This is a genomic window from Undibacterium sp. GW821-FHT11H02, from assembly GCF_058808015.1.
The window spans coordinates 115343-173013 of sequence record NZ_JBXARG010000009.1; the positions used below are offsets into that span (position 1 = coordinate 115343).

At 47.0% G+C, this 57671-nt stretch carries 42 protein-coding genes (2 of these 42 running past the window's edge); 27 read left to right on the forward strand and 15 right to left on the reverse strand.

Translation table 11 applies throughout. The features are described 5' to 3' along the window. Positions 1-930: the end of a S41 family peptidase gene (locus tag AC1RR2_RS11175; protein WP_493222329.1), read on the forward strand. 2400 nt of this gene lie to the left of the window's left edge; 930 of the gene's 3330 nt are visible here — the last part of the coding sequence; its start codon lies off the left edge, out of view; the stop codon is at positions 928-930. Between the two features lie 79 nt (positions 931-1009). Here the strand turns inward: AC1RR2_RS11175 and AC1RR2_RS11180 are convergent, their stop codons facing one another. Both AC1RR2_RS11180 and AC1RR2_RS11185 read right to left on the reverse strand, forming a co-directional pair. Beyond that, positions 1010-1834, reverse strand: coding sequence for a DUF2189 domain-containing protein (locus AC1RR2_RS11180; protein ID WP_493222330.1), 825 nt, complete (start codon positions 1832-1834; stop codon positions 1010-1012). A 470-nt stretch (positions 1835-2304) separates the two neighbouring features. Then, a complete protein-coding gene (locus AC1RR2_RS11185) occupies positions 2305-3918 on the reverse strand; it encodes a sensor histidine kinase (protein WP_493222331.1) in 1614 nt (537 codons plus the stop codon). A gap of 305 nt (positions 3919-4223) precedes the next feature. Here AC1RR2_RS11185 and AC1RR2_RS11190 point away from each other — a divergent pair, with 305 nt between their 5' ends. Together AC1RR2_RS11190 and AC1RR2_RS11195 are read left to right on the forward strand one after the other, a co-directional pair. Then, a complete protein-coding gene (locus AC1RR2_RS11190; RefSeq protein WP_493222332.1) occupies positions 4224-4634 on the forward strand; it encodes a hypothetical protein in 411 nt (136 codons plus the stop codon). Between the two features lie 36 nt (positions 4635-4670). Beyond that, complete coding sequence (locus tag AC1RR2_RS11195) at positions 4671-5840, forward strand: porin family protein (RefSeq protein WP_493222333.1); 1170 nt, start codon at positions 4671-4673, stop codon at positions 5838-5840. 60 nt (positions 5841-5900) lie between these two features. Here the strand turns inward: AC1RR2_RS11195 and AC1RR2_RS11200 are convergent, their stop codons facing one another. Then, the gene (locus AC1RR2_RS11200; protein WP_493222334.1) at positions 5901-6608 is read right to left on the reverse strand and encodes a ribonuclease HI family protein; all 708 of its coding nucleotides are present in this window, start codon (positions 6606-6608) and stop codon (positions 5901-5903) included. 124 nt (positions 6609-6732) lie between these two features. On the opposite strand from AC1RR2_RS11200, the gene AC1RR2_RS11205 reads away from it, so the two are divergent. The 8 genes from AC1RR2_RS11205 (at position 6733) to cobA (ending at position 14678) form a co-directional block, all read left to right on the forward strand. Then, positions 6733-7266 (forward strand): DinB family protein, encoded by a 534-nt coding sequence (locus AC1RR2_RS11205; protein WP_493222335.1) that lies wholly within the window; start codon positions 6733-6735, stop codon positions 7264-7266. Between the two features lie 358 nt (positions 7267-7624). Continuing rightward, on the forward strand, positions 7625-8398 hold the full coding sequence (locus AC1RR2_RS11210; RefSeq protein ID WP_493222336.1) for a sulfite exporter TauE/SafE family protein: 774 nt from the start codon (positions 7625-7627) through the stop codon (positions 8396-8398). 158 nt (positions 8399-8556) lie between these two features. Then, positions 8557-10263: a nitrite/sulfite reductase gene (locus AC1RR2_RS11215; RefSeq protein WP_493222337.1), complete on the forward strand. Its 1707-nt coding sequence runs from the start codon at positions 8557-8559 to the stop codon at positions 10261-10263. 12 nt (positions 10264-10275) lie between these two features. After that, positions 10276-10803, forward strand: a complete 528-nt coding sequence (locus AC1RR2_RS11220) for a DUF934 domain-containing protein (RefSeq protein WP_493222338.1) — start codon at positions 10276-10278, stop codon at positions 10801-10803. Then, positions 10804-11514, forward strand: a complete 711-nt coding sequence (locus AC1RR2_RS11225) for a phosphoadenylyl-sulfate reductase (RefSeq protein WP_493222339.1) — start codon at positions 10804-10806, stop codon at positions 11512-11514. Positions 11515-11675: 161 nt separating this feature from the next. Continuing rightward, positions 11676-12611 carry a sulfate adenylyltransferase subunit CysD gene (cysD, locus tag AC1RR2_RS11230; protein WP_315483638.1) on the forward strand — a complete coding sequence of 312 codons (936 nt, stop codon included), beginning with the start codon at positions 11676-11678 and terminating at the stop codon, positions 12609-12611. Next, entirely contained in the window at positions 12611-13936 is a 1326-nt protein-coding gene (locus AC1RR2_RS11235) for a sulfate adenylyltransferase subunit 1 (protein ID WP_493222340.1), read from the forward strand. The genes cysD and AC1RR2_RS11235 overlap by 1 nt, the downstream gene beginning before the upstream one ends. Next, positions 13929-14678, forward strand: coding sequence for a uroporphyrinogen-III C-methyltransferase (gene cobA / locus AC1RR2_RS11240; RefSeq protein ID WP_493222341.1), 750 nt, complete (start codon positions 13929-13931; stop codon positions 14676-14678). Before AC1RR2_RS11235 ends, cobA begins: the two co-directional genes overlap by 8 nt. 13 nt (positions 14679-14691) lie before the next feature. On the opposite strand, the gene AC1RR2_RS11245 is transcribed toward cobA, so the two are convergent. From AC1RR2_RS11245 to lptF, 5 genes are all read right to left on the reverse strand, one after another. Continuing rightward, positions 14692-15648 (reverse strand): hypothetical protein, encoded by a 957-nt coding sequence (locus AC1RR2_RS11245; RefSeq protein WP_493222342.1) that lies wholly within the window; start codon positions 15646-15648, stop codon positions 14692-14694. A 50-nt stretch (positions 15649-15698) separates the two neighbouring features. Continuing rightward, positions 15699-16532, reverse strand: a complete 834-nt coding sequence (locus tag AC1RR2_RS11250; RefSeq protein WP_493222343.1) for a hypothetical protein — start codon at positions 16530-16532, stop codon at positions 15699-15701. Positions 16533-16868: 336 nt separating this feature from the next. Then, entirely contained in the window at positions 16869-17246 is a 378-nt protein-coding gene (locus AC1RR2_RS11255) for a sirohydrochlorin chelatase (RefSeq protein ID WP_493222344.1), read from the reverse strand. A gap of 20 nt (positions 17247-17266) precedes the next feature. Further along, the gene (gene lptG / locus AC1RR2_RS11260) at positions 17267-18397 is read right to left on the reverse strand and encodes an LPS export ABC transporter permease LptG (protein ID WP_493222345.1); all 1131 of its coding nucleotides are present in this window, start codon (positions 18395-18397) and stop codon (positions 17267-17269) included. Further along, positions 18397-19554, reverse strand: coding sequence for an LPS export ABC transporter permease LptF (lptF, locus tag AC1RR2_RS11265; RefSeq protein WP_493222346.1), 1158 nt, complete (start codon positions 19552-19554; stop codon positions 18397-18399). The genes lptG and lptF overlap by 1 nt, the downstream gene beginning before the upstream one ends. Positions 19555-19763: 209 nt before the next feature. On the opposite strand from lptF, the gene AC1RR2_RS11270 reads away from it, so the two are divergent. The 8 genes from AC1RR2_RS11270 to AC1RR2_RS11305 all read left to right on the forward strand — a co-directional run bounded on the left by AC1RR2_RS11270 (position 19764) and on the right by AC1RR2_RS11305 (position 30062). Then, positions 19764-21272: a leucyl aminopeptidase gene (locus AC1RR2_RS11270; protein WP_493222347.1), complete on the forward strand. Its 1509-nt coding sequence runs from the start codon at positions 19764-19766 to the stop codon at positions 21270-21272. Between the two features lie 88 nt (positions 21273-21360). Then, positions 21361-22125 carry an exodeoxyribonuclease III gene (xth, locus tag AC1RR2_RS11275; protein ID WP_493222348.1) on the forward strand — a complete coding sequence of 255 codons (765 nt, stop codon included), beginning with the start codon at positions 21361-21363 and terminating at the stop codon, positions 22123-22125. 209 nt (positions 22126-22334) lie between these two features. Further along, positions 22335-24956 (forward strand): cation-translocating P-type ATPase, encoded by a 2622-nt coding sequence (locus AC1RR2_RS11280; protein ID WP_493222349.1) that lies wholly within the window; start codon positions 22335-22337, stop codon positions 24954-24956. Positions 24957-25179: 223 nt separating this feature from the next. Then, entirely contained in the window at positions 25180-26061 is an 882-nt protein-coding gene (locus tag AC1RR2_RS11285; protein ID WP_493222350.1) for an HDOD domain-containing protein, read from the forward strand. 292 nt (positions 26062-26353) lie between these two features. Then, positions 26354-26770, forward strand: a complete 417-nt coding sequence (locus tag AC1RR2_RS11290; protein ID WP_493222351.1) for an SxtJ family membrane protein — start codon at positions 26354-26356, stop codon at positions 26768-26770. An 89-nt stretch (positions 26771-26859) separates the two neighbouring features. Next, a complete protein-coding gene (locus AC1RR2_RS11295; RefSeq protein ID WP_493222352.1) occupies positions 26860-27009 on the forward strand; it encodes a DUF5989 family protein in 150 nt (49 codons plus the stop codon). A gap of 6 nt (positions 27010-27015) precedes the next feature. Then, positions 27016-28851: a carbamoyltransferase family protein gene (locus tag AC1RR2_RS11300; RefSeq protein WP_493222353.1), complete on the forward strand. Its 1836-nt coding sequence runs from the start codon at positions 27016-27018 to the stop codon at positions 28849-28851. Positions 28852-28856: 5 nt separating this feature from the next. Then, positions 28857-30062 (forward strand): hypothetical protein, encoded by a 1206-nt coding sequence (locus AC1RR2_RS11305; protein WP_493222354.1) that lies wholly within the window; start codon positions 28857-28859, stop codon positions 30060-30062. 68 nt (positions 30063-30130) lie between these two features. On the opposite strand, the gene AC1RR2_RS11310 is transcribed toward AC1RR2_RS11305, so the two are convergent. The 5 genes from AC1RR2_RS11310 to prpB all read right to left on the reverse strand — a co-directional run bounded on the left by AC1RR2_RS11310 (position 30131) and on the right by prpB (position 39109). After that, complete coding sequence (locus AC1RR2_RS11310; RefSeq protein WP_493222355.1) at positions 30131-32020, reverse strand: propionate--CoA ligase; 1890 nt, start codon at positions 32018-32020, stop codon at positions 30131-30133. 752 nt (positions 32021-32772) lie between these two features. Continuing rightward, on the reverse strand, positions 32773-33957 hold the full coding sequence (prpF, locus tag AC1RR2_RS11315; protein WP_493222356.1) for a 2-methylaconitate cis-trans isomerase PrpF: 1185 nt from the start codon (positions 33955-33957) through the stop codon (positions 32773-32775). 222 nt (positions 33958-34179) lie between these two features. Further along, positions 34180-36774, reverse strand: coding sequence for a Fe/S-dependent 2-methylisocitrate dehydratase AcnD (gene acnD, locus AC1RR2_RS11320; protein WP_493222357.1), 2595 nt, complete (start codon positions 36772-36774; stop codon positions 34180-34182). Positions 36775-36960: 186 nt separating this feature from the next. Beyond that, positions 36961-38115 carry a bifunctional 2-methylcitrate synthase/citrate synthase gene (gene prpC, locus AC1RR2_RS11325; protein WP_493222358.1) on the reverse strand — a complete coding sequence of 385 codons (1155 nt, stop codon included), beginning with the start codon at positions 38113-38115 and terminating at the stop codon, positions 36961-36963. A 103-nt stretch (positions 38116-38218) separates the two neighbouring features. Beyond that, entirely contained in the window at positions 38219-39109 is an 891-nt protein-coding gene (prpB, locus tag AC1RR2_RS11330) for a methylisocitrate lyase (RefSeq protein ID WP_493222359.1), read from the reverse strand. 244 nt (positions 39110-39353) lie between these two features. Here prpB and prpR point away from each other — a divergent pair, with 244 nt between their 5' ends. The 4 genes from prpR to AC1RR2_RS11350 all read left to right on the forward strand — a co-directional run bounded on the left by prpR (position 39354) and on the right by AC1RR2_RS11350 (position 43176). Then, complete coding sequence (gene prpR, locus AC1RR2_RS11335) at positions 39354-40979, forward strand: propionate catabolism operon regulatory protein PrpR (protein WP_493222360.1); 1626 nt, start codon at positions 39354-39356, stop codon at positions 40977-40979. Positions 40980-41192: 213 nt separating this feature from the next. Further along, positions 41193-41570: a response regulator transcription factor gene (locus tag AC1RR2_RS11340; RefSeq protein ID WP_493222361.1), complete on the forward strand. Its 378-nt coding sequence runs from the start codon at positions 41193-41195 to the stop codon at positions 41568-41570. 2 nt (positions 41571-41572) lie between these two features. After that, positions 41573-42187, forward strand: a complete 615-nt coding sequence (locus tag AC1RR2_RS11345; protein WP_493222362.1) for a chemotaxis protein CheC — start codon at positions 41573-41575, stop codon at positions 42185-42187. After that, positions 42184-43176 (forward strand): GGDEF domain-containing protein, encoded by a 993-nt coding sequence (locus AC1RR2_RS11350; RefSeq protein ID WP_493222363.1) that lies wholly within the window; start codon positions 42184-42186, stop codon positions 43174-43176. Before AC1RR2_RS11345 ends, AC1RR2_RS11350 begins: the two co-directional genes overlap by 4 nt. Before the next feature lie 201 nt (positions 43177-43377). Here AC1RR2_RS11350 and AC1RR2_RS11355 read toward each other — a convergent pair whose 3' ends face one another. After that, on the reverse strand, positions 43378-44160 hold the full coding sequence (locus AC1RR2_RS11355; RefSeq protein WP_493222364.1) for a substrate-binding periplasmic protein: 783 nt from the start codon (positions 44158-44160) through the stop codon (positions 43378-43380). 418 nt (positions 44161-44578) lie between these two features. On the opposite strand from AC1RR2_RS11355, the gene AC1RR2_RS11360 reads away from it, so the two are divergent. The 3 genes from AC1RR2_RS11360 to AC1RR2_RS11370 all read left to right on the forward strand — a co-directional run bounded on the left by AC1RR2_RS11360 (position 44579) and on the right by AC1RR2_RS11370 (position 49840). Further along, positions 44579-47542 carry a GAF domain-containing protein gene (locus AC1RR2_RS11360; protein ID WP_493222365.1) on the forward strand — a complete coding sequence of 988 codons (2964 nt, stop codon included), beginning with the start codon at positions 44579-44581 and terminating at the stop codon, positions 47540-47542. A gap of 176 nt (positions 47543-47718) precedes the next feature. Continuing rightward, positions 47719-49023: a metal-dependent hydrolase family protein gene (locus AC1RR2_RS11365; RefSeq protein WP_493222366.1), complete on the forward strand. Its 1305-nt coding sequence runs from the start codon at positions 47719-47721 to the stop codon at positions 49021-49023. A gap of 103 nt (positions 49024-49126) precedes the next feature. After that, positions 49127-49840: a DUF6445 family protein gene (locus AC1RR2_RS11370; RefSeq protein ID WP_493222367.1), complete on the forward strand. Its 714-nt coding sequence runs from the start codon at positions 49127-49129 to the stop codon at positions 49838-49840. A gap of 46 nt (positions 49841-49886) precedes the next feature. On the opposite strand, the gene AC1RR2_RS11375 is transcribed toward AC1RR2_RS11370, so the two are convergent. Beyond that, positions 49887-56555, reverse strand: a complete 6669-nt coding sequence (locus tag AC1RR2_RS11375) for a DUF4214 domain-containing protein (protein ID WP_493222368.1) — start codon at positions 56553-56555, stop codon at positions 49887-49889. Positions 56556-56888: 333 nt separating this feature from the next. On the opposite strand from AC1RR2_RS11375, the gene AC1RR2_RS11380 reads away from it, so the two are divergent. Beyond that, positions 56889-57671 carry the 5' portion of an RCC1 domain-containing protein gene (locus tag AC1RR2_RS11380; protein WP_493222369.1) on the forward strand. The gene runs 621 nt beyond the window's last position, so 783 of the gene's 1404 nt are visible here — the first part of the coding sequence; the start codon lies at positions 56889-56891; its stop codon lies off the right edge, out of view.

Here is a 57671-nt window from a genome sequence, read left to right on the forward strand (position 1 = left end):
AAAGTAGCCGATGGTTATCGCATAGATCATATTTATCGTAGCGAACCTGATTTACCATCACAACGCGCTCCCTTAGATAATCCCGATCTGGATGTCAAAGAAGGCGACATCATCACCGCCATCAACGGTAAAGAGGTGCTGGTCGCACGTGACATCTCTGATCTCCTATTAAATCAGGCCGACAAACAAGTCTTGATGCAAGTCAAACGTGGCAGCAATAGCAAAACCGTTTTGGTATCACCGATCAATATGATGAAGCAGGCTAACTTGCGCTACAGCGATTGGGAACAAAGCCTGGCAAGCAAAGTGGATAGTCACTCAAAAGGTAAGATCGGTTACTTGCATTTGCGCGCTATGGGGCCAGCTGATGTCGCCAGTTTCGCACGTGACTTCTACGCTAACTTTGATCGCGAAGGCTTAATCATTGACGTACGTCGCAACAATGGCGGCAATATTGATAGCTGGATCATAGAAAAACTCTTGCGCAAAGCATGGGCATTCTGGTCATCAGCCGGCAATCAACCCTACGCGAATATGCAACAGACTTTCCGCGGTCATCTGGTGGTCTTAATTGATGAGCTGACCTACTCGGACGGCGAAACATTTGCAGCGGGTGTAAAAGCACTCAACCTCGGCCCCTTGATAGGCAAACGCACGGCAGGCGCTGGTGTCTGGTTATCTGATAGAAATACCTTAAGCGATAATGGCATGGTACGTGCCGCCGAAAATGCACAATTCGACGTCAAAGACGGTCGTTGGTTGGTTGAAGGTGTCGGAGTCGCGCCAGATATTGAAGTCGACAATCTACCGAACGCAAGCTTCAAAGGTGAAGATAAACAATTGGAAGCAGCATTAAATTATTTGCAGAAAAAACTCAAAGAGCAACCAATTAAACCATTGGTACCGCAGCCGATTCCACCGTTGAAATAAGGCGACTACATCAGTAAAAAAAATGGCGCAGAATTTAAAACTCTGCGCCATTTTCTATCCTAAGTCAGGTTTTCCCAACCTATGCTCGATGATCCGCTGGCCCTACAACCTCCCGGTAGGCATGCCAAGTAGCATGTCCTATGATAGGCATAGTAATAATAAATCCCAGATTCCACGTCATAAAACCCAGCACCACAAAAGCGACGATGGTCAAACCCCAGATCATAGTCAAAGGCACATTCACAAATAAAGCAACGATACTGATAATCATGGCGGTAATGGCATCGGTATCCCTATCCAACATCAAAGGAATTGAGACCCAGCTAATTGCAAATACCAGACTGGCGAAAATAAACCCGACGCAAGCATAGACGAACAAAAATTCAACATTTTCCAAGGAAAAAAGCTTCGCCAAAAACCCTTCCATAGTTGGCATACCCTTGTTATAAAACAATGCAAAAATAATTAAAGAAGCACGAGCCCATACCATCATGATCACGGCCAAAACCACAGCGAAGGTGCCAATATTGCTCCAACGACCGCTCATAGAAAACGCACTGCCCAGCATGCCAGATCGCAGATTCTCGATACGGCGGCTTACGTCATACAAACCTAGCGCAAGTAGCGGACCGACCAGGAGAAATCCACAAGTCAGCGCAGACAAATACTGTGGCGCGTTAGCCAGTGTCAGTTTCAGTACCGCCCCCATTGCCGCAAAACAGATGCCGTAAAATAGTCCCACCATAGGTTCAGCGCGAAAATCCTGCCATCCCAGATACAACCAATGAAATGCACGAAAAGCACCAAGTCGTGCTACCGGTGGAAACGCGCTTTTTTGGTCTATCACCAAACGAATATCGGGTGCGGCGCTGTCGCCATCACGCCCACTGGTCGGCTCACTCATTTTGTCTCCTGACTTATTTTTATAAACGATGCTTGTTAGGGCCTGTTAACATTTAAATTGGGAGTGCGAATGCGGAAAAACGAGCACAGGGCTAGGCGTCAAGGCGCGCCGCAGTGCGAGCACTGTAAGCGACTTGCAACAACGCCATGTGCCCGTTTTACCCATTCCCGAAGGGTTCAAGCCAAAAGGCGCGATGGACAGCGTTGCAGCTCTTGCCGAGGCATCAGCCTCGGCGGCGAACTACGCCTTGCCATCCCACCTTTTGGCTTGAACGCATCTCCCAATTTAAATGTTAACAGGCCCTAATTATAGGAATTGCGTTTGCTATTATTCGACGCTATCACTGTCACAGTGTTCATTATCGGTCTGATCAAGCAGATAGTCACATAATCCTAAGCGACTTCGGTGGGTCACCGCAATAATGAAATGAAAAGAGATGCGAACTGGCATGGGTCAACAGCATTGACAAACTACTCGGTGTCGATGATTTGGTGTACTGGCGCAGATATAGGAATGGCAATCAAGAAAGTGCTACCGTGCTCTGTTGATTCGACCTTAAGACTTCCACCCAAAAGATTGTTGACGATATTAAAGCTGATGTGCAGACCAAGTCCCGATCCACCCTGCCCAAGTTTGGTGGTGAAAAATGGATTAAAGATTTTTGATATATTTTCCTGACGAATGCCTCCACCGTCGTCGGAAAAATCGATACGTACGATACCCGAATCACCACTATCTACCTCTGCATGTAATCGTATGGTTCCTGTATCACGTCCCTCAAAACCATGAATGACAGCATTGGCATAAAGATTGACGAGTACTTGCGTTAAGGCGCCGGGAAAACTATCTAGTTCGATATTTTCTGCTACATCGATTTCAAATCGTATCGCTTTATGTTTGGCCTGCAAACGCAATGTGGGTTCCAAGGCCAACAATAAATCCAATAATTTAAAATGCGCTCGTTTTTCACTGGTTTGATTCACCGCTATCGTTTTGAAGCTACGAATTAAACTGGCCGCACGTGTGATATTCACAAGTAGTAAGCTCGCTGCATCCTCTATGGTTTTGACATATTGATCCAGTTTAGACTTCTTGATGCTGCCATCTTGAAAGCACTGACGCATCTCAATTTGCTTATCGGCCAAAGTTGATACCACGGTCAATGCATTGCCTATCGGTGTATTGAGTTCATGAGCAACGCCTGCGACCAAGGCACCGAGCCCTGCCAGTTTTTCGGATTGTATTAATTTATCCTGAGTCGATTTTAAGGAAATTAAATGCGCTTCCAATTGTTGATTCGCAAGTGCCAGATCTCTGGTTCTGTCCCGTACACGATTTTCCAAAGACATATTCAATTCAGTAATTTCCTGAATTTTCTTGTTCACTTGAAACGCCATTAGATTGAATTGTTCCATCAACACAGACAATTCATCTTGTCCTGTGACGGTAATGACTTGCTGAAACTTACCAGAGGCAATTTCTTGACTAGCATGGGTCATGTCGCTCATGCGTTTAGAAAAACGTCGCCCAAAAATAAAAATAATCAGCAGGGTAAATGCCAGAATGAAGAAGATTCGTATGAGAGAGTTTCGTTTTTCTTTTACTGTCGCGTCCAATAAATTCTTCACCGACAAACCGAATTGAAGAAAACCGATTTTTTGATGATTCAACAGTATGGGATTGCGCACATGTATCGTGCCACTCGCAATAGCAGATTCAAGTTGATTCAGATTATTCGGCTTGGGTAAACTGAGCTTGTCGCTTAAGGTATTCACAACGGGCGTACCATCTTCATCACAGATCACGACATAGCTCAAACCATTCATGTCGTCTTCGCGCAATAACTCCTTAAAAAAAATTTGTACCGTTTTCAGATCTCCTACCGTGACGTAAGTAGATACAGACAAATTAAGTAACTGAGAAGTCTGCTCGACGCTAGATTTGACGTTTTGTAGTAGTGCGGCATTGACGGTGCGACTGCCATCGTAAATCACACCCAATATAAGAAAAGAAAAAGAACATACCACTACGATCGCAAACTGCCCGATGAGCGAGTGAAAAAAACGCTTCAATGCATAGGTCATCTGATACTTACCTCATTCGATTATGCATGGGGCAATTTCAAGAAACCAAACCTCATCGTCACCTACCGATACCAGAAAAAGTTTGATTTCTTAGAACTACCCACTATTTTGATGGTGCGTCTTTTAAGTGGCCAATCATCATTTTACTTTTTTTGAACAAAATATTTTTCTTAAAATTAATCTGATTCAAATTGTGTGGATACAAGACAACAATTTCCTGACATTTTTTAAATTTGTCCTAGAATGAATTCACCGTTAGTGGTCTTCGGTTTTCATTCTGGCATGCATAATGGACAGGAAAAACTATGAAACAGATGATACGCTCTATCGTGATGTTCACTGCATTAGCGACCATTACAGCCCCCGTCTTTGCTGAACTTGTCATAGTCGTCAACCCCCAAAGTGACACGAAAAGCATGAGCAGTTCACAAGCCGCGCAATTTTTTCTAGGTGGCTCGGTGCAATTTACGCCCTTAGAACAGGCCAGTGGTTCCCCCATACGTCTGGAATTTTATAAAAAAGTCTTAGAAAAAGAACCGCCCCAAGTGCAAGCGATTTGGGCTCGTATCGTGTTTACCGGAAAAGGAAAACCGCCCAGAGAATACAAGAGTAGTGACGAGGTAAAAAAAGCCATTCGAGAGAACGTGAATGCCATCGGGTATATCGAAAAATCTGCGGTCGATGATAGTGTCAAAGTAGTGGCATTGATTCCCTAATCCAAACAGACAATACCTCTTTCTGGAGATTGAATAATGAAAAAATCACTGCTAGCGCTCACCCTCTGTCTACTCTATCCGGCTATGAGTATGGCGACTGATTTAAGCGACGATGGCACCCTCAAACTCACCGGCTTTTATAGCATTACTGGTGCCAAGGTGTTAAGTGGATCAGCTTTGAAGAGCAGTACCCCCTGGACTTATCAGCAGTGGCAATGCCCTTGTTCTATGCAAGCATGGGAATATGCTGGCGTCTACGAAAAAAATAAGGGCTTCCAGTTTAATCAGGAATCCTTGGTGGGCATACAAATCAAAAAAGACTTCAGCCCTACTTTTTCCGCGACCACGCAAATCATTAGCCGTGCCAATAATCCGAATGCAGGTTCGCGTCCCACTTTTGATTGGGGATATCTGACCTGGACACCAGCACAAGATTCTGCCTGGACTTTCCAGGCCGGTAAGATGCGCATTCCCTTGTATTACTACAGCGATTATCTTTACATAGGCTATGCCTATCCTTGGGTACGCCCAGCGCCTGATGTCTATGGTTGGCCTATCTATGCCTATAACGGTGCCAATGTTAGCTACCGTGCGCAATTAGGTAAGTCAGATTGGGCAACCACCGTTTCTGCCTGGACCGGCGGTTATACGCAAAAGAATGACGCCTACGATACTTTGATTTATTACACGACTCCGACCCATGAATCTTGGAAGAAAATCCTAGGTGTCTCAGTCGCAGCCAATAATGGCATCGTTGATGTACGCGCCATGTATATGCGTTACAAAGACACGTTATGGCAAGATAATCCTGGCGGCGGCAATCTGTATTTAGTGAATGATCAATCCACCCAGATTATGGGTATTTCAGCCAATATGGATTATAAAAATTGGCTGGTGAAAGCCGAGGTCGATCGTTATCAACAAGTCGATGCCAGCAAGGGTTTGAACAATGTATACAAATATGCGCTGATCGGATTTGGCTATCAATTTGGTGCCTGGACGCCGATGTACACTTACTCACAATACACCACGATCAATGAGCCAACCGAAGGTAGAAAAACCCACTATCTATCGCTGCGCTGGGATTTCCATAAGGACACTGCCCTCAAAATTCAATACGATATCTCTAAAGACAAATCACACTATCCTTATCCTTTCTTCGGCGATTCAAAATTATTCTCAATTTCTTTACAAGGCATTTTTTGAAATTTTGAAGTTTGTAAATTTGAACACTTAGCTTCAATTTCGGGGCATTCTGCGTCGCAATCAGAATGTCCCGATTTTATTTACATCAACAATGACTTCTTCAGACGAAGTTGTTTTCCCAAAACCACGTTGCGCTAACAAGTCCGCTTGCTGATTTCTAGCACGTGGTAGCCACTGCAAGTTTGCACCGTGAATTTGTTGCAGCAATTCTTTAGCCTCTTTGCGCAAGTCCTCTAAAGCTTTTGCTGGCTGCTTATTCTTAGGGTCAAGATCTTCAATTACTACCTGACTATCTCCATAAATCAGCAGGTCACGCGCATCCTGTGCTATCGCTAATTTCAACAGCGCGATCAAAGCCTGATATTCGGCCTCGCTACTATTACCATAAGCAATCGAACGACTCACTTGCCACTCACGACCATCCGGTGCCCGTAGCACTGCACCAATCGCACAAGCGCCAGGATTTGGGCGTGCCGAACCATCAAACCATGCACACCAGGCCAAAGCTGGAATCACTTTTTTCGCTTGCTTTGCACTAAGTTTTTGCTGCGCCAACTGGCGTTTTTTCTCCTTGATTTCAGCCAGCTCATTCATCTGTTGACGACGTAGTTCCAAAAAATGATTCAAACCCTGCTGTCCTGCCGTTGCACTTAATACCTGCTCCAAAGCCTGGGCGAAAGAAACACCGTCGCGCTTGACCAAGCGCCGACTTTTTACCAATTCACGGTGAAATGCCAAAGTTTGTAAAGTATCGATGTCCAAGTTCACAGGAGCGCCGCTAACAAAATAAAAAGTATGATAGAGAAACACAGAGCCGACTATTGTAAACTGACATATTGCAATGATTTCACTCAACTAACAATAAATCACTTCGTCCAACCAAGGAATACTTATGTCACTCGCTCAGCACTTGCAATTAATGGCTCAATATAATCAATGGATGAATCAAAAACTGTATGACACAGCAGCCAACTTATCCGCAGATGCTTTAAGGGAAAATCGTGGTGCATTTTTTGGCTCCATTTTTTCGACTTTAAATCATCTGGCCGTAGCGGATACCATTTGGATTAGACGTCTAAGCGCGAACTTTCCCGCTGAGTGGGAATTAGAGGAGGCTAAACACTTGCAACAAATTCAGGCGCTTGACCTGACTTTGTTCGAAGACTTCGAGGCACTGCGCCTTTATCGCCACAAACTAGATAACATGTTGCTACAGCTGAGTCTGAAAGCCCAAGACAAAGATCTGCTCCTACCTGTCTCGTATCTCGATATCAAAGCTAATCCTCACACGAAACAGTTATTTAGCCTGCTCATGCATATCTTCAATCACCAGACCCACCATCGTGGACAAATCACGACCATGTTCAGCCAAGCTGGTGTCGACGTGGGCGTGACAGATTTAAATGCCTTGATCCCAGAGGTGTAAGCCAGCAGTCAGAGCTCACAAATACAGCAAGAAAAGCATGACAGCGCGGAATTCTCACGTCCGTTTTATTACAAATTAGTACTCACTTGGCTCAAATGCTGACATCACTGAACCTGGGGAAAATCGCTAATTTCAAGCTTGATCTATCACGTCGAAGGGCGCACACGCCCGCTATTTAGTAACATATGAATAAGCCTCAATAAAACAAAGCCATGTTGCTTGTGCGACCTCGATCAAGGGGCATTAGTAAGAATTCCGCATTTCTATATAGTCAAACCACATATAAGCAAATAAATACTAAGTAGTTTGTTATAAAGCGTCAGCAACTTATCATGCATGCTACTTTGTATGAGGCGCTATGACACTTACCTATATTATTTCCGGTTTCGCAGTTGGCACTCTGGTCGGTTTGACTGGTGTCGGTGGCGGCTCTTTAATGACGCCCTTGCTGACCCTGTTATTCGGCGTCTCGCCTGCAGTAGCGGTAGGTACAGACTTGGCGTTCGCTTCTATCACGAAAGCCACTGGCACCTTCACTCATCGTTTGCGCGGCACGGTCGAATGGCATGTCGTGCGTTTGCTGTGTTACGGCGCGCTGCCTGCAGCTTTGGTCGCGACCTTAGCCTTGAAACAATTTGGAGGCTTAAGCCAGGAATTAGGTCAGATCATTCGCTACTCTATCGCTGGATCGGTCTTCTTAACCGTCATTGCTATCTTATACCGTAGCAAATTAATCGCCTGGATCAATGCTCACCCAGAACGTCAATTGCATGGACAAAAACTCGCTATTGCCACGATTACTGCTGGCGCTATCTTAGGTATATTGGTCACGATTTCCTCGATTGGGGCGGGTGCAATCGGTGCCACTATTCTAGTTTTGCTGTATCCGAAAATGCCAGCAGCCCACGTCGCTGGCACTGACATCGCCTATGCGGTGCCATTGACCGCAATCGCAGCAATTGGTCACTGGTGGTTAGGCTCAATTAATTGGGAATTATTAGGCTCATTGTTGCTGGGCTCAGTGCCAGGCATCACCTTGGGTTCACTGGCGGCGAAAGCCGTACCCGAAAAATTATTGCGCGGCATTTTAGCGACAACCTTGACTTTGGTGGCTTGCAAATTAGTGCTTTAGTTCTTCTGTTTGTGGTTAGCAGAAACGAAGCTGTAGCCCCATACCCATAACAACAGCGCGCTTTTTAATCATTACGCTCATAACCTCAATGCCCGGTCTGTATATAAGCCGTATTTGCAAATCAGGTGCTCAGGTGCATTTATATAGGAAGTTTGAAGATGTATCGTTACGACCAACATGATCATTTGATCGTCCAAGAACGCGTTGCCCAATTTCGCGATCAGGTAAGCCGCCGTATCGCGAACGAGTTAACGGAAGATGAATTCCGTATTTTGCGTCTGCAAAATGGTTTATACATGCAGCGTCATGCCTACATGTTGCGCGTTGCCGTGCCTTATGGTTTGGTGTCATCAACTCAAATGCGCAAATTCGCTTTCATTGCGCGCACGTATGACCGTGGTTATGGTCACTTCACCACACGCCAAAATATTCAATACAACTGGATCAATCTGGAAGACACACCCGACATCTTGGCGGAATTGGCAAGCGTAGAAATGCACGCGATTCAAACCTCGGGCAATTGCATGCGCAATATCACGTCGGATGAATTTGCGGGTGTGGCAGCCGATGAGATTATTGATCCTCGCCCCTATGCGGAAATCTTGCGCCAATGGACGACCTTTCATCCCGAGTTCGCTTACCTGCCGCGCAAATTTAAGATCGCCATCAATGGTGCAAAAGAAGACCGCGCAGCGATTGCCGTCCACGATATAGGCTTAACGGTGGTACATAACGAGGCCGGTGAAGTTGGCTTTAAGGTGATGGTCGGCGGGGGCATGGGACGTACGCCAATTTTGGGTAGTGTGATTCGTGAGTTCTTACCGTGGCAGCACGTGATGACCTATTTGGAAGCGATTTTGCGTATCTATAATCAATTTGGCCGTCGCGATAATATTTACAAAGCACGTATCAAGATTTTGGTCAAAGCCGTAGGCGTAGAAGATTTCACGCGTCAGGTCGAAGAAGAGTGGCAAGATATTAAAGACGGTCCGGGCACACTGACTGAAGCTGAATTGCAACGAGTGGCCGCCTATTTCACCGCCCCAGCCTATGCCGATTTAGCTGCGACAGACAGCAATTTTGTGCAATTACAACAAGAAAATAAGGCATTTTCTAATTGGGTGAAGCGGAATGTAAAAGCGCACAAACAAGCGGGTTACAATGCCGTTGTGTTATCACTTAAGAAACCTGGTGTACCGCCCGGTGATGCGAGTGCAGATCAAATGGATTTCGTCGCAGATTTGGCAGATCGCTATAGTTTTAGCGAAATTCGTGTGACCCATGAACAAAATTTGGTATTGGCCGATGTGGAGCAAAGTCGTTTGTTCGAGCTTTGGAAAGAAGTCAAAGCACATGGCTTGGCGACGCCCAATATTGGTTTATTGACCGATATGATTTGCTGCCCCGGTGGTGATTTCTGCTCACTGGCCAATGCAAAATCGATTCCGATTGCACTCGATATTACCGACCGCTTCAATGACCTCGATTACTTGCATGATATCGGTGATCTGGAATTGAATATGTCTGGCTGTATCAATGCCTGCGGTCATCATCATGTGGGCAATATCGGTATCTTGGGTGTCGATAAAGATGGCAGCGAATGGTATCAAGTCTCTATCGGTGGTGCGCAAGGCAATCAATCCGCCATCGGCAAGATCATAGGACCATCATTTTCAGCTGGACAGATGCCAGAAGTGATAGACCGCATCGTGCAAGTGTATCTGCGTGATCGTATAAATGGCGAACGTTTCATTGATACCGCACAACGTCTGGGTATCGCGCCATTCAAAGAATATGTTTATGCAACACCTATAAAAACAATCGAGCATCACGGAGAAGATGCCGGTTCTGCAGTTGTGTACTAAGGGGAGAATGGAATGAGTAAAATAATTAAGGATCGCGCAGTCGTCGATGATGATTGGGAAATTTTGCAATTGTCTGAAGACGACAGTGCCGATTCAATTGTGGTACCAGAAGGCAAAGTCATCGTGCCTTTGAAAGTATGGCAGTTGCAAAGAGAAAGCTTATTAACTCGTGCAAAAAATCGCGCCGATATCGCAGTCTGGTTTAGCAGCAATGAACAAGCCAAAGAGTTAAGTCATGACCTTTCCTTGTTTGCTTTGTTAGCCGTTGATTTTCCAAAATTTGCTGATGGTCGTGGCTATTCCATCGCCTACAACTTACGCACCCGTTTCAACTACACAGGTGAATTACGCGCGATTGGTGACGTGTTGCGTGATCAATTGTTTTATATGCAGCGTGTTGGTTTCAATGCATTTGCTGTACGTGCCGACAAAAATATTCATGATGCGATCAAAGGTTTGACGGATTTCAGTGAAAAGTATCAGACCTCGGTTGATGAGAAAAATCCGCTTTTCCGTCGTGTGGAAAGAACAGGTATTTAAATGAGTGAGTATGCAGCACGCTTGACGACGACACTCAGTATTCTAGAGAAAATTGCGACTGAGTTTTCCCCTGCAGTCTTCGCTTCTAGTTTGGCAGCAGAAGACATGGTCTTGACCGATCTGATTTTGCGCCACAAGTTAAATATAAAGATTTTTTCTTTGGAAACGGGGCGCTTGCACAAAGAAACTTTGAGCATGTTAGAGCGTATCAAAGAGACCTATGAGTATGAGGTCAAACTCTATAAGCCTGAAGCGGAAGCAGTCGACAATTATGTCAAACGACACGGTTTGAATGCATTTTACGATAGCGTCGACATGCGTAAAGAATGCTGCAGAATTCGTAAAGTAGAGCCCTTGAATCGCGCGTTAAACGGCAACAAGGCTTGGATCACAGGCCAACGCCGTGCGCAGTCTGCCACTCGTGCTGAATTAGCCGTACAAGAAGACGATGTCGCCCATGCTATGCAAAAATTCAATCCTTTGACGGATTGGTCCGAAGAAGACGTTTGGCACTATATTCGTAGCAATAATGTGCCGTACAATTCTCTGCATGACAAAGGCTACCCATCAATAGGCTGCGAGCCCTGCACCCGTGCCATACAGCCAGGTGAAGATGTACGCGCAGGACGCTGGTGGTGGGAAAATCCCGAATCCAAGGAATGTGGTTTGCATGTGGTTGATGGGAAATTGGTTCGCATCAAAAGTATTTAATAAAATTTAGCTTAAAAATCTAAAACCCCTCAACACAGAGACACTGAGAAAAGCAGGAGAAAATCATTTCCTCCTTTTCCAGTAGAACTCTCTGGTTTTCACTCCTTATCTCTGTGTCTCTGTGTTGAGAGGTTTAAAAATAATGAATTCAAAGGTCAAGCATGAACACCGTAGTTGAAAATCACTTCATTGATGCAGCGAGTAATCGCCATCTCGATTGGCTGGAATCGGAAGCCATCCACATCATGCGTGAAGTGGCTGCCGAATGTACTAACCCTGCCCTGCTGTTTTCAGGCGGTAAGGATTCTGTGGTGTTATTACGTATCGCAGAAAAAGCCTTCCGCCCGGGGAAATTTCCCTTCCCATTGGTGCATGTCGATACGGGGCATAATTTCCCTGAAGTGATTACTTTCCGCGACAAACGTGTAGCAGAATTAGGCGAACGCCTGATCGTGGGTTCAGTCGAAGACTCTATCAATCGCGGCACCGTGCGCTTGCGTAATCCCAAAACAGATTCACGCAATGCAGCGCAAGCCGTGACTTTATTGGAAACGATCGCGGAGCATAAATTTGATGCTTGCATAGGCGGTGCGCGTAGAGATGAAGAAAAAGCCCGCGCCAAAGAACGTATCTTTTCTTTCCGTGATGAATTCGGCCAATGGAATCCAAAAGCGCAACGCCCTGAATTGTGGGACTTGTATAACACCCGTGTGCATCCGGGTGAAAACATGCGTGTCTTCCCAATTTCTAACTGGACTGAACTCGATGTCTGGCAATACATCGCCCGTGAAAAACTCGAGTTACCACCAATCTATTTCGCGCATGAACGTGAAGTGATTCCACGCAATGGCTTACTGGTTCCGGTGACAGAGTTAACGCCGCCGCGTGCAGGTGAGACGGTAGAAAAACAAGTGGTGCGTTTCCGTACCGTCGGGGATATTTCCTGCACTTGCCCGGTCTCTTCCGATGCTGCCACAGTCGAAGCGATTATCGAAGAAACCGCAGTCACTCAAATTACAGAACGCGGCGCAACACGCATGGATGATCAGACTTCTGAATCATCGATGGAAAAACGTAAAAAAGAAGGATATTTCTAATGAGCACCCAGGTACAACAAACCGCCACTACTATCGATGTCGCTCGTGAGCGTGGCCTGCTGCGTTTCATTACGGCCGGCTCCGTCGACGACGGCAAGAGTACGCTCATCGGTCGTTTACTGTTTGATAGCAAGGGCATCTTTGCCGATCAGTTAAATGCGATTTCTAAAGCGAAACACAAACGCACCGTCGGCGACACGATAGATTTATCATTGCTGACCGATGGTTTGGAAGCTGAACGCGAACAAGGTATTACCATCGACGTCGCTTACCGTTATTTCGCAACACCGAAACGCAAGTTCATCATCGCTGATACACCGGGTCACGAACAATATACGCGCAACATGGTGACTGGTGCATCGACTGCCGACGCCGTCATCATTTTGATCGACGTATCGAAAGTCAAACTCGGCGATGATGGCAGCGTGGAACTCCTCACACAAACTAAACGTCATTCAACTATAGCCCATTTACTGCAAATCGAACACGTGATCGTTGCCGTTAACAAAATGGATTTGGTAAATTACGATCAAACTGTGTACGACCGTATCGTCGGGGCTTACCAAGAATTCGCTGCACAATTAGGTTTGCGCGACGTACATCCTATTCCTTTGTCGGCGTTAGCGGGCGATAACGTTGTCACCAATAGCGATAATCTGGCGTGGTACCAAGGTCCAACTTTGATCGAGCTATTGGAATCTTTAAGCGTCTACGATGAATGCCATGACGAGCCTTTCCGCTTCCCTGTGCAATTAGTAGCGCGCCATAATGGTCATGAAGCGAACGACTTCCGTGGCTATATGGGCCGAATTGAAGCTGGAAAGATCAGCGTCGGCGATAGCATCGTGGTGCAGCCATCTGGCCAGACCGCAACGGTCAAAGATATTCAAACTTTGGATGGTTCATTGCAGACCGCTGTAGTTGGTCAATCTGTCACCATTTTGCTGAATGAATATGTCGATATTTCACGCGGCGATATGTTGGCAAGTGCCGACCGTCCAGCGACCATCTTGAAGTCGGTCAGCGCCGACTTGTGTTGGTTATCCGAAGAAGCCTTGGATGTGCGTCGCAAATATTGGCTGAAGCACACAACACGTCAAGTTGCCGCCCGTGTTGCATCGGTCGACACTTTATTAGATATCAATACCCAAGAACGCCGTGCAACTGATACACTTAAATTGAACGACATCGCTCGCGTCAACATCAATGTACAGCAAGCCCTGGCGGCCGATGCTTACGACATCACCCGCGCTACAGGTGCATTTATTTTGATCGACGAAGTCACCCATCAAACTGTCGCAGCGGGAATGATACGTCTTGGCTAATCAACATCAATCAGCAACACCCTCCATCAACACAACAACCGGTATCGTCTATTTAGTCGGTGCCGGTCCGGGTGCAGCTGATTTGATTACTGTGCGCGGTGCAAAACTTTTAGCGCAAGCGAATATCGTTTTGCACGATGCATTGGTCACTTCAGAAATGCTGGAACTCTGCCCGCAAGCAATCAAAGTCTCGGTAGGCAAACGCAGCGGACAACGCTCGGCTGCGCAAGAACACATCAATCAACAATTAGTCGAAGCGGCCCAACAACACGCCATCGTGGTGCGTCTGAAAGGGGGCGACCCTATGTTATTCGGGCGTGCCGATGAAGAAATGACGGCACTAGAACAAGCTGGAATACATTTTGAAATCGTACCCGGGATTACCACCGCCATGGCGGCTGCCGCCAGCGTAAAATTGCCACTAACCAAACGAGGCGTGGCACGCAGTGTCGCCCTCTTCACTTCAAGTACAGCACCCGGCGAATCAGCCGAAACCCGCATTCCTGATTGCGACACTCTGGTTCAATACATGGGCGGTAAAGAAGCAATACTGACCGCACAACGCATGCTGGCAAAAGGTTTTTCTGCTCACTTGCCTATCGTGATCGTAGAGAGCTGCAGTCGCTCCGAGGAAAAACATCTGCACCTGACACTGGCGGACTTGGCACATGGTTTGACACCTAGCGAAGGGCCTGTGTTGGTGATGATGGGTGAGTCGTTCAGAGCAAGAAAATCGAAGTAATACCGCCGTCGATTTATTGTTTCACCAGCAGTTTAGGGCCCCAAAAAACACTAACATCTCCTTGATGAATAGTTTGAATAATCAAGGATTTTAAACGCTTCACTTCTGACGCAAACACAGGCTCCTTACCATCACGTTCAATTTCTCTTTCCACCAAAGCCTGTACACTTTTTTCACAAATCGACATAAGATAACAATTCATCTTCAAATCGATTTCATCAGCACCACAACCACTTCCTAAGTCGCAAGCAGCCAATCGCCAGGCGTACTGATATGCTTCAGTAGCATCCAAAAGATTGTCAGACCGAAACGAAGCCGGCAGCTCATTTTTTGCCAACTTCGCCGCCAGGCTGCGGATAAGATCAGGATTTTTTGTATTGATGATATCAGTCACTAAAGCTTCAAGTTCTCGCTTTGCAGATTCAGGCTCAAAGTTTTTATTCAGCCGCGTATATAAAGCAAATATCGCGTCATTTTTTACACTGTCTGCTTTCAAAAGCGTTTGTTCTTCAGCGAAAAGATCAAAGCCTTCAAAACTTAAGCAGCGGTCACGTAAAAAGCTAAATGCAGCCTCTCTCGCCAAATTGAGTGCATGAACTTCATCTGTTTGATGTTTAACGACTGTGTTGGCCTCAAAACTAGAAGGGAAACCACTACGAAATAGCGCGCACTCTGCGATAGCGCTTCGTGCATAAAATACACTTCCTTGGGCAGCGCTATTTTTGAGTTTTTGAACCAATGCCCGCAGATTTCTTGAGCGTCTGAATTCAGTCGCAATCATTTCAAGTTCGTGAGGTGATTGCTTTGCGTTCTCAGCAATCGTCACAGAACCTACAGGTTTTTCTATTTTTCGATCTACCTGATTTGACATTGGGGGTGAAGGCTCATTTTCCACCCGCCCCCAAAAAAAGAAAAAAGCAAGTAGCGCCGCCAGACCAACTATGACAAAGCTAATAACTGGTTTAGTCATGTTGTATTGTTCGACACACTTGCGATTAATGAGCAAAAAATAAGTAAATACTATTGAGTCTTAGGTTTGAATGCATCCCAGTCACCGGCATTCACCACCTCAGACAATCGTTTATAAAATCCCATTAGTTGGGGCAGACGATCGGCCTCGTTGCCATTCTTCAAGTCCATTTCTATGTAATCCAAATAAGATTTTCCGCACAAATTGAATTGCAGACAAGCGATCATCACGGTTTGATGCGTGACATCACATTGCAAGCCTAGTGAGCACGGCACCAAGGTCCAAGCTTGCATCATATTACGTCCTGCTGGACTATTAACTTCATAGGCAATGCCATCCAACCAATACACTCTCGATTGAGCTAAATTACCTACGTTCAAGCTATAACCGTAACGCTCAATCAAAAGAGGATCTTTTGTGGCAAATATTTTTTTATTGATTTTATCAAGGGAAGCAGCCTTCTTCACCGCATCTTTCTGCGCATTCACGCTTTCGAGATCGGCAACAATCCGATAAAAAATATCCCCTGATTGTTTTGCTTGTTGACTCATAGTACGTAACACTGCATCTGAGATTTCACTCGACAAAAACCCTTGGCAAAGGGTTTTCAGGGACTCAAAAGCTTGTTGGCGTTTTGGGTAATTTTCGGGTGTGTAGTAACTTCCATACTTTGCAATTGACTCATTGCTGGTCACAAAATTTCGTACCATTAGACAATCCCTCACCCCTTTTTCTGCATAGAACCAGCCACCTAATTCTGGATGCTGTTTTGCCCACTCAACAAAAACCCGCATGTCTTTTGCTTGAGCGTATTTATTCGCCAACACATTCAAACTTGGAGCGGCTAAAATTGGCGCTTTCTCAGTTACTGCATTGAGCGACATCGAACTATCATTAACGCTTGCCCCACCTGATAAACTCCTGGCAAGCTCAGAAGTTGGCGCAATTGTTTCAATTTGCGCAAAGAAAAAATACATCCCAATTATGATCAATCCAGCGATTGTGAATGCACTAAATGTATTCTTGGGACTAGGCCTATTCATTCTATTTTTCTCTGAGTTTATTAGCAGTTTGGGCTAGGTTCGAGCTGACCAGAGCCTATGGCCTGGGTCAAGAATGCTGTCAGAAGTGATGCGCCTAGGTTTTATTGAAAAAAAACTGAGCACTATCGCAATGGATTTATACATTAAGTCCAATTGATTTGGATTCGGTACAAATCCTCAATTTCGATTCAGAGCACCAACACAATAATCACGAATCGCCAGCAATACCGCGGGATTTTCACCCGCGGCTTCGACTTGTTCCAATTTTAAATGCGGAAAGCGAACACGCAATTCCTCCACCATCAAAGGCAAGTCACGTAATACATGTCCGCCCTGTCCAAGAAAAATCGGTGTGATGGTGATGTCTTCGCAACCTGCATTGACTAAATCTGCGACCAACTCAGGCAGCTGAGGTTGCATCAATTCTAGAAACGCCAACTCAACCCGCATCTCGGGCAAGCTCTCTTGAGTCAATTTTTGCAGTCGTTGAAATGGCGCTGCCCAGCTTGCAGCGCGTGCACCGTGGGCGAAAAGGATCAGGGCTTTTTTAGACATCGAGGCAGGCTTTCAATTAACTAATTACGTTCAACGTAACGCAGGCCAGCGAAGGCCATGCCTGAAAATAATAAACTAGGGAATAAGGCAGTGATAAGCGCAGGCCAGGTATTAATCATGCCTAGATGTGAGAACAAACTGTTCACCAGATAAAACACCATGCCTAACATAATGCCACTGAAAATACGCAGGCTGATACCACCATCCCGCGCATGCAAATAAGCGAAGGGTAAGGCCAGTGCCATCATCACTAAAATAGAAATCGGGTAAGTAAGTTTTTTCCAAAACGCGATTTCATAGCGTTCTGTGGATTGCTTATTTTCAGATAAATGTCGGGTGTAGGATGCCAACTCATACGCAGACATACGATCAGGATCAATAAACAGCACCGCCAAAATATCCGGGGTAATTTCTGACTCTAAGTCTTTCGACGCCAGCTTGTGCGTATTCGAAGCAATCTTAGTTTCTTCTGCCAAGTTCTTAGGAAAATCAGTTTCTACCACATCGCTTAAACGCCAAACATGAGAGCGAACGTACTCCGCCTTGCTGGCATTAATTTCGCGTAGTAATTGAAAATTAGTATCAAACTCATACACTTTGACACCCAATAATGCACGGGTCGGGGAGACTTCGCGTACATTCAAAAATCGGGTGCCGATAACCAAAGATTTATCGTGAGCATCACGGATCAAATCCTTGGTCCACAAGCCGCTGCGAAAGCCTTGTGTGACTGGACCATTCGTCGCCGCGAGCTTCACTTTTTTTGCCGTCTTCGCGGATATAGGTGCAATCACTTCACCGAGCAAAAATGTAAATGCGATCAAAATAATCGCTATCTTTGCCAACATTTTCGCAGCGGTCCAGGACGACATACTGGCGGCACGCATGATAGTGAATTCCGAATTGCTGGCAAATTGTGCCAATACGTAGATAGTGCCGATTAATGCTGCAATGGGTAGAAAATCATAGGCATTGCCAGGAATATTCAAGAGCACGTAGAGCAAAGCATGTTTGATCTGATAACCGCCTTTATTCACCGAAGAGGCTTCATTCATTAAATCAAAAAATGAAGTGAGCACCAGCAAGGCGAGTAAGACAAAAAACACGGCACGAATAATTTCCGTGCCAAAATAACGCTGTAGAACTTTCATTATGAATTCACCGTTTGATCTTCAGCGCACTTCTGCTCTTTTTTAATTTGTATACAGCCCTTGATACGATTCCAGATGCCGCTAGGATGCAAAGGACTATTTAATTTCAGACGCCATACAAAAAATATCGCGATGAAAAGCGCAACCGTCGCATGCATAGGCCAAGACGCTTTCCAGAAGCTCAAACGACCTTCCACGACGGCCAGTTGCAACATATTTAAAATATTTAAGTTAATCGCGACAAAAACCAAGGCCACAATCATGTTAGCCGAACGTCCAACGCGGGGATTAACAAAGCCCAGTGGAATCGCCAACAGCATTAATAGCAAACCCATAAAAGGCAAGGAAACGCGCCACAGCAATTCGCCATCATGGCTAGGATTGGGTTGGTCCAATAATGCTTGCAATGGTAAGGCTTTGGCCGATTTATTATTGGTATCCAGCGTATTTTGTGCCGAGACCAAGACCGCATATTTTTCAAATTGCATCATCTGAAAATCACCTTCGGTCGGCAGACCATCATAGCGCCGCCCCTTACTCATGACCAGAAAACGATCGCCATGCGCATCAATTTCTATCTTACCTTCTTTCGCCACGATCACACTTGAACGTCCATTATTCATCATGCTGGTGAAAATATTTTGTACTTTACTCAGATCACCTGAAACTTCTTCCACGAACGAGACTCGACCACCACTGCGTGACTCTTGAAACTTACCTGGCGCGACTTTCGCGATATCTTCACGCTTTTCGTAGCGATTGCGCACTTCCATTTTTTGCTCATTCGCCCAGGGTGACACCACCAAACTTAAAGTCGCCACTATTAAAACCAGAGGAATGCCAACACTTAACACGGGCTTAATCCATTTCGTCAAACTCAAACCTGAGGCAAACCACACCACCATTTCCGAATCTTGATAAGCGCGCGTCACTACGAGCAAGACCGAGATGAATCCTGTAAGTATCAATAAAATCGGAAAATAGTCCAAAGAATTAAAGCCGATCAAAATCAGGACATCCGTGGATGCCACTTTACCGCCCGCCGCTTCACCCAAAATGCGGATCAGCATAAAGGTCACAGTAATTGTAAATAAGGTCGTAAATACAGCGCCAGCAGCACTGAGCAATTCTCGTCTGAGCGCACGTTCAAAAATCATAGGGATAAATAACTTTAATAATCAGGACGTTAATCGAGTCGTAAGTCTGCGGCTTGCAAACGCCGGGAAATCGATTCCAGCGCTATAAGGCGGTTATAATAATCGTTTTACCTAATTCTTCGCGACATTTGAGAATCTAATCGCTGAAAAATTGATCATTAAGATCAAAGAACTGATCGTTAAAACGGATCACCAATAAGGAGCAAAACGTGGACTTTAGCATAAAAACACTAGTAGCAAAAAGCGCGGCAGATAACCTAAGCACGGTCAAAACTGGCTGCATCGTGGTCGGCGTATTCGAAAACAAGAAATTGTCGGCACAAGCGCTACAATTAAATAAGAAAACAGCCATCGATGCCGCCTTAAAATCCGGCGACATCACGGGCAAAATCGGCTCTTCCCTGCTCTTGCGCAATCTCGCTGACGTTGCCGCCGAACGCGTGTTATTGGTGGGATTGGGCGACGATCCAGCCAAAGTCAGCGAAAAAGCCTACAACACCGCCTTACAAGTTGCTGCTCGTAGCTTAAACAACCTTGGTGCTGGCGATGTCAGCATTGCTCTGCCCACCGTCGATGGACGTGATTTGGCATGGTCGATCCGCCAAGCGGTAATCGCTTTCCACGAAGCAGTGTTCCGTACTGACGCACATAAGAGTAAAAAAGACACGATCGCAGCTAATGTAAAAAAAGTAGCGATTATTGTCGCAACAAGCGAAGCGAACGCGGCCAAATTAGCATTAGCGCAAAGTATCGCTTTGGTAAATGGCATGGAATTAACGAAAGAGCTAGGCAATATGCCAGCCAATTTCTGCACACCGACGCACTTGGCCAACACCGCCAAGAAGATCGCCGCCGAATTCAAAATGGGTGTGGAAGTACTGGAACGCAAGCAAATTCAAGCTTTGAAGATGAATAGCTTCTTGTCGGTTTCCGCTGGCACGGATGAGCCACCTAAGTTCATCGTTTTAAAACACATGGGCGGTAAAGCCAAAGACGCGCCCGTGGTCTTGGTCGGCAAAGGTATTACCTTCGACTCCGGTGGTATCTCTTTAAAACCAGGCGCAGGCATGGATGAGATGAAATATGACATGGGTGGCGCTGGCTCTGTGCTCGGCACTATGCGCGCTATCGGTGAAATGAAATTGAAACTGAATGTCATTGCAGTCATCCCAACTTGCGAAAATATGCCTTCTGGCAGCGCCACACGTCCCGGCGATATTGTTACCTCCATGTCCGGTCAAACCATAGAAATTTTAAATACTGATGCAGAAGGTCGTTTGATTTTATGTGATGCGCTGACCTATGTTGAGCGTTTCAAACCCGCGGCTGTGATCGACGTTGCCACCTTGACTGGCGCGATTATTACTTCACTGGGTCACCATACAACAGGCCTGTTTACGCGCCATGACGATACCCATGACAAATTAGCAGAGGAATTGCTGGCGGCGGGTAAACAAGCCAATGACGTCGCTTGGCGCATGCCAATTGGCGAGCTGTATAACGAGCAGTTGAAATCGAATTTCGCCGATATCGCGAACATCGGAGGCCCAGCGGCAGGCTCAATTACCGCGGCTTGTTTCCTTGAGCGTTTCACTAAGAAATACACCTGGGCACACTTAGATATCGCCGGTGTATCGTGGAAATCGGGCGCAGCCAAAGGCGCTACTGGCCGTCCAGTACCTATGCTGACAGCTTTCTTAGTGAACCGCGCTGGCTAAGCTGCTGATGTAGTCTATCAACGCGCTCTTTGTCCGCATCGAGCGCGTTTTTTATTTTTACGAATCCAGCTTTTGCGTGAGATCAAATATGAAACTAGTTACCTGGAATGTGAACTCCCTGAAGGTGCGCCTGCCACAAGTTTTACAATGGCTGGAAGCTAATCCTGTTGATGTCTTGTGCATACAAGAAACCAAATTAACCGACGATAAATTTCCACAAGTAGAAATCGAAGCCGCCGGTTATCAAGTCGCCTTCACCGGACAAAAAACCTACAACGGCGTCGCCATCCTTTCCCGTCATCCTATAGAGGAGGTGCAGAAAAACAATCCCCTGTTTGAAGATGAGCAGCAACGCATCATCGCCGCTACGATCGCCGGTATGCGCATCATCTGCGCCTATGTGCCGAATGGTCAGGCGCTCGATTCCGAAAAATTTCCTTACAAACTGCGTTGGCTGGCGGCTTTACACACTTGGGTCAAGAGCGAAATGGCGCAGTATCCGCAACTCGCTTTATTAGGCGACTACAACATCGCGCCAGATGATCGTGACGTTCATGATCCCGCAGCGTGGGAAGGCATGAATCTGGTTTCTCCACCGGAACGCGCGGCTTTTCAAGCTTTGATCGATTTGGGTCTGAGCGATAGCTTCCGTCAATTTGATCAAGCTGAAAAAACATTTAGCTGGTGGGATTATCGCCAACTGGGTTTCCGCCTAAATAAGGGCGTCAGAATCGATCATGTGCTACTTTCAAAACCGCTGGCCGAGCGTTGCACTTCTTGCGTCGTTGATAGAGTGCCGCGCAAATGGGAACAACCTTCTGATCACGCGCCAGTAATTGCGACTTTAGATTAGCAGCAAGGAAGAAGTTCCACGATACGCAAAAATCGCCGCAACAAAAAAGTAAAAAACCGACCGTTAATAAAAATAGCAGTCGGCTTTTTTATTGATCTGAGACAAAATAAGTTGAGATTCCCTGATTGCCGTGTTTAGCATGCGATTTTTCAGGTCAATTCCATGTAACACTCGGAATACACTTTTTTCTAGCCTGAGAGCCTGTCCCTATGCCGACATCTGCCCAAGATAAAATTCAAGGACTGACTTCACAACAGGCCTTAGCGCAGTTACAGCACGATGGTCCAAACGAACTAGCCACGGCACAACCGCAAAAATTATGGCAAATTGCCTGGCAAGTGGTTTCAGAGCCGATGATTCTGCTACTAATCGCCTGTGGCAGCATTTATCTGGTGTTGGGCGACTGGCACGAGGCGCTGGTGTTATGTGGTTTTGTCGCTGGCATGCTGATTATTAGCTTTTATCAGGAACATAAAACGGAAAGAGCCCTAGAGGCTTTACGTGACTTGTCCAACCCACGCGCGCTGGTCATTAGAGATGGTGTGACAGTAAGCATTCCAAGTAATCAAGTCGTAATCGGGGACTATCTGGTGGTGGGCGAAGGCGACCGCATCGCTGCTGACGGCCTATTAGTTACAAGCCTGAACTTAAGCGTGGACGAGTCATTATTGACAGGAGAATCGGTCGCCGTCGACAAAGCAGCTGATAGCAAACTTCTGGACGACAACAGCACTCGCGAGATCAAAGCCAAATTAGCTAACGATACGGACGACCATCGTGCCGGCTTACTCTTTTCTGGCAGTTTGGTCGTTCGAGGTAAAGGCATCGCTGTGGTAAGCCACACCGGTAGCAGCACCGCTATCGGTAAAATTGGTCAAGCACTGGCATCAATTAAAGAAGAACCAACCCGGGTACAAAAAGAGACGCGCAAAGTCGTCAAGTATGTTGCGCTCGCCAGTATCGTTTTAGCGGTATTACTGGCGAGCTGGTATGGCTATACACGCGAGGATTGGATACGTGGCGCTTTAGTGGGGCTGACTTTTGCCATGGCGATGATTCCTGAAGAACTTCCCATCGTACTCACCATTTTTCTGGGCATCGGTGCCTGGCGTATAGGTCAAAAACAAGTTTTAACACGCCGTATTCCCGCTATCGAAACTTTGGGTTCTGCCAATGTCCTGTGTGTTGATAAGACAGGTACTTTGACGCAAAACAAAATGGCTCTTGCCGAACTCGCGGCGGACGATCAGCACTTTGTATGTCACTCAGAAGAGAAATTGCCCGACAAGCTACATGAGCTTTTAGAATTTGCGATCTTAGCCAGCCAAAGCCAGGGCAATGAACCTATGGATAATGCCTTGCAACAAGCAGGGCAAAATTACTTAAGGGGTACCGAGCATCTGCACCAAAATTGGACACTTCTGGAAGAGTACCCACTATCAAAAGAACTGATGGCAATTTCACGTGCCTGGCAAAGTAAGGACAATAATATTGCACATCAGATTATCGCAAGCAAAGGTGCGCCTGAAGCGATTGCAGATCTTTGCCACCTGAATATTGAGCAGACAGCCAACTTGATGGTGCAAGTGAATGCCATGGCGGAGCGTGGCTTGCGCGTGCTGGCAGTGGCCAAAGCAGAATTTAGTCAAATTAATGAGGCTCAACAACAGGTGAATTTACCTTTAAGGCAGCATGATTTTGATTTCCAATTTCTAGGCTTAATTGCATTCGCTGATCCGGTTCGCGAAGGCGTCCCAACCGCGATTCAAGAATGCCGTAGTGCTGGCATACGGGTCATGATGATGACCGGTGACTATCCTGCGACGGCAATCAATATTGCACAGCAATGTGGTATTGATAGTGAAGCTGGCGTACTGACTGGCAAAAAAATGCTGTCCATGTCGGATGAGAATCTAAGAGCGCAATTAGAAAAAATCCAGATTTACTGCCGCGTCATGCCCGAACAAAAACTGCGCATCGTTCGCTTACTAAAACAATCAGGTGCTATCGTCGCCATGACGGGCGATGGAGTCAACGACGCGCCAGCACTTAAAGCGGCTCATATTGGCATTGCCATGGGCAAACGTGGTACTGATGTCGCACGTGAATCTGCAGCACTGGTCTTGCTAGACGATGCCTTTTCTTCTATCGTCGCGGCCGTCCGGTTGGGGCGACGTATCTTTGATAACTTACGTAAGACCTTGAGCTTTATCGTCGCGGCTCACATTCCTATCATTGGCCTGTCTTTCTTACCCGTCATGTTGGGCTGGCCAGTGCTTCTCATGCCTGTACACATTTTGATACTAGAATTAATCATCGATCCTAGTTGTTCCTTAGTCTTCGAAGCGGAGGTGGAAGAGGACAACATCATGCAAAGGCCACCACGCGCCATTGAATCGAGTATTTTTCAGGCAACGGTATTGTGGCGTGGTTTTTGGCAAGGCAGTATTAGTCTCTTGGCGATAATTGGCATCTATTGGGTCACCCAACAACACGCCATAGGCACCGATGAAACCCGCGCTATCACCTTCGCTGCGGTGGTCATCGGCAACTTGGGATTTATCTTCCTAAACCGTTCACTCAGTGGGAATTTGTCACAGGCGTTGCGTTCTCCCAACCCCATTTTATGGTGGGTCTGCGCGACTGCAACATTGATGTTGTGTTTGATACTAACGATCCCAAGCTTACGTCACTTATTTTACTTTGGCGACCCACAATTGCTGCATTTACTCCTGAGTGCAGGGGCGATGACTGGCGTCATGATCGTGCTGGCCCTGATTCAAAAAGTACTACTCAAATCGAAAATCGAGTTAGCTGACCGGATAATTTAGGTTTTTCACAACCCAAAATCACAAGGGAAAGTCAAATAAATTTCCATAAAGAAATTTTATCTGCTACATTGTAATTTGACGAAAGCAGCATTCAAGCACACAATCTAGCAGTGTCATTTTTAGCAAAATCAATTGACGCCATACTGGTCTGAAAGATGCATCAAACTACTTCAGATCAAACAGAGATAAATGTGATTTTCTCAATACGGAGCGACTCTGTGTCATGAATAAATCCGAAGCCCTAGCCCTATTAGTGGAACAAGCCCGTCATGGAGAACTCGTGTTTTCCGCAAGCGTTGCCACTTCCCTCAAAGTTCAAGAAGCGATCGATGTCCCCGATTGCAGCATTGATACAGCGACGAAAATCATTCTTAACGAACCCATGTTGGCGGCGAAAGTAGTTGCCGTTGCCAATAGTGCTGCCTATATGCGCGGCAATGAAGTCACGAATGTGCGATCAGCAATTGCGCGACTCGGCTTCAATACCCTGCGCGGATTAACCGCATCTATCGTCATGCGTCAAATCGCGGGAGCCAGTAAAGACCCGATTATTCGCAGCAAAATCAACCAATTATGGGAACACTCAGCACAGGTCGCCGCATTGTCTCAAGTGATCGCGCGCAGAGTGACCAAATTGAATCCAGACACGGCCATGTTCGCCGGTATTGTGCACGAAGTTGGTGGTTTCTATTTATTATCACGTGCGGAAGAATTTCCCTGCCTACTAGAACCCGATGACTTATCTGGCGCGAACGATGATGAAAGCTTTGATGAATTCCGGAATACGATCACCAAACCAGAATCAGAAGAAGTCATCATAGGACGAGCTGTTTTAAAAAACCTCAATCTCCCCTCGGAAGTAAATGAAGCTGTAGAGGCAATGTGGTATGGCTTACACGCTATGCCACCAGAGACGCTAGGTGACACATTGCTCCTCGCCAATGATTTAGCAAAAACGGTTTCGCCCTTAGATACACGCACCGATAGTGAAACGAATCGCTGCGAATCTGAAATTGATTTTGTGGTCGGCGATGGTAGTTTGCTCAGTATTCTGGAAGAATCAGAAGATGAAGTAATTACATTATCTGCTGCTTTAATTATCTAAGTTGCTGGCAGTTGCTGGTAGTTGCTAATAGTTGCTAGTAGTTGTCTATTCAGCACATTTAAAAAACTTGATTTTCTCAGCGATGATAAAAGGGTATCGAGTAAATTCGATGCCCTTTTTTATGAGCAGAACTTTGACCTAGATTACTTTCTAGCCAGCTTTACCCCATTTTTTCCACTAGCGACATAACATTGACAATACGCAAGCTGGTTATGCGATACTACGCGCTATTTTTAATCGCTTAATCATTGACGCAAGTAGTCAATCTAAGCCTCACCAGAGTTTGTCTCAGATGCATTCGCAATCGCCAACAACTAATGAAATTGCCAGGTCATCGGATAGAAATTTCGGTTTCATCATGTCCGCGTTTTTCCTGATCATCGCTTTCTTTCCCTTATTACATCACCAAGCAATCCGCTACTGGGCACTAATCCCTGCAGGCTTATTCTTTATTCCCGCCTTGGTGTTTCCCAAATTACTATCCAGACTCAATATCTTATGGATGCAATTTGGTGAGTTGCTGTCTAAAATTGTCAGCCCTATCGCATTAGGTTTAGTATTTTTTGTCGCCATCACCCCTTTTGCATTAATTATGCGCCTACTGGGAAAGCGCGGTTTAGACCTGAAATTCGAAGCTAAACGTGAAAGCTACTGGAAAGTCAGACAAGTTCCAGGACCAGATCCCAAAAGCATGAAAGATCCGTTTTAAGAAATTTATTGTGAATTTATTTACCCTGAAATTTCATTCGAGCCGACTTAAACCCATCGCAAACCACCTTCATTTCAAGGGCTACGATTTTGTTATTTATTAAAGAATTATTCAATTATTTGCGCTCTCGCAAAAAATTCTGGCTACTACCGATTTTCGTGATCATGGCCTTGCTCGGTGCGCTCATCGTATTGGCGCAAGGTAGCGCCATCGCCCCCTTCATTTACACTCTTTTTTAAGCGCCTATGTTTGTTGTCGGTATTTCCGCTTATTACCACGACAGTGCAGTGGCACTGATACGTGATGGTGTCATCATCGCAGCGGCACAAGAAGAACGCTTCACGCGTAAAAAACACGATGCCGCATTCCCAGCGCAGGCTTTGCAATTTTGCTTGGAACAAGCAGGCATACAAGCGGACGACGTGGACTATGTCGCGTTTTACGATAAACCATTCTTAAAATTTGAGCGCCTGCTAGAAACCTATCTGGCATTTGCTCCCAAAGGTTTTTCTTCATTTCGACTAGCACTGCCAGTTTGGTTACGTGAAAAACTGTTTCTAAAAAATTTGCTGGCAAAAGAACTCAAAAAGTTTTCTCCCAAGATCAATTGGGAAGATAAATTACTCTTTGGTGAGCACCATGTTAGTCATGCCGCCAGCGCGTTTTACCCCTCGCCTTTCGAAGAGGCTGCAGTCTTAACCTTAGATGGCGTTGGTGAATGGGCGACTAGTTCCTTGGCCATAGGTCGCGGTAAAACACTGGAAGTCATTAAGGAAATACATTTCCCACATTCCTTGGGCTTACTGTATTCAGCCTTTACTTATCATCTCGGTTTTAAGGTCAATTCGGGCGAATATAAAGTCATGGGTCTGGCACCTTACGGCAGACCGATTTATGTCGAGACCATTTTTAAACACTTAATCGATGTCAAGCCAGATGGTTCCTTTCGTCTGGATATGAAGTATTTTGATTATTGTGCTGGCTTGACCATGACCAATCGCCATTTTGGCGAACTGTTTCAATTGCCAGTACGCACCGCTGAACAAGAGTTAACCCAAGCCCACATGGATATGGCAGCTTCTTTGCAAACTGCCACCGAGCAAGTGATTAGTTTATTAGTTGCTGGTGTCGCCAAAGAAACGGGTTTAAAAAACTTATGTTTAGCAGGTGGTGTTGCGCTCAACTGCGTCGCCAATGGCAAGATTTTTAAAGACCAACATTTTGAGAATATCTGGGTACAACCAGCTGCAGGTGATGCAGGTGGTGCGCTAGGCGCAGCGCTCGCTGCCTATCATGGCTATCTCGATCAAGAACGCAAGCCTTGTAGTGGCTATGATCATATGCAAGGCAGCTATCTTGGTCCAGAGTTTGCTCAAGCCGATATCGAAAGTCGCCTGCGTGCAGCGGGCGCCGAGTTTGAGGTATTAGATGAGGCAAGGCTGATCGCCACTTGTGCCGATGACCTGCAAAAGGGTAACGCGATAGGCTGGTTTCAAGGTCGTATGGAATTTGGTCCCAGAGCGTTGGGTGCTCGTTCCATACTTGGTGATGCACGCTCACCACAGATGCAAAGCACACTCAATCTCAAGGTCAAATTTCGCGAGTCTTTCCGCCCGTTTGCGCCGTCGATTTTGCGCGAAGACGTCAATACATGGTTTGATTTCGACGCGGATAGTCCGTACATGCTGATGGTGGCCGAGGTCAAAGAAAACCAAAGGATAGCCACACCTGAGGCTGAGAAAGATCTATTCGGCATCGACAAACTCAAAGTCGCACGTTCCACTATTCCTGCCGTCACGCATGTCGATTATTCAGCCCGCCTGCAAACCGTAACGGCGGACACCAATCCGCGCTACCACGCCTTGCTATCGCGCCTTAAACAACTGACTGGCTGCCCAGTGTTGGTCAACACCAGCTTTAATGTACGCGGTGAACCTATCGTGAATACGCCTGAAGAAGCCTTCAAGTGTTTTATGGGTACGGATATAGAGCGCTTAGCTATAGGCAATTGTTATCTCAAAAAAGAAGTGCAAAACCCCGCATTAAAAATCAGTTACGAAAATGCATTTGAACTAGATTAAAGCTCATGAAATTGCTCAAAAATTTATTCCTATCGATAACCTCCATCGCCATTGTCTTGGGCATTGCTGAAACCGCTTTGCATTTTGCAGATTTTCCAGCTACCCCAAAACATGGCTGGAAATGGGATGAAAGCCCTTATCGCGGCCCTATGAATCAACATGACCAACACACCAATCAACTCGGTCTACGCGGGCAAAATATTGCCTATACCGATGAAGACTTCGTGGTGCTACTGGTCGGTGATTCGCAAACCGAAGCAGGAACACAAGTTTTCGAAGACATCCCCGAGGGCATCTTAGAAAAAGCCATCAAAGCACAATCAGGGCGCGACAAAGTCAAAGTTTTTTCCATTGCCTCGGCAGGATGGGGACAGGATCAACAGCTACTGTGGCTGACAAAATACTTTGAAAAATACCGAGCCAATGCAGTCCTTGTCTGGACCACACCTGTCAATGATTATTGGGAAAATACCTTTATCGACCGCAGCATCACGCTAGAAGCTGGCAAGCTAAAACCAACTTACACCCTGGACGGCGACAAGCTCAAAACAGTCATTCCGGCCAGTTTTGAATGGAAATTACGCACGCTCTTGGGTGTCGCTTTGAGTGCCCAAGGTAAAGACAAAAAAAGCTCAATTGAGCAAGTGCATTTAAATTATTGGCTAGCAAAATTGCCTGCCACCACCAGAGTAGCGACCGACCCCGCAACTTGTCCGAAAAATGAAGTGATAGAACAAGAGGTCATAGAAGCCTATCGCAAAGGCGAACGCGCTTACACCATCGTGACCGAAGAGGATGTTGAAGGCGGTCGCAATCATTTCTCACCGTATTTGAAGAACCTATCGCCGCGTGAAGAATACTCGATCGCCATTACTCATCGCTTGTTTCAAGAGATTGCCAAAGTCAGCCAGCAACACAATGCCAGCTTTAATATTCTGCATACCTACAGGAATGATTTAGATGCGGCATTCCGCGAAATACAATGCGTCAAAAATTTGAAGACTAATACGTATTTTGCCTACGATGGCTCAGATTGGTTGCGTCACTTGAAAAAGACGCCATTAGCCGATCAAATCATTCCCCTCAGGATTGAGAGCGAACAGGCATTAAATGTACGCGAGGGAGACTGGCATTTCGGCAAAGAGGGAAATCAATTAGCTATGCAGGAATTGGCAAAAGTCATTACACAAAAATACTTGAGCAAACCCTAGTGAAAGCTAAAAAACCAAAAGCCCAGCAGAAATATCTTGCTGGGCTTATTTTTTTATTCAAACCGTTCTTACTGTCCTAAGGCGTTTTTAATTTGTTGCAGTGACTGTGGATCCTCGATCGTGGTCAAGTCACCCGCATCACGTCCTTCACACACGGCTTGGATCGAACGACGCAAAAGCTTACCGGAACGGGTTTTAGGAAGCATCGCCACAAAATAAACCCGAGCTGGGCGTGCCACCGCACCTAATTGTTTGTCAACCACGGCCATCACTTCGGCTTCCAAGGCTTTTGCTAACTCAGGTGAGGCCGCACGTTCTGGATTTTTGATAATTGCAAACGCGACCGCAACTTGCCCTTTCAATTTATCTTCAATACCTACCACGGCGACTTCAGAAATTTGCGGATGACTGGAGATGCTTTCTTCGATTTCACGCGTGCCGAGACGATGTCCGGCTACATTAATCACGTCATCTGTACGGCCCAAAATAAAGAAATACCCATCTTCATCGCGTATGCCCCAATCAAAGGTGGAATAGAGTTGTTCATGTGCGAAATTAGACCAATAGGTTTGCACAAAGCGCGCATCATCACCGTAGATGGTTTGCATACACCCAGGTGGTAATGGGCCTTTAATCGCCACCACACCTTTTTCATTCGCACCACACACCGCGCCAGTCGCTTCGTTGATGATGGTAACGTTGTAACCGTACATGGCAATTCCTGGGCTACCAAGACGGGTATCTTTATGTTCAACACCACGCGCGACCGACAAGATAGGCCAGCCGGTTTCAGTCTGCCAGTAATTATCGATGATCGGCACGCCCAATTCCGTAGCGATCCAGTTCGAGGTAGTTTCATCGAGCGGCTCACCCGCCAAGTACAAGGCTTTGAGTGAAGAGATATCGTATTTCTTCATCAACTCGACAGGATGCTTCTTCAATACCCGTACTGCCGTTGGTGCTGAGAACATGCGTGTGACTTTGTATTTTTCAACGATACTCCACCATACGCCCGCATCAGGGCGGATTGGTGTGCCCTCGTACATTATGGTCGCCATGCCCGCGATCAAAGGACCATACACGATGTAAGAGTGCCCTACTACCCAACCAATATCAGAAGTCGCGAAATAGGTTTCGCCTGCGTTGCCGCAGAAGATATTTTTCATCGATGATGCTAATGCCACCGCATAGCCACCGACATCACGCTGCACGCCTTTGGGTTTGCCTGTGGTACCTGAGGTGTACAGCACGTAGGACATTTCATTTGATTCGAGCCACGTCACTGGCACTTGCGCGTTCATGTGTTGTTCACGCAATGCTGCGTAATCGACATCACGGCTTGCAACGATATTCATCGCATCCAGACCACGATTGACTAACAAGACTTTGGCAGGTTTGTGCTCCGCCAACTGAATCGCTTCATCGAGCAGAGGTTTGTAAGGCACTGCCTTACCTCCGCGCATCCCGGCGTCAGCAGACACCACCAATACGGGTTTAGCATCATCAATACGCGTTGCTAAACTCTTAGAGGCGAAGCCACCGAACACCACGGAATGCACAGCACCGATGCGAGCACACGCCAACATGGCGAATGCCGCTTCAGCAATCATGGGCATATAGATTAAAACTCTATCGCCCTTCTTGACACCGAGATCCAACATCATCGCTGCCATACGTTGAACTTCGACATGCAATTCAGCAAAGCTGTAGGTTTTCTCGGAATTGGTTTCAGTCGAAATGGCGATCAATGCCGCCTTATCCGACTGTGTCTCCAACCAACGATCAATCGCGTTATAACAAAGATTCGTCTCACCGCCGACAAACCATTTGGCAAATGGTGGTTTGCTGTGATCGAGTACTTGAGCATAGGGTTTGCGCCAACTGATGAGTTGGGCTTGTTTATCCCAGAAGCTAGGAGGGTCTTGAATTGAGGCTTGATAAAAATCTTGGTAGTTCATGGTGTCTCCAGTTTTTTATAGCGTTTTGGTTTGAATTCTGTTTGGCGTTCTTGTGATTGTTGTTGGTTTTAGGTAATCGCCATTTGTACTACATCAAAATTTGTCATTCTCGCGATGTCTTTTTCGTTGGAACGATCCATTTTCTCGGTAAATCATCGTCCTCTGGTCGGGGGTGGCCCGACAGCCAGTTACCTTTTTTGCTTCGCCAAAAAAGGTAACCCAAAAAAGGCGACCACGCTGCCACTGCCCTTCGGGTGCCCAATTGTGCAAAACAAAAAATGGGAAAGTGTTGAAACTCGCTTCGCTCAGACAGCAACACTTTCTTTATCCATTTTCTGTTCTGCACAATTGGCAGTGTCAGAAGTGGGTGAAAATCAAACACAACTTCAAAAACAACGGCAACACCAAAACAATCTGTACCGATGGCCGTTCATTTTTCTATTAGCAGCTGTAGGTCGCTGTTTTTGACTTTGCTTTTGACCTACCCCCGTTTGAGACGATGTAATTTGTGCTTCACAGAAAATGGATAAGAAAGTGTTGTGTTTGAGCCGAAGGCGAGTTTCAACACTTTCCCATTTTTTGGGATGCACAAATTATGCTGAAGCGTAGCGTAAGCACCCCGAAGGGGCGAGTCTACGGTCGCCTTTTTTGGCTTACCTTTTTTGGCGAAGCAAAAAAGTTAAGTAGCTGTCGGGCTACCCCCGACCAACAGACCTCAAATCAACAGCACCAATCATTCAAGAAACAAAAACTCAAAAACAATCCCCAGGCACCCGAACAAACCCTTCCATCAAAACCCGAGCACTACGACTCATACTAGCTTTCTTCACAACCCACTCCGCACCAACTAACTGCGCCTCAGCCCCAACGCGCAAGGTGCCAGATGGATGACCAAAACGCACGGCAGAACGCGCACCACCTCCTGCAGCTAAATTCACTAAGGTTCCCGGAATAGCAGCCGCTGTGCCAATGGCCACCGCCGCCGTGCCCATCATCGCATGATGCAATTTACCCATAGACATAGCGCGTACACACAAATCAATTTCACTCGCATGAACCTGTTTTCCACTAGAAGAAACATAATCCAAAGGCTTAGAAACAAAGGCTACCTTTGGTGTGTGCTGACGCTTCGCTGCTTCATCTATGTGCTTGATCAAACCCATGCGTACTGCGCCATAAGCACGGATAGTTTCAAACTTCGCTAAGGCTGCTGCATCGCTATTAATCGCATCTTGTAACTCGGTGCCGGTGTAGCCAATTTCTTCGGCGTTCACAAAAATCGTCGGGATACCGGCGTTGATCATGGTCGCTTTTAAGTTGCCTATGCCTGGCACTTCGAGATCATCGACCAGATTCCCGGTTGGGAACATAGAACCGCCTGCGCCCTCTTCTTCGGCTGCGGGATCCATAAATTCGAGTTGCACTTCGGCTGCAGGAAAGGTCACGCCGTCGAGTTCGAAATCACCGGTTTCCTGTACTTCGCCATTTGTCATCGGCACGTGAGCGATGATGGTTTTGCTGATATTCGCTTGCCAGATGCGTACAAGGGCAATGCCGTTTTGCGGAACATTGTCGACCAAACCCATGCTGATCGCGCATGAGCCAACCGCTGCGGACAGATTGCCGCAATTACCGCTCCAATCGACGAAGGCTTTATCGATCGCGACTTGTCCGAACAGATAATCGACATCGTGATCTGGCTTACTACTTTTGGCGAGCAAAACTGTTTTTGAGGTGCTAGAAGTGGCGCCGCCCATGCCATCGATTTGTTTGCCATAAGGATCGGGGCTGCCGATCACGCGCAGTAACAATGCGTCACGTGCAGCGCCTGCTTGCTGTGCGGCTGCTGGTAAATCCTGCACACGGAAGAACACGCCTTTGCTGGTACCACCACGCATGTAGACGGCTGGGATTTTGATTTGGGCTGGGTGGGACATTCGTCTTCCTTCTTATCTAAATTCTTTGTTAGTCACGAACAACGACTGTACATTGCTGCCTGTTCACCCCTTCCCCTTCAAGGGGAAGGTTGGGATGGGGATGGGTTTCAATTGAATGAGCTAGGCGCTTTCCCACTTCGCAAACCCATCCCCACCCTAGCCCTCCCCTTGAAGGGGAGGGAATTACCGATCTAATCTGAGGCAATACGAATCACCAGATGCTCAGGCAGATTTACTCGACTCCAAAAAGTCCTGAGCAAAACGCTGCAATACACCACCGGCTTCATAAATCGATACTTCTTCCGCCGTATCGAGACGGCAGGTCATCGGCACCTCAACACGTTCACCATTCTTACGATGAATGACCAAAGTTAAAGTCGTACGTGGCGTGCGTTCACCGATGACGTCATAGGTTTCTGTGCCATCCAAAGCTAAAGTCAAACGATTCACGCCTGCTTTAAATTCTAGTGGTAACACGCCCATACCGATCAAGTTGGTGCGGTGGATACGTTCAAAACCTTCGGCCGCAATCACTTCGACGCCCGCCAAACGTACACCCTTCGCTGCCCAGTCGCGTGAGGAACCTTGACCGTAATCGGCACCTGCGATAATGATCAAAGGCTGCTTACGTTCCATATAGGTTTCAATCGCTTCCCACATGCGCGTGACTTTGCCTTCTGGCTCAATGCGGGCCAATGAGCCGGCTTTGATTTTGCCTTCTGCATCACGCACCATTTCATTTTTCAAAGTCGGATTAGCAAAGGTTGCGCGTTGGGCGGTTAAGTGATCGCCACGATGCGTCGCATAGGAATTGAAATCTTCTTCTGGCAAACCCATTTTGGCGAGATAAGCACCCGCCGCGCTATCGAGCATAATCGCGTTAGATGGCGATAAGTGATCGGTCGTGATGTTGTCACCTAAGACTGCCAAAGCACGCATGCCCGTCATCGTACGCTCACCCGCTAAAGCGCCTTCCCAATATGGCGGACGACGAATGTAAGTGGATGGTGCGCGCCAATCGTACAAAGGCGCTACACTCGCCGCTTGCTCAGTTGAGATCGCGAACATAGGCTCGTACACTTTGCGGAACATCTCAGGCTTCACGCTAGATTTCACAATCGCATCGATCTCTTCATCAGTAGGCCAGATGTCTTTCAAGCGAATTTCTTTGCCATCGACAACCGTCAACACATCTTTCTCAATATCAAAACGTATCGTGCCAGCAATCGCATAGGCGACGACAAGCGGTGGCGATGCGAGGAAGGCTTGTTTTGCATACGGATGAATACGGCCATCGAAATTACGATTGCCAGATAAGACGGCAGTCGCATACAAATCGCGGTCAATAATTTCTTGCTGAATCACCGGATCAAGCGCACCCGACATACCGTTGCAGGAAGTGCAGGCATAAGCCACCACGCCAAAACCCAGCGCTTCTAAGTCTTGCATCAGACCAGCTTCTTCCAAGTACAAAGTGACCGCTTTGGAGCCCGGCGCCAAAGAAGACTTGACCCAAGGTTTGCGTGTTAAACCGAGGCGATTCGCATTACGTGCCAACAAGCCCGCCGCAATCACATTACGTGGATTGGAAGTATTGGTGCAGCTGGTAATCGCTGCAATAATCACCGCGCCATCAGGCATTTGGCCGGGTACATCATCCCACGCGGCAGCGATCCCTTTAGCACTTAAATCACTGGTCGCCACACGGGCATGCGGATTCGATGGACCTGCCATATTGCGCACGACTGATGACAAATCAAATTGCAGTACGCGTTCATATTCGGCTGTTACTAAAGAGTCTGACCACAAGCCAGCGACTTTGGCATAAGTCTCCACCAAGGCAACTTGTGTATCTTCACGGCCCGTCAATTTCAAGTAATCGATGGTTTGCTGATCGATACTAAACATCGCCGCCGTCGCACCGTATTCAGGTGCCATATTCGAAATCGTGGCGCGATCACCTAGCGTCAATGCTGCGGCACCGCTACCATAGAATTCGAGATAAGCGCCCACCACTTTAGACTTACGCAAAAATTCTGTGAGGGCCAATACCACGTCGGTTGCGGTAATACCAGGCTGTGGTTTACCGCTGAGTTCAACGCCAATGATGTCGGGCAAGCGCATCCACGAAGCACGACCTAACATGACGTTTTCTGCTTCGAGACCACCAACACCAATCGCGATCACACCCAGCGCATCAACGTGCGGTGTATGACTATCTGTACCAACTAAAGTATCCGGAAATGCCACACCATGTTGTGACTGTATCACTGGCGACATGCGCTCCAGATTAATCTGATGCATGATGCCATTCCCCGGCGGGATCACTTCCATATTCTTAAATGCGAGCTTAGTCCAGTTAATGAAGTGAAAGCGATCTTCATTGCGACGGTCTTCAATCGCGCGATTCTTTTCAAACGCTTGCGGATCAAAACCACCACATTCAACAGAGAGTGAATGATCAACGATCAACTGCACTGGCACGACAGGATTTACCTGCGCCGGATCACCGCCTTGATCGGCAATCGCATCACGCAAGCCCGCCAAATCGACTAAGGCTGTTTGACCGAGAATATCGTGACAAACCACACGTGCCGGGAACCAAGGAAAATCCAAATCACGCTTGCGTTGTATGAACTGTTTTAAAGAATCCGTCAAGGTCGCGGGATCGCAACGACGTACCAGGTTTTCTGCCAGTACGCGTGAGGTATAAGGCAGCTTGGCGTAAGCACCAACTTCGATGGCATCGACGGCTTCACGTGCATCGAAGTAATCGAGCTGCGTGCCGGGTAGGTTTTTGCGGAATTGTGTGTTCATAGTTTATCCATTTTTAGATCAAAACCCCTCAACGCCGAGGCGCAGAGACGCTGAGAAAAACGAAAAGAGAGGAAACAGTTTCGTTCTCTTCCTGTGCCATATCCCAGAAGCAAGAACATGATTTTCTCTGCGCTCCTCTGTGTCTCGGCGCCTCGGCGTTGAGGGGTTTTCAAAACATTCAATAATTTACTTACGGTCCTTCAAAGCCACAAACGCCAAATCCTCAGGCCCTACATAATTCGCACTCGGACGAATGATCTTGTTGTCGATACGTTGTTCAATGATGTGTGCCGACCAGCCAGATGTCCGTGCGATCACGAACAAAGGTGTGAACATCGCGGTTGGTACGCCCATCACGTGGTATGACACAGCCGAGAACCAGTCCAAATTCGGGAACATTTTTTTGATGTCCCACATCACTGTTTCTAAACGTTCTGCGATGTCGTACATTTTGGTGGAGCCAGCTTCGACCGACAAAGTACGCGCGACTTCTTTGATGACTTTATTACGTGGATCAGAGACCGTGTACACAGGGTGACCAAAACCAATCACCACTTCTTTATTTTCAACACGACGTTTGATATCGGCTTCTGCTTCGTCTGGATTGTCATAGCGTTTTTGGATTTCAAACGCGACTTCATTCGCGCCGCCGTGTTTAGGTCCACGCAATGCACCGATTGCACCGGTGATAGCGGAATGAATATCGGAACCCGTACCCGCAATCACGCGGCTAGTGAAAGTCGATGCATTGAATTCGTGTTCCGCGTACAGAATCAAGGATGTATGCATGGCGCGAACCCAAGATGCTTTTGGTTTTTCACCGTGCAATAAATGGAGGAAGTGACCACCGATAGAATCATCATCGGTTTCAACTTCGATGCGCTTGCCGTTGTGACTGAAGTGGTACCAATACAAAAGCATAGAACCGAAAGACGCCATCAAGCGGTCGGCAATATCACGTGCACCTGGGGTATTGTGATCGTCTTTTTCTGGCAAGGTGCAACCTAGTACGGATGAGCCCGTGCGCATGACATCCATAGGATGCGATGATGCTGGCAGAGCTTCCAAGGCCAATTTCAAATTCGCAGGCAAGCCGCGCAGGGATTTTAATTTTGCTTTGTAGGCAGATAATTCAGCCGCTGTTGGCAATTTACCGTGTACCAACAAATGCGCGATTTCTTCAAATTCGCAATTGTCTGCCACGTCTAAAATATCGTAACCGCGATAGTGCAGATCGTTACCTGTTTTACCTACGCTACACAGCGCCGTATTGCCAGCAGCAACGCCAGATAAGGCAACGGATTTTTTTGGTTTAAATGTTGGGTTTTCTTGTGTGGTCATTTCTTTCTCCATTGATTTTTTTGAACCGCAGAGGCGCAGAGCACGCAGAGTTTCTTAATTTCCGTCTCTGCGACCTCTGCACCTCCGCGGCGAGGCTTTTCGTTTATTTCGCTTTTTGTTGCGCAAACAAAGCATCTAACTTCTGTTCAAAGTCGTGATAGTTAATACGCTCATACAATTCCATACGCGTTTGCATCGTATCGACCACATTCTTCTGCGTACCATCACGACGAATCGCGGTGTAGACGTTTTCTGCGGCTTTATTCATGGCACGGAAGGCGCTGAGTGGATACAACACCAAACCGACATCTGCAGACGCCAACTCTTCGACTGTGTACAAAGGTGTGGAGCCAAATTCGGTGATGTTGGCGAGAATAGGCACCTTGACTGCGTTGGCAAATTGCTTGTACATATCGAGTTGGGTAATCGCTTCTGGGAAGATCATGTCTGCACCGGCTTCAACACACGCCAAAGCACGGTCAATCGCCGCTTCCAAACCTTCCACCGCAAGCGCATCGGTGCGCGCCATGATGACGAAGTTTTCATCAGTACGTGCATCGACGGCGGCTTTTACGCGATCAACCATTTCTTGTTTGCTGACGATTTCTTTACCCGGACGATGACCGCAACGCTTGGCACCGACTTGATCTTCGATATGCATGGCAGCTGCGCCAAATTTGATCATAGACTTCACGGTACGCGCCACATTGAAAGCCGACGAACCGAAACCGGTATCGACGTCGACCAGCAAAGGCAAATCACACACGTCTGTGATACGGCGGACATCGGTCAAGACATCGTCCAAATTGGAAATGCCCAAATCTGGCAAACCCAGCGATCCAGCAGCCACGCCGCCGCCAGACAAATAGATCGCTTTAAAACCAGCGCGTTTCGCTAACAAAGCATGATTGGCGTTAATCGCACCCACTACTTGTAGTGGAGATTCTTCTTGCATCGCCTTGCGGAAGGCGGCACCTGCGGAATATTGAGACATGTTGGTTTCCTTATATGTTGGATGCATGTGCTATTGCAAAGCGCGTGCCAGTCTTGAACAAGTCCCTACTCATAAACAACAGATACTTTAAGAATCAATCACTTAAAATCAAACCATCCGACAGATACTTGAGCATGGAAGTAGGATATGTTTCATAATAGCGTTTCATTACTTAGGCAATTGAAACGCGATTGAAACATAAATGAAACACCACAAAACAATATCACACGAACACTGAAACATCATGAGCCGACGCCCACCCATTCCACGCGACCCACAAGACAAGCCCATCATTTGGACCGTTTCTATCTCGCGCCTGTTTGATTTATTCCGCGACATCATGGTGGAATACGATGCCAGTGCCGATATTGAGCCCATACACTTGGGCTTCGAAGAAGCGGCGCAAACCCTGCGTGAGCGATTACAGACAGAACCTTGTGATGCAGTGATTGCGGCAGGCTCAAATGGCGCGTATCTCAAAAATCGCCTGCCAGTGCCTGTGGTCATTGCCAAAGCCAGCGGCTTTGATGTGATGCAAGCTTTGGCGCGCGCGCGCAAAGTGTCGTCAAAAATAGCGATCGTTACGTATCAAGAAACGATGCCGGAATTAGCTGATTTTAAAACCACCTTTGGTTTCCAAGTTGAGCAACGCACCTATGTCACCGAAGAAGATGCGAAAGCGCAAATCAGCGAGCTCAAAGCGATGGGAATCAAAGCCATCGTGGGTGCCGGACTAATTACCGATTTGGCCGAGGAAGCCGGTCTCACTGGGATTTTCATGTATTCCGCTGGCTCGATTCGGCTCGCCTTTGATGACGCCATCGAAATCGCCCGTTTGACACGACTGGAAGCTTCCAAGGGGCGTCAAAAGTCGGTTGGTGAACTACGTGCACGTCACAGTATCAATGACTTGCGCGGCGATTCGCCAGCGATGCAAGAAGTCAGAAAAACCATCATGTTGTATGCTCGCTCGCCTGCGACTGTCCTGCTACAAGGCGAAACCGGTACCGGCAAGGAATTGGCGGCACAAGCTATTCACAAGGAGAGTCCACGAGCGCGCCAGGCCTTTGTTGCCGTCAACTGCGGCGCGATTGCCGAATCTTTGCTCGAGTCTGAACTATTCGGCTATGAGGAAGGCGCCTTCACTGGTTCCCGACGCGGTGGACATGCTGGCTTATTTGAGGCTGCACATCGCGGCACACTTTTTCTTGACGAGATAGGTGAAATGCCAATTAGCTTGCAAACTCGCTTACTTCGCGTGTTGGAGGAAAAAGAAATTGTACGGGTTGGCGGCGTGCACCCGATTGCTGTCGATGTACGCATCATCAGTGCGACCCATTGCAATCTGGAACAAAGAATAGGCGAAGGACGTTTCCGGGCCGATTTATTTTATCGCTTAGCAGTATTACGATTGCGCTTGCCTGCCCTACGTGAACGTCCAGAAGACTTGGTGCCATTAGCGCAATGGAGTTTAAAACAAGCATCAGCGGCCATAGGTAGTCGTCCACATCCCAACTTGCATGCGGAAGTAATGCGCTGTGAAAGTTTGTTGCAACTCTATGACTGGCCTGGCAATGTACGTGAATTACGCAATGTCATGGAGAGAGTCGCATTATTTCTGGCCGCCACGCCCTTACAAGCAATCACACCTGCGCTGATTGTCAAATTGCTTCCAGAGCTACAGCGAAACGAGATGTTTAAAGAGGTCACCAAAGTCTCATCAACACCCGTGGATGAATCGCTTGCGGACGATAAATCACTTGATTTTCTAATGCAAAAATTCAACAATAATCGTGAGGCAGTAGCCGCACATTTAGGGATCAGCCGCACTACCTTATGGCGCAAACTAAAAACCGCGAAATCAATTTGAGCAATCACTTAAGAAACAATAAATAACAAATATTCCGACATTTTTGCGTTAACACAAATCATCGAAGACCTTAGGTGGTATTGCTTAGGGTAAAATATGAGCATAGATATCAATAAGTTCAAGTGATCCTCAGCACTCACGGTAAATCTTCACCCATCATTGCAGGCTGAGAAAGCCATTACTGCCCACGACAGGCCACGAACGGAAAACAAAATGACAAGCACTACGCCAGTAAAAAAACTGCTGATCGTTGATGATAGCAAAGTATCTCGTATGATTATCCGGGCTCGAATTTTAGATGTTCATCCAGACTGGGAGATCCTAGAAGCGGCCAATGGCACAGAAGGCATTGCTGTTGCGCTTGCTCAAAAGCCTGATTTTTGCACTATGGACATCAATATGCCAGGCATCTTAGGCACCGATGCCGCAGAACAAATTTTAAAAGAATTGCCAGGCAGTCGTGTTGTGATTTTTTCTGCCAATATACAAGAGAGCTTCCAGGAAAGAACCGCAGCGATGGGGGCAATCTTTGTCGCCAAGCCCATCACTGAAAAATCGATAGCCGAAGCCTTACGTTATTTTTTAGGATAACCGTGGATACTCTGAGTGAATTACACCTGGATGCACTGGCTGAAGTCTTTAACGTAGGCGCTGGACGCGCTGCGGCAAGCTTAAGCGAAATCGTCGGTGACGAAGTTAAGTTATCGGTGCCTTCGATAGAAGTGAAAAAATCTTCAGAAATTAACGCCAGTATCATGGAGCTCACGAATCTTAAGTTTGGCGTCGTGAGCCAACACTTCTCGGGGCCATTTGATGCCCAGGCCTTATTACTTTTTACCGAAAGTCATGCGCTGGAAATAGTGCGTGACATGATGGGCTCACAAATGAGCATAGAAGAATTGGCAGAGTTCGAGCAAGAGGCCATGTGTGAGCTCGGCAATATTATTCTCAATGCCTGCCTGTCGGCGATGGCGGATATGTTACATATCTCCTTAAATAGTTCTTTACCTGACTATAAAATTGCCTCGACTGATGAAATATTTAAGAGCTTACGCAGCTCCGACGAACAACCTTATGTGTTGGTGCTACACATTGATCTGTCTATCGAAAAACGTCACTCAGAGGGGCATTTAATTTTCTTACTGAGTTCTATGTCACTACGCAGTTTAGTTGAACATATAGAGCAATTTTTAGGAAAGATAGAATGAGTTCGATAGCGGTTTATCATAGCCAGATTCTAAACAGCATTAATATGGGATTAGTCGTCGTTGATGCGGATACCAAGATTTTGATGTGGAACGACTGGATGGAAAAACATTCTGGGATCGCCTCTGATATCGCCTTACAACAAACGATCAACACAGTGTTTGCCACTGCGCCTAGCACCGCTTTCACCAATGCACTGAAAAATTGTATTACCTATGGCTTGCCGGTCATATTATCGAACGCCTTGCATAGAGCGCCCTTGCCGCTTTATACCGAAGACGAGGGCCTTGACGCATCAATTCCGATACATCAGTCCATCACCATCACAGCCCTCACTGCGGATTCAGCTCAAACTTGTTTTTTAATTCAAGTCACTGATTCCAGCACCTCCATACGCCGTGAAAAAATGTTGCGCTCACATTCAGAAGTGCTCAAAAAAGATGCGACGACCGATAGTTTGACCGGGCTGCATAACCGCCGTTTCTTTGATGAACATTACAAAATTGCCTTAGGACAGGCTATACGTCAAAAGCATCCACTCTCTATCTTCATGGTGGATATTGATTACTTCAAACAATACAATGATTACTACGGGCATCCTGCTGGGGATAAGATTCTCATCAAAGTCGCCGCCACCTTGAAAGCACAAATATCGCGCTCTTCAGACATGTTGGCACGCTATGGCGGCGAAGAATTTGTTTTAGTCTTGCCGAATATGACGGAAGAACATGGCTTACATTTTGCGGAAAAATTGATCGCGGCAGTCACTGAATTGCAATTGCCACATTTAAAATCCAAAGGCGATAAAGTCATCAGCATAAGTATAGGTCTGAGCACCTATGACCCTAACCAGCATCGCGAAGTGTCGGCACTGATTGATGCTGCCGATACGGCTCTATACAAGGCCAAGCAACAAGGTCGAAATCAGGCTTGTTTCTTAGCTTTAGATACGCTAATTGCCCATAAACAGCGGGTACAGGAAATAAGCTAAGAAGCTGGCAAACCAAACAAGCGTTTAACCGAGATTTTCCATTAGGATTTGAGATGACGAGGGATGCACTTTTCGAGGCAGTTTTGGTACGAATGAGGCGCTAATAGCGAGCTATTGGCAACGAAGAGCAACAAAAATGACCGAAAATGCGCCCTCGGCACTCAAATAGCGCCTTCGGCGCGCCTAAAGGAAAATCTCGGTTTAATGATAGCCACGTAGGACTTTCGCCAAACTGCCATTTTTTGTACCGCGCATGATTGCCTTATCTATCTTCGCAATCACATCTTCGTACTTGCCCTTTGCACTGGCGAAATGAGTCGTGTCGTAAAATAATGGCAGATCTGAAACGTCAAAGTGCTTGCCCTTTAATTCGGGATCATTAGACTCTTTGACAACGACTCGATTGATATATTCCTCGACTTCATCGTGATGCTGGTAGCCACGCACTGGCCACACCATTAAGTCGCTACGTTTTGCCATCAATTTCTTGAAGCGAGAGATGGTGGAGGCCGAATCTTCTTGCACTGTAAAAATCACATCACGTGCCTGATCAAATTCCATGCCGTGACTAAATCCGCGTCCGGTACTGACAATCTTGCCACGCAAATCTTGCACGCTCTTGTAATTGGGTTTAGGGCGACCATAAGTAACACCCCAAACTTTTTCCGTTATCACTGGCACAGAAAAATAATACTGTTTGATACGCTCTGGCGAGCGAGAGAATCCATAGATAATTCCCTTCCCATCCAAAGTTTCAAATTGAGCACGTTTCCAAGGCAAAATAATGGGCTCAAATTTTAACCGCGTTTCGCGCTCAAAATACGCCAAAATCTCAAGTAGCTTTGGATCTAAAGGAATCTGTTTGCCTTCGGCGTCTAGATTTTCTTGCAAAAAAAGACGCACTAATTTTTGATCATTTGCAAAACTGCTCGGTGACAACAACAAAAATACCAAAACCAAACATGCTGAAAAAAGGCGAGACATAGCCATGAATTAAACCGGATAAATGAATACAGCCCGCAGTATCGCAGTTGCCAGATTTTTGAGCAAGAAAGGCTGCCAATTACACAAATATCTCAGACTAGCAAAACAGCTCGCCTACACCAAAGTAGGTAGCTAAATGAAAACATTCAGACTTAGCTCTGGTTCACGGTTCACTACTCCTTATTCAAAATTAAACCTTCTACCTGATAAGCCCAGAGATCAGTCTATAGTATCTCTTGCTATAGAGCATTTCTTGATAGATACTCGAGTTGTTGTCGCATAATACTTGCCTGCCCACCCAGGAAATCTAGTTTCGTTTTTAATGTGATCGGACTAGCGCTGAATCGACTCTTGAGGGCAAACACACTACAAAGTCAAAATTCAATTGCTGCATTGATCCAAGAATGGAGTGACGTGCATGGAATCACCAACAATTCCGCTGAATGAGGATAAGCGCCTGCAGGCATTGGTCGATCTGAATATTCTGGACACACTACCAGAAGAACGTTTTGATAGGCTGACACGCTTGGCGCAACACATGTTTGGTGTGGAAATTGCCTTGGTTTCTCTGATCGATACTAACCGTCAGTGGTTTAAATCTCGCCAAGGCTTGACCGCTTGTGAGACTGATCGAGATATTTCATTTTGTGGTCATGCCATTCTAGAGCGAGATATTTTTCATATTCCCAACGCACTCAAGGATCCGCGCTTTTCTGATAATCCCTTGGTCTTAGGCGCACCGCACATACGCTTCTATGCGGGCGCTCCACTACGTCCAGATGGTGAGAATAGTATTGGAACCCTATGCATCATTGACAGCAAAGCGCGTAGCTTGAGTATCGCCGAATTACGCTCTTTACGCGATCTGGCAGATTGCGTAGAACAAGAAATCAACCGGTTTCAACAGAATCAGCAACACATGGCGCTATTGGCGCTGACCAAGATATCCTCATTAAGTGACTTGGATTACCAGGAATTAATCAGACAAGCACTCAAATTAGCATGCGACTTTCTTTCCATGTCTAACGGTATGATTAATCGCGCACGTAGCACGGATTGCGAAGTGATAGTCCAATGGAATCCTGATTTCCAGTATGAAGGCTCCCTGCTACCACTAGATCAGACTTTATGCTCAGTAACCTTGTTAAGTAATGAACTGACTTTATTGCCGCAGGTAAGCGCGACTCGACATGCAGCACTGGCAAAAAATTCACCTATGCCAGTCGATAGTTATATTGGTATCCCTATCAGGGTCAACAGTGCTTCATTTGGAAGTCTGGTTTTTTCAGACCCTAAGCCCAAGGATCCCGCGTATTTCACCCAAGTTGAAATAGAATTTATCAAACTATTTGCAGAATGGGCCACGAATAAAATTCACGAATGGGAGTTAGCCAGTTCACTCAAATTACAACAACGTCTGGCACAGGTCATTTCAAATGCGCAAGCAAAATTTATTCATAGTCAGGAGCACAGCGCCGGCTTCACCAGCTTATTGCAGGATATTTTGGCATTGACCGATAGCAGTTATGGATTCATCGGGGAAGTCTTTCAAGATGCTAAGTCGGGTACCCATCTCCAGCTACTTAGTATCAATCAAACGCCAGAAAAAAATCTGACCGGACAGTCCGTCAGTAATAGCACTACGCAAAGCATAAAATTGACCGATCTTGATGAACTTTTTGGTGCTGCCATCAGGTCCAATTCAGTCATCATTTCAAATGATTTGACCGACAATAAAATACAAGGCACCTCGATTCACCCTACCATTCATAGCTTCCTAGGCTTGCCTATCTATTACGACGATACTTTAATCGCCACGGTAGGTATCGCTAACCGCCCATTCGGCTACAAGCCGGAGCTAGTTGAATTCTTACAACCTATCTTACTCACCATCGCACAGTTAATTCAAGCCGCTCGCGTTCAAGCGCAGCACCTCGATAGCGAACGCCGCTTGGCCGATATAATTAAAGGCACGAACATAGGCACGTGGGAATGGAATGTTCAAACAGGCGAAGCCAGCTACAACGACCGCTGGGCTGAGATTGTAGGATACAGTTTAGAAGAACTGGCACCGGTTAGTATTGAGACTTGGAACAAACTTGTCCATCCGGAAGACGCCAAGCAATCGGAAATACTGTTACAGAAGCATTTTAATGGTGAGCTTGATTACTACGAATTAGCCAGTCGCATGCGTCACAAAGCGGGACATTGGGTATGGATACTAGACCGCGGATGTCTGGTCAGCAGAACTCCTGATGGAAGACCACTCTTGATGTCGGGCAGCCATGCGGATATTTCATCGCAGAAGCAGGCTCAAGAACAATTAGCGCACACCATTAATTTACTAGAGCAATCGAACAAGGCTGCGCGCATAGGCACCTGGGAAATTGATCTAAGAAACTCTCACACCAAATGGAGTAGCGTTACGGAACAAATTCATGAAGTGCCGCGGAACTTTTCTTGCAGTATGGATCAAGCGATTCAATTCTATCAAGCAGGAAAGGATCGTCAGACGATGCAAGCCCATATACAGAATGCGATCAAAACTGGCACCAGTTTTGACACGGAATTACGCATAGTGACAGCGGAAGGACATGAGCGTTGGGTGCGCGTTTTAGGATTGACGCAGTTTAGTGAAGGTCATTGCGAACGGCTGTACGGCACGATACAAGACATTAGCGAAAGAAAACGCATAGACACCATGAAGAGCGAATTTATCTCGACAGTCAGCCATGAACTACGCACCCCGCTCACGTCGATTTCCGGCGCGCTGGGTCTGATCGTTGGCGGTGTGGTGGGCGATCTGCCTGAGAAAATAAAATCCATGTTACACATCGCGCACAAGAACAGTCAGCGCCTAAGTTATCTGATCAATGACTTGTTAGATATGGAAAAATTATCTGCTGGGAAAATGCAATTTAATCTTCAAAGAATAGAATTAGCCAGTGTCCTGAGCATGGCCTCAGAAAGTAATCTTGCCGCCGGCATAGAAAGAATGATTTCGATTACGATAGACAATTCATGCAAAGATGCGATTGTCATCATAGACCAAAACCGTTTCTTACAAGTGATGTCAAATCTGATTTCCAACGCAATCAAATATTCTCCCAATCACGGCAATGTCTCTATCCATGTAGCGCAACATGGAAACCAAGTTCGAGTTTCAGTGATCGATCAGGGATCGGGTATTCCCCCAGAATTCGAGGGGCGACTCTTTCAAAAATTTGTACAGGCAGATTCTTCCGATACGCGAAAACTCGGAGGCACCGGGCTAGGCCTGGCGATCAGCCGGGAATTAATGGAGGCAATGAATGGCAGCCTCAACTTTGAAAGCGGTCGCACCAACGGTGCCAATTTCTATTTGGATTTAGAACTGCACTAAGGCTGAATAAAGGTAAGCAAGCATCACTTTCGAGCCTATTCGAACATTTACAACACCCATACAAAAAAAAGCCCAGCATTCGATGTCAAAGCTTTCGCAGATTCAAAAAAAGTCGCATTATCCCAGTCTGGCGCTTTCATAGCGCTCTTTCCACTCAACCTAAAAAATATAACTCTATGACTAAGCCAAGCAAACTTGCCTTTCTAATCGCCACCATGGCTATAAGCGCGTCCTCCGTGGCGGGCACTACCGTAATTAACTGTGGAAAATTGCTCGACGTGAAAGCAGGCGTATGGCGTGAACGGGTCAGCATCACCATCGAAAACAATACCGTAAAATCCATCACTGCAATGCAATCAGGTCCATCCAATATCGACTTGAGTAATTACGCCTGCCTGCCCGGCTTAATGGATATGCACGTGCATTTGTCCGACGATCCCAAACCACAAGTCGAACAATTCAGAAATGCACTCAGTCTCGACGCGATTGACTATGCATACAGCTCAACCAAACTGGCCGAACGTACTTTGATGGCAGGCTTTACGACCGTGCGTGACTTGGGCGCTGCTGATGGTTTGAACGTCGCCATGAAGCGTGCTATCGAAAATGGTTCTATCGTCGGCCCCCGTATGTTCACGGCAGGAAAAGCAATCGGCACAACGGGCGGCCATGCCGATCCATCGAATGGATTATCGATGGCCATGCGCCAAGCCAAGGGCAAACCTGGCCCTGAAAATGGCGTCATCAATAGCGCCGATACGGCGCGCGAAGCCGTGCGCAGTCGCTACCAGGAAGGTGCAGATTTAATCAAAATCACAGCCACTGGTGGCGTTTTAAGCCAGGCAGCGAGTGGTCAGAATAGCCAATTCACCGACGAAGAGTTACGGGCAATTATTAGCACCGCTAAAGACTATGGCTTTCGCGTTGCAGCCCACGCTCATGGTAATGAAGGCATCAAACGCGCATTACGGGCCGGCATCGACTCGATAGAGCATGGCACTTACATGGATGACGAGGCAATTGCCTTATTTAAGAAAATGGGCGCCTGGTATGTTCCGACCATTTCGGCGGGCAAATTTGTCGCCGAAAAAGCAAAAATTCCGAATTACTTTTCTCCCGTAGTTCAACCCAAAGCGGCAGCCATCGGCCCCTTAATTCAAGCTACATTTGCGCGTGCAGTGAAAGCGGGTGTCAATATCGCCTTCGGCACGGACGCTGGCGTGTTTCCTAATGGTGAAAACGCCAAAGAGTTCCGTTACATGGTAGAGGCTGGTATGTCACCTTTAGCAGCGGTACGCAGTGCGACTTTGGGTGCTGCCGAATTATTAAATCAGTCCAAACGTTTGGGTTCCATCGAACCCAATTATGCTGCCGATATCATCGCTGTGAAAGGCGATCCTTTGAGCGATATCACACTGTTAGAAAAAATAGACTTCGTCATGAAAGATGGCGTGGTATATAAAAAACCTGAACAGAAATAAAATACCTCAATAACGCAATAGACATCAGAGTGATCCGTTTTTCACTCTGATTTCTAATTGATTTTTTGCAGTAATTCTTAACAAACTCTATCTTTATTTTTCCATGCTGCCCCTACCCGCCCCAGATGCCGTCTTAGCTGCCATTCCTCACATCGCACCCAAGTTGCTTTACGAAAAATTGGAGCACGGGAAAAATTATTGGATCGTCGACAACGTCTTAGCCAATGCAGAAGAAATTGCAGAGCGTTGTTTCAAGCATACGCAGTGGGAATACGGCGCGCCCTACCAACCAGAAAGCTGGCCTGGCATGCGTTTTCACGGCGCTTTAAACAAAGATGAGTTGCAACAAGTTGAAACGCTAGTGAAACGCTTAATTGGCAAAGACAAACTATGGATGGAGCAACCACCAGGTGGTCTGCGCCTCGATTGCAATGTCGCGCAATTGGTCGGCGCAACAGAAAGCACTTCTCATCCACATACAGATAGTCGCCGTTTATGTCGCTACGCTTGCGTCATTTATCTCAGCCCGAATCCAGCACCCAATTCTGGTACCAGTTTTTGCAGACTGCGTTATCCGAATGGGGCTATCGGCGGCAACATCGTATTAGCACCTCACAATAATCTGGTCGATGCGCTGAAAGTAAGGGCACTACCGATACAAGCCTGGTACGAAGATTTGCGAGTCGACAATGTATTCAATCGCATGATTTTATACAAGGCAAATTTAGTCCACTGTGCTACCGGCTATTTCGGTAAAGAATTACGTGAGAAAAGGCTGACAACAGTATTTTTCTGGATGACGGAAGATGAAAGTTGATGCTATTTTTGGCGTAAAAATAGCATCAACACAGCGGAGAAGAATATCAAATAGTGAAAGCGAGATTTAAGGAATTACCCGCAATGTCTGAAACGCCAATCAGAGTCACTGTATCGCCTGCAACCACAGTCGATCCCGCGCCCAAAGTCAGTAGCAATTGCGTTCCATCCACACTCCAACTTGTGCTCGCCCCTAGCCCAAAGCTATGAGAATGGTCGACTTCGATATCTGTAATCGTAATCGCTTTATTGGTTTCAACTGAGACGCTAAACAAAAAAGTGTCGCCAACATTGACCGTACCCGATGCGTCCACATCGGTATAGACCGGAAGACCCACTGCAGCTGGAATCGTGGTATCCAAAAAGGTGGTCAAACTACCACCGATCGCGCCTATATTTCCGGCGACATCAATGCCTCTGGCTGCAATAGTTTTTACACCATCGCTACCCCAGCCTGCGCCCGGCGATATGGTGATGTTGGCACTACCAGCCAGTATTTCCGCAGCAGTTAATATGTGTACGATAGGCAAAGTGAATGATGCACCACCCAACATAAGTTCGATTTTGTCATTTTCGACTGCATTGGTTCCCGCCAAATCAATTGTGACCACCACACCCGCTGCTTTTTCCTCAGCATTGATACCATTATTAGCGACACTTACTTGCACCGCATTGAACGGCAATCCGGGTGCTATCGTATCGAGAATAACGCTAAGGTCGCCACCAACTAAGCCTATGTTTCCGGCCACGTCGGTGATCCCCATATTTAACAGATGGGTGCCATCAGTTCCCCACCCGGCACCGCTTGCAATTGTAAAATTAAAGCTGCCCGACGTGATTTCACCGGCTGTAATGACGTGAGTTATAGGTGTCACAAATGCGGCGCCATCAATAAATAAACTCGCAACATCGCCCGCTTCTGCACCAGTACCCGAAAGCGATGCTTGCACCAGCACGCCTGCACTTTTTTCTGCCGCATTAATTCCATTGGCGGCAGCATTCACCACCAAGCTGGTAAGCGGCAAACCCGGAGGCGTACTATCGATCAATTTAATCGAAACGCTACCGGTAGCACTACCTATGTTGCCTGCACTATCAATAAATCGTGCACTCAATGAATGAGTTCCGTCGCTTCCCCACCCGCTATTAGAGAGTATCGTAATGTTCGCCGATTTTGCGGTGAGCTCAGCGGCTGTTAAAGTATGAATGACCGGAGTGGCAAATTTCGCGCCATCAATCATGATCTCCAAAAGATCGCCAGCCAGTGCAGTGACACCATTTAATCCCACTGTCACAACCACACCAGCATTTTTTTCAGTCAGTGTAATTCCCCCACCAGCGTTTGCGGCAACCTGCAGAACAGTCGATGGGCCAGCTGGTGCGACCGTGTCCAGATCAATAGTCAATGCAGCACCTGCCGTGCCCACATTGCCCGCGACATCGGTCAGGCGTACAGATAAGGTTTTACTGCCATCGCTACCCCAGCCCGCAGTGTTGGCGATAGTCAGACTCGCTTGTCCATTTTCAATATCTGCCGCAGTCAAAACCTGGCGCACTGGCGTTGCAAACGGCAGGCCAGCGATCAAAATTTCTAAGGTATCTCCCGCGACAGCAGTACTTCCCAACAAGTCAACATTGACGCTGACACCCGCGGTTTTTTCTTGAGAATTGATACTATTGGTCGCGACTGGAACGGCGATAGCATTTGACGGTGAAGTCGGTGCCGCTGTGTCCAGAGTGACGTTGACATTGCCACCAATTGCCCCGACATTTCCAAATGTATCAACCACATTTGCGGTAATCAGTTTAACGCCATCACTACCCCATCCGGCCCCGGATGGAATCACTATGGTGACAGACTTAGCTGTGATATTCGCCGCTGTCAGTACTTGCGAAACGGGACTGGCGAAGGCCAGCCCATCAATTTGCAAATGAACTTTATCACCAGCAACGGCGCCAGTTCCGTTCAAATCAACCAGCACCGAAACACCCGCGACTTTTTCACTATTGTTAATGCCATTCGTGGCAGCAGCGACTTTCAAGATACCGGTCGGCGTATTCGGTGCAGTGCCGTCTAGCAATACAGTCACGCTAGAACCTGCGACGCCTACATTGCCCGCAGAATCGATAAAGCGAGCGGTCAATACTTTACTACCATCAATGCCCCAGCCAGCATCCGTTGCTATGCTTAGCAAAGCAAGTTTGGTGCTAATTTCATCTTCGGTCAGAGTGTGCAGGACCGCTTGGCTAAATGGCGAACCGCCTATCAGAATTTCTACCACATCGCCCGCGACTACATTGCTGCCGTTTAAATCAAGCCTTAGCTCGACTCCCGCTTCCCGCTCTGCTGCAGTGATGCCGCCACCACTATTTGCGGGTACCACCAAACTACTCAAGGGTTTAGTGGGTGCCAACGTATCAAGATTGACCGTCAAAATCGGCCCTATTACGCCCACATTGCCTGCATTATCAATTATCCGAGCGCCGAGATTTTTATTGCCATCACTACCCCATCCCGCGGTTTGCGGAATAGTGATGTAAGCAAAACCATTGGCAATATCTGTACTACTCAAAAATTGCACGACAGGCGCTGTAAACGCGGCACTGTCACGCATGATTTCTACTTTATCGTTAATATTCGCACCTGTGCCCGCCAAGTCAACCAGCACCGCCACACCCGCCGTTTTTTCCGCCAAATTAATACTATTCGCGGCGGCGGCAATTTGAATTGGATTACTCGATGCTGAGGGTGCTGTCTTATCGACCAAGACGGACAATATGTCACCCGGGGCCCCCGTATTGCCGGCCTTGTCAGTGATCATGGCAGAAAGTGCCTTAACGCCATCCCCTTGCCAATTCACGGTAGAGGGAATGACGATAGTGGCAAACTTCGCGGCAACATCGGTGCTGCTCAAGCTCATTGACACAGCAGGAGTCAATGCAAGCCCATCAAGTAGTATCGTCACTACATCACCTGCCACGGCACCCGTATTGGTCAAGTTCACCACCACCGAAACGCCAGCCGTAATTTCTGCGAGATTCAAGCCATTCGTCGCTGCAGCCACAGTCAGCGTGGAATTTTGTGAGTTCGGTGGCGTACTATCCAAAGTCACTTTGAGGCTACCGCCCGCAATGCCCGGATTGCCAGCCTGGTCCACCAATCTGGCAGTAATCGTTCTATCGCCATCGGCACTGCCCCATGCCAAATCACCTCCGGCAATCGTTATACTCACGGACTTAGTACTAATTTCTGTGCTTGTTAATTCATGGAGTGTAGAATTGGCGAACACCTTGCCATCAATCAGTAATTCTACTGAATCACCAGTCTGGGCATTACTGGTACCCAAATTGACATTTACCACGATAGTATTGCTACGTTCGACGGCACCGATACCGCCACTCGCGGCACTGATGACTAAGGGACTACTTATTGTGCCAGGTAGTGTCGTATCGAGGGCAATCGCCAAGAGTCCGCCAACTCCGCTGGCATTGCCAGATACATCGGTAATTCTGGCAGTAAGATTTTTGTCGCCATCACTACCCCAGCTTGCTGCACCCGAAATGGTGACAGTCGCATATCCTGCCAGAATATCGGCCTCGCTCAATAGAACGCTGGCGCCAGGTGAAAACACTTGACCACCATTCAAAATATCGACTTTATCGTTCAGCTTTGCACCGGTCCCTGACAAATCGACCCGCACCACCACACCCGCCATTTTTTCCGCTAAATTTATGCTATTTGCGGCGGCAGTAATTTGGATTGGACTGCTTACCGCCAAGGGTGCCGTCCTATCAACCAAGACGCTTAATGCATTACTGGAAGCGCCCACATTGCCAGCCCTGTCGGTGATCATGGCAGAAAGTTCCTTAACACCATCACCTTGCCAATTGACAGTGGAAGGTATGGTGATCGTCGCAAACTTCGCGGCAATATCAGTGGCACTGAGGGCCAGCGACACTGCCGGGGTCAACGCTTGTCCATCAAGCAGTATCGTCACTACGTCTCCTGCCACTGCCCCCGTATTGGTCAAGCCCACCACGACCGAAACACCAGCCGTCGTTTCAGCAAGATTCAAACCATTCGTTGCAGCGGCGACGGTCAGCGTAGCATTTTGTGAATTTGGTGAAGTACTATCCAAAGTCACTTTGAGGCTACCGCCCGCATTGCCCGGATTGCCAGCTTGATCCACCAATCTGGCAGTAATCGTTCTGTCGCCATCGGCACTTCCCCATGCCAAGTCACCACCAGCAATCGTCAGGCTCACCGATTTATCACTAATTTCAGAGGCGTTTAGGACATGCAGCGTGGAGTTTGCAAACACTTTGCCATCAACCAGCAATTCAATTGAATCTCCAACTTGGGCATTACTGGTGCCCAAACTGACATTCACCACGATAGTATTGCTGCGCTCGGTGGCGCCGATACCACCACTTGCGGCACTGATGACTACAGGGCTACTTATTGCGCCAGGCACTGTCGTATCGAGCGCAACCGCCAGGAACCCGCCGAATGCACTGCTATTTCCAGATACGTCGGTAATTCTGGCGCTAAGATTTTTATCACCATCGCCACCCCAGCTCGCAGCCCCGGAAATGGTGACGGTCGCAAATCCTGCCTGAATATCAGCCTCACTCAAAAATACACTGGCGCCGGGTGAAAACACTTGACCGCCATTCAGAATATCGACTTTATCGTTCAGCTTTGCACCGGTTCCTGACAAATCAACCAGTACCACGACACCGGCCATTTTTTCCGCCAAATTAATACTATTCGCGGCGGCTGCAATTTGAATTGGATTACTTACCGCTGCGGGTGCTGTCTTATCGACTATGACAGTCAATACATTGCCGGGAGCCCCCGGATTACCTGCCCTGTCGGTGATCATGGCAGAAAGCCCCTTGATGCCATCACCTCCCCAATTGGCACCAGAAGGAATAATAATCGTCGCAAATTTAGCGGAGATATCGGTACCGGTCAAAGCCATCGAGACGAGCGGACTCAAGGCTTGTCCATCTAGCAGTATGCTCACCAAGTCGCCTGCCACGGCACCTGTATTGGTCAGATTCACCACCACCGGAACACCGGCATTTATTTCTGCGAGATTCAAGGCATTCGTCGCAGCCGCGACTGTCAGGCTAGAATTTTGTGAAGTAGGCGGTGTACTGTCCAGTGTTACTTTAAGACTACCGCCTGCGTTGCCTGGATTACCGGCCTGATCCACTAATCTGGCGGTAATCGTTCTATCACCTTCCGGGCTACCCCATGCCAAATCACCACCTGCAATCGTCAGGCTCACCGATTTATCATTAATTTCAGAAGCGGTTAAGACATGTAGTGTGGAATTTGCAAACACTTTGCCATCAATAAGTAATTCAATGGAATCGCCTGCCTGTGCATTGCTTACGCCCAAATTGACATTCGCTACGATAGTATTACTACGTTCCAAAACGCCAATACCACCGCTCGCAGCACTGATGATGACGGGGCTAGAGATTGTGCTAGGCGCTGTCGCATCGAGCTCGACCGTCAACACGCCACCAATTCCGCCTATATTTCCTGATACATCCGTAATTCTGGCGCTGATATTTTTGTCGCCATCAGCGCCCCAATTTGCAGCCCCCGAAATGGTGACAGTTGCAAACCCTGCCTGAATATCAGCCTCGCTTAAAATAACACTGGCTGCGGGTGAAAATATCTGACCGCCAATCAAAATATCCAATTTATCGCCTGTGGCTGCCTGAGTACCAGTTAAGTCGACATTAACCAATACCCCAGCAGCTTTCTCAGCTGCGTTAATACTATTTGCGGCGACGCTCACGCTAACTGGCTTACTCGGTGCATTGGGCGCGACCGCATTCAATTCGACACTTAAATCACCACCAGGTTGACCGACATTCCCTGCGCTATCTTTCAAATAAACGCTGATCGATTTACTGCCATCACTTCCCCAATTCACGATGTTAGGGATTTTCATCGTTACCTTTTGCGCTTTCACTTCAGCGTCAGTCAGCACTTTCACCACTGGGGTAGAGAATGAATTGCGGTTCAATAAGAGTTCTATCGAATTATTTGCCTGTGCATTGGTACCTTTCAAATCAATCACTACAGTCACACCAGCGCTCACTTCCGCCGCACTGATGCCACCAGCTGCAGCTGCAATAGCGATGGAGTTAATTGGAGCACCAAGTCCGATACCAGTCACATTCGGATTCACCGCTTTTTTCGCGGCTTCCACTGTTGCCACATCTGCATTAACCGTTGCCATCACGCTTTTTAAATACTCAGGGGTTAGATCAGCCCTTTGAGCGAATTGTTGCTCGACCGCGAATTGCGCTGCTGCCAGTCGATTCACCAAATATGCTTTGCCTAAAGTACCGTCAGGCGTGCCTAATCCGGCATTGATCATGTACATGACCAGATTGCCGCGACTTAGGCCGTTGGTCATCTGTTGCTCCCAATACGCCAAGCCTTCTCGGTCTGGCGCCTTACCGAAAACATTGTTATAAATCAGCGTAACAAAGGATTGGTTAGGTAAATCTAAAGGATAAATGACAGTGACAACGTCCAGACTGAATACGGTATCAAGCATGCTATCAAACGACTTGCCACTTTCTAATTGAAACTGCCAATACTCGAGTCCCGTTTTTTCGGGTGCCCGATTAAACGCCGCAAGATACATTTTAATTAACTCGTACTGATTATTTACACCAGCCATAACAATTCTCACTTAACAATCAAATTAGAGAGAGCAAACAACTTACTCCACGTGTACGGCAAAAAAAGCCATTACTTTACAAACTATTACTGCCGGCCACAGATTATGGATAAAATCAGGGCTTGTAGTCCCACTATGATCTATAAACTCAGCCACAATCGATTGCCGTAACACATACCCAAAAACCCTTTTAATCCCAAGATTGAATTAAGAAATTGTCGCTATACTCCATCGAATATGTGTTTTGTTATGCGCTCTTAGTTTAGTTATGGCTACAAGCACGAGTAGCAATTAACAAAAAATTTAGATTTTTCCCAAGCTCACAATTAATTTATGAAACTGACAAAAACCTGGTTTAAATGGATTGCCTTTGGACTACTACTCCCTTCCATTTTCACCGCTTGCGGAGGCGGTGAGAAAGCGGTTGCACCAAGCACCACACCGAGTTTGGTTTCAATCACGATTAGTCCATCCAATTCGAGTATTGCACTAGGTCTGACTCAACAATTTTCTGCCGCCGGTACTTATTCAGACGGCAGCAGCGCAGCCATTACGAAAGATATCAGTTGGAGTAGCAGCAATACCAATGCCTCGATAGTACAAACCACAGGTTTAGCCAGCAGTAAGGCGGTCGGAACCGAGACGATTACCGCCACCGTCGCAAAAATCAGTGCTACGACCAATCTCATTGTTCTGGCACCCTACGTGAATGTCGCGGCGGGCGGCAGTCATTCCGTGATCGTCAAAGCCAATGGCAGCATGTTGAGCGCCGGTCTAAATCGTACTGGTCAACTTGGCGACGGCACCTCAATAGATCGCCCTGAGTTCACTGCTGTGGGCAACATTAACACCTGGAGCATCATCAGCGCCGGAGAGTTTCACACCGTAGCACTTCGCACCGATGGCACGCTATGGGGATGGGGTTTCAATCAAAACGGTCAACTTGGCGATGCCACTTTTGTGGACAAGGTCAACCCTACTAAGATTGGTAGCGCAAGCTGGATTGCGATTGCAGCAGGCAAATCACATACCGTTGGCGTCAAAAAAGATGGCACTTTATGGGCGTGGGGTAGAAACTTTAATGGACAATTAGGTGATGGCACTACTATCGACCGA

Excerpts from the sequence above, each read along its gene's own strand:
- AC1RR2_RS11290 (WP_493222351.1), top strand. The coding sequence starts at position 26,354 with ATGCATTCGCAATCGCCAACAACTAATGAAATTGCCAGGTCATCGGAT.
- AC1RR2_RS11250 (WP_493222343.1), bottom strand. The coding sequence starts at position 16,532 with ATGTCGCTCAATGCAGTAACTGAGAAAGCGCCAATTTTAGCCGCTCCA.
- AC1RR2_RS11255 (WP_493222344.1), bottom strand. The coding sequence starts at position 17,246 with ATGTCTAAAAAAGCCCTGATCCTTTTCGCCCACGGTGCACGCGCTGCA.
- AC1RR2_RS11300 (WP_493222353.1), top strand. The coding sequence starts at position 27,016 with ATGTTTGTTGTCGGTATTTCCGCTTATTACCACGACAGTGCAGTGGCA.
- AC1RR2_RS11305 (WP_493222354.1), top strand. The coding sequence starts at position 28,857 with ATGAAATTGCTCAAAAATTTATTCCTATCGATAACCTCCATCGCCATT.
- AC1RR2_RS11225 (WP_493222339.1), top strand. The coding sequence starts at position 10,804 with ATGAGTGAGTATGCAGCACGCTTGACGACGACACTCAGTATTCTAGAG.
- prpB (WP_493222359.1), bottom strand. The coding sequence starts at position 39,109 with ATGTCTCAATATTCCGCAGGTGCCGCCTTCCGCAAGGCGATGCAAGAA.
- AC1RR2_RS11280 (WP_493222349.1), top strand. The coding sequence starts at position 22,335 with ATGCCGACATCTGCCCAAGATAAAATTCAAGGACTGACTTCACAACAG.
- AC1RR2_RS11195 (WP_493222333.1), top strand. The coding sequence starts at position 4,671 with ATGAAAAAATCACTGCTAGCGCTCACCCTCTGTCTACTCTATCCGGCT.
- cysD (WP_315483638.1), top strand. The coding sequence starts at position 11,676 with ATGAACACCGTAGTTGAAAATCACTTCATTGATGCAGCGAGTAATCGC.
- AC1RR2_RS11350 (WP_493222363.1), top strand. The coding sequence starts at position 42,184 with ATGAGTTCGATAGCGGTTTATCATAGCCAGATTCTAAACAGCATTAAT.
- AC1RR2_RS11190 (WP_493222332.1), top strand. The coding sequence starts at position 4,224 with ATGAAACAGATGATACGCTCTATCGTGATGTTCACTGCATTAGCGACC.
- AC1RR2_RS11285 (WP_493222350.1), top strand. The coding sequence starts at position 25,180 with ATGAATAAATCCGAAGCCCTAGCCCTATTAGTGGAACAAGCCCGTCAT.
- AC1RR2_RS11340 (WP_493222361.1), top strand. The coding sequence starts at position 41,193 with ATGACAAGCACTACGCCAGTAAAAAAACTGCTGATCGTTGATGATAGC.
- AC1RR2_RS11360 (WP_493222365.1), top strand. The coding sequence starts at position 44,579 with ATGGAATCACCAACAATTCCGCTGAATGAGGATAAGCGCCTGCAGGCA.
- AC1RR2_RS11180 (WP_493222330.1), bottom strand. The coding sequence starts at position 1,834 with ATGAGTGAGCCGACCAGTGGGCGTGATGGCGACAGCGCCGCACCCGAT.
- AC1RR2_RS11355 (WP_493222364.1), bottom strand. The coding sequence starts at position 44,160 with ATGTCTCGCCTTTTTTCAGCATGTTTGGTTTTGGTATTTTTGTTGTTG.
- prpR (WP_493222360.1), top strand. The coding sequence starts at position 39,354 with ATGAGCCGACGCCCACCCATTCCACGCGACCCACAAGACAAGCCCATC.
- AC1RR2_RS11205 (WP_493222335.1), top strand. The coding sequence starts at position 6,733 with ATGTCACTCGCTCAGCACTTGCAATTAATGGCTCAATATAATCAATGG.
- lptG (WP_493222345.1), bottom strand. The coding sequence starts at position 18,397 with ATGAAAGTTCTACAGCGTTATTTTGGCACGGAAATTATTCGTGCCGTG.
- AC1RR2_RS11210 (WP_493222336.1), top strand. The coding sequence starts at position 7,625 with ATGACACTTACCTATATTATTTCCGGTTTCGCAGTTGGCACTCTGGTC.
- AC1RR2_RS11185 (WP_493222331.1), bottom strand. The coding sequence starts at position 3,918 with ATGACCTATGCATTGAAGCGTTTTTTTCACTCGCTCATCGGGCAGTTT.
- prpF (WP_493222356.1), bottom strand. The coding sequence starts at position 33,957 with ATGTCCCACCCAGCCCAAATCAAAATCCCAGCCGTCTACATGCGTGGT.
- prpC (WP_493222358.1), bottom strand. The coding sequence starts at position 38,115 with ATGACCACACAAGAAAACCCAACATTTAAACCAAAAAAATCCGTTGCC.
- AC1RR2_RS11215 (WP_493222337.1), top strand. The coding sequence starts at position 8,557 with ATGTATCGTTACGACCAACATGATCATTTGATCGTCCAAGAACGCGTT.
- xth (WP_493222348.1), top strand. The coding sequence starts at position 21,361 with ATGAAACTAGTTACCTGGAATGTGAACTCCCTGAAGGTGCGCCTGCCA.
- AC1RR2_RS11370 (WP_493222367.1), top strand. The coding sequence starts at position 49,127 with ATGCTGCCCCTACCCGCCCCAGATGCCGTCTTAGCTGCCATTCCTCAC.
- AC1RR2_RS11310 (WP_493222355.1), bottom strand. The coding sequence starts at position 32,020 with ATGAACTACCAAGATTTTTATCAAGCCTCAATTCAAGACCCTCCTAGC.
- AC1RR2_RS11365 (WP_493222366.1), top strand. The coding sequence starts at position 47,719 with ATGACTAAGCCAAGCAAACTTGCCTTTCTAATCGCCACCATGGCTATA.
- AC1RR2_RS11235 (WP_493222340.1), top strand. The coding sequence starts at position 12,611 with ATGAGCACCCAGGTACAACAAACCGCCACTACTATCGATGTCGCTCGT.
- AC1RR2_RS11220 (WP_493222338.1), top strand. The coding sequence starts at position 10,276 with ATGAGTAAAATAATTAAGGATCGCGCAGTCGTCGATGATGATTGGGAA.
- lptF (WP_493222346.1), bottom strand. The coding sequence starts at position 19,554 with ATGATTTTTGAACGTGCGCTCAGACGAGAATTGCTCAGTGCTGCTGGC.
- AC1RR2_RS11375 (WP_493222368.1), bottom strand. The coding sequence starts at position 56,555 with ATGGCTGGTGTAAATAATCAGTACGAGTTAATTAAAATGTATCTTGCG.
- acnD (WP_493222357.1), bottom strand. The coding sequence starts at position 36,774 with ATGAACACACAATTCCGCAAAAACCTACCCGGCACGCAGCTCGATTAC.
- AC1RR2_RS11245 (WP_493222342.1), bottom strand. The coding sequence starts at position 15,648 with ATGACTAAACCAGTTATTAGCTTTGTCATAGTTGGTCTGGCGGCGCTA.